Here is a 55931-nt window from a genome sequence, read left to right on the forward strand (position 1 = left end):
GATCGTTCCTACGTTTACGTGCGGTTTGTTCCTTGAAAACTTCTCCTTTGCCATAGTCTTTGTCTCCTATATGTTTTTAATTAAATCCAAAAGCTGGGAATGGGAATCGAACCCACGACCTTCTCCTTACCATGGAGATGCTCTACCAGCTGAGCTATCCCAGCAAAAATCCGTAAATACTTCCAGCGGGCGAAGGGAATCGAACCCTCGTCATCAGTTTGGAAAACTGAGGTTCTACCATTGAACTACGCCCGCAATGGTTATCCCTATTATATCAAATTAAAGCGCAAAAGACACTTGCCACTATTTACCTGGCATTAAAATGCAGGCGCGAGGGAGAATCGAACTCCCGAATAGCAGTTTTGCAGACTGCCGCCTTACCACTTGGCCATCGCGCCATGCATATTTGTCTTTTCTTCAATTATTATATTATAATTGCGCGCCATTGTAAACCGTTTTTATAACCAGCCCACTTTATATACGGTTAAAGAGGAGTATTCCCCGCCGGCTCTGAGCAGGGTTGAAGGGAAATCCTTATTGTTAGGGCTATCGGGGAAATGCTGTGTTTCCAGGCAGAAAGCCCCGTGCTCCTTATATATTACCCCTCCCTTGCCCTTATCCTTGCCGTTTAGAAAATTACAGCTGTAAAAATGCACAGAAGGCTGATTGGTATAAATCTCCAATCTAAGGCCGCTCTCCTCATTCTCCGCTACCGCACCCAAAAACAAATTCCGCCCCTTATATTCGTCGCAGACATAACTGTGGTCATAGCCGCCGCCGATATTAAGTTGCACGTTACCCGCTTTTATATCCGCGCCTATGCTCTTTAAGTTTCTGAAATCAAAAGGCGTTCCTTCCACTTTGTCCATACGGCCCGAAGGTATTAAATCCTCGTTTAAAGGCAGATAGTGCTCTGCGTTTATACACAATTTATGCCCCAATATATTTTTACAGTGGTCACCTAAATTAAAAAACGCGTGATTGGTTATGTTGACAATACTGTCTTTGGAGCATTGAGCGTGGACTTCAAACATCAAGGCATTGTCTTCGGTAAGAGTATAAGCGGCGCTTATCCTAAACTCGCCGGGATAGCCGTCCAAACCATCGGACAAAACGCATTCCAATGCTGCGAAATTTTCTTCCACCTCCGTAAATCTCCAGACTTGTTCGTTAAGCCCCTTAAATCCGCCGTGCAAATGGTTGGGCCCGTTATTCACGCTTAAACTATATTGTTTGCCGCCAATTTCAAACCTACCCCGCGCAATACGCCCGGCATAGCGCCCTATCACCGCGTTAAAATAACGTTCGTTTGAGTTTTTATAGTTTTCCAAACTGTCATGGCCTATTACTATATCGTAAAACTCGCCGGCTTTATTGGGAACTATAAAAGACACTATTCTCGCGCCGTAATTGCTTATCTGCACTTTTACGCCTTTTGTGTTCTTTAAAGTCGCCAACTTACATTCTGCGCCGTCAACGTATCCTTTAAAATCCTCTTCCTTTAAAAGTGGTGCCGTCATAAAGCCCTCCGCATATCGGCATTGTAGCATAAAACACAAGCACTTTGCGCTAAATAAGCTCATTTATTCGGGCCATATTCTCGCGTTTGCAAAAAACTTTTTTTGGGCCTTGACATTTCCTTTTTTGAGCGTATTATATCCTTACGGGCAGTGATAACAAGAGGGTTCTGAAGGAATGGAACCAGTTCTCACTCCTACTTAAGGAGACTGCCCGTTTTGAAAATTTACTGTTGTTTGACCGGGTGGTGTTTTTCGGCGGGGCGGTGTTATGAGTGTAGACGCTGCGATGACGTGAGGATGCCGGATGCGCACATAAAATCCCCTAAGCGGGTGTGCGCAGGAGACGGTCGGACAGTAGGGCCGGATGCCAAAGAAGGTGTGGTCCGTCGTTATGGGCGGCGAACGCGAAGGTGAAGGTGTCTGCGCCGAGGAGAAGGTATGGAGGATAGCTCCAGTTGTAAAAGCGGGCGTTAATCGTTTTAAAGGTAATGGATAATTACAAAGGTAACGGTTAGGGCCCGCTTTTTTTGCGTTCTTTTAACAAGCCTGGAGCCACGCTTTTACGCCAACACAATCACCCTAGGTAACAACAGCCCGATTTAAACTGGGCAAAGCTGCTTTCCTTCATAGAATTTTCTTAATTAAAAAGCCCCGCCGTAAAGCGGGGCTTTTTTGCCTCAAGTAAAACTTTACTGCGGCTAAGCTTCCTGTTCGTTTGTTTTCTGACGCAGGATTACCCTCTTTACCCAAGCGCCGAAATCATCAAACAAAGAATATGCCACCGGCGCCATAAGCAAAGTGATCAGCAAAGCCAAGGTCTGCCCGCCGATTATCACTATGGCCAAACTGCGCCTTAACCCCGAGCCCGCGCCCGTACCCAAAGCCGTAGGTATCATACCCGCGATAATCGTTACGGTCGTCATCAAAATAGGGCGCAGCCTTACTTTGTTGGCTTCCATTATGGCTTTATACTTATCGTAACCGGCATGACGCAGAGTATTGGTATAGTCTACCTGCAATATTGCGTTCTTGCTTACTATACCCATCAACATGAACATGCCCAATAAGCTGAAAATGTTCAGCGTTTCACCGGTGAAAGCCAAAGTCAGCAGCGCGAACGGTATCGTAAGCGGTATAGCCGTAAGCACTACAAACGGGTGGACATAACTTTCAAACTGCGCGGCCAATATCATATAGATGAACAAGATCGCCAAGGCAAATGCCATAATAAAGCTCGATAACATCTTGCCCATCTCGCTTGACTGCCCTTCCAAGCCCGAAGTATAGTTCGCCGGCGCATTCAATTCCTTGAAAGCGGCGTCTATTATGCTTATGGCCTTGTTCATATCCATATTGCCAGAAGTGTTGGCCTCAATCGTAATCTGTCTTTGCCTGTTCATACGGTTGATCTGCGAAGGGCCGAAACCCTGTTCTATCGTCGCCACGCTGTCAAGACGGACAAGGGCGTCCTGCCCGTTTCGCTTGGCCGGGATCATCATGGAAGAGATAACCTCTTTATTGTTCCTATAGTCCTCGTCGGCGCGAACCCTTATTTCATAAAGTTCGTTGCCTTCCTTGTATTTCGATATATCTTCTTCCCCGCCCACCAGCGTACGCAAAGTGGAGGCGATATCGCTTACCTTAACGCCTAAATCGTGCGCTTTGTCGCGATCAATGGAAACTCTGTATTCAGGCTTGGCAAAGTCAAAGTCCAAGTCCAAATCTATAATGCCGGGGGTATCCTTAACCTTATCATACACCGCATTGGCGTAAGACAAAAGTTCATTCATATCAGGGCCGGAAATTACATACTGTATCTTGGCCATTCCGCCGCCCGGAGAACCGCTGATTATGAAGGCTTGGCTCTTTACGTCGTCATATTTGGCAAGGATATTCCTGGTCGCGTCGATATACTCGAATATAGAGTAGCCTTTGCCTCTTTTCTTTAAGTCTTCAAGCTCCACTATAAAATAGCCTCTGTTGGTGGAAGAACCCGTGTTTACTATACTGTCGGCCGATACGCCTATACCCATAAACAGTTTGTCTATAAAGGGCATTTGCTTGAGCTCGCCTTCCACCTGCTTCATAAAGGCGTCCATCTGGGGATAACTCGTGCCGTCGGGCGCCTTAAGGTTTATCTGATATTGGCCCGAATCGTCTTCCGGCATAAAGTCCACGCCGACCATTCCGCCCGCCAAAATAAATATCGGCGATATCGCCAAAAATACCGATAATACCACCATCAGCAATTTGTGCCCCATGGCGAACTTAAGGCAGGCCATATAAACCTTGTTTATAGCATTGTTGACGCCGTCCACCATTTTGTCCGCGCGAGATTTTTTCCTTTCCGCCTTCAAGAATTTACTGCATAACATCGGCGTAAGCGTCAAAGCTATTATACCGCTTATCGTAATGGCGTAAGCTACCGTCAAACCGTAACTCCTTACAAAACGCCCCACTATACCCGTCATAAAAGCCAAAGGCACGAAGATTACCACCAGCGAAGCCGTCGTCGCTATTACCGCAAAGGATATTTCTTTTGCGCCGTCTACCGCCGCCTGCAGCGCGCTCTTGCCGTATTCCTGCATATGGCGGTGTATATTTTCAAGCATAATAATGGCGTCGTCTATAACTATACCCACCGCCACCGTAAGGCCCAGCAGCGTCATATTGTTTAGCGTAAAATCGCTCAAGTACATCAAAAAGAAAGTTCCGATAATTGACGTCGGTATGGCCATGGCCGATATTACCGTGGAGCGCAAATCTCCCATGAACATAAATACCACTATTGCGGCCAAAAACGCGCCTACCACCAAGTGTTCCATTACCGCGAAGAAAGATTCTTCTATATAGCTTGAAGTGTCAGAAATAGTATAAATCTCCACGCCTTTGGGCAACAGAGGCTTAATCCTTTCCAATCTTTCCTTTATAGCGCTTATTACCGCCAAAGTATTTGTGCCCGATTGCTTCTTAATGTTTAAAGAAACGCTCCTCTTGCCGTTAATATAGGTGGCGCTTCTTTCATATTCGCCAGAGTCCTCAACTCGGCCGATGTCGGATATTTTTATCGGCACGCCGTTTACCGTAGCTACGACTATATCGTCAAAACTATTTACGCTGTCGATACGCCCCAACACCCTTAAGTTAAAATCGTTCGCGACGTTTTCCACACGTCCGCCCGGTATCTCGATATTTTGCTCCACTATCGCCGATTTCACCGCGCCGACTGAAACGCCCAAAGACGCCAGTTTAAGCGGGTTGATTATTACGTGTATTTCGCGCTCGCGGCCGCCGACTATATCCACAGACCCTATGCCGCTTACGTTTTCGATATTTTCCTTAACCTGCTTTTTTGCAAGCTCGGTCAAGCTGATAATATCCATATCGCCCGTTACCACCACGTTCAATATGGCCGCGGCGCCTACGTCCAATTTGGATATTACCGGCGAATCAATGCCGTCTGGCAATTCCTTCTCTATCTTGTTTACGTTATCGCGTACTTCCTGCGCGGCGACGTCGGGGTCCTTTTCCAAATCGAACTTGATTATGATAAAAGAAGCCCCCTCCATCGTTTGGGAGGTTATTGTATCTATTCCCGATATTACGTTTACCGCCTCTTCCACCTCTTTGGTGATGGATGTTTCTATTTCCTCCGGGCTTGAACCCTGCAAAGTCGTCTGCACGGTAACGTAAGGGAAGTCCACGTCAGGATACATGTCCACACCCATGCGGCTGTATCCTATAAGACCAAGCACTATCAGCACCAAAGAGAACATCACCGTAGTTACCGGCCTTCTTATAAATAAGGCCGATATGCCGCCGCCGATATTGCTTTGGCCGCTTTGTTCTTCGCGTTTAATTGTTTCTTTATTTTCTTCCATAGTTATAAGCCTTATTTATTTTCAATCTTGATTTTGCTGCCGTCTTTAATTCCGAAAACGATTTTGATTACTTCCTCGCCTTCCTTAACGCCGGATACAATCTCGTAAGTGTCGGCCGATTTTAAACCCACTTTAACTTCCCGCTTGGATACCGTATCGCCGCCTTCGTTTACAACATAGACGTAATCGGCCGTGGTACCGTCGTCCAAAGTTTCGCTCTGTACGCTTGTAAGTTTAAGCGCGGGAACGTTATCCTTCTCCTCCAGTACCAACTTAACTTTAGCGAACATGCCAGATTTTAAAGAACCGTCGGCGTTATCCGCCCTAAGCTCCACCGTTACCACTCTGCTTTGCGAGTCTACCACCGGGCTTATTTTGTACACTTTCGCGGGGAATTGCCTATCTCCAAATGCTTCTACCGTAAACTCCGCGCTTTGCCCCAAATGTATTTTGCCGATATATCTTTCGGGTATATCCACCAAAACGCGAACTTCTTTCTGATTTACTACCAAGGCCACAGGTGTGGTTTTGGTTACGTTCGCGCCCGGATCCAAATACGTCTTGCCGATAACGCCGTTAATGGTGGAAGGCACCAAAACCGGTTCGTATACCGCGCCGACTTCGTCGCGTTCTATCAAAGCTAAGTTTTGGTTGCGTTTTACTTTGTCGCCCTCTTTCAATACGTTTTCCAGCAATTTACCGTCAACTCGCGGGAATATTACCGCCTCCTCCCACGCTTTGACGCTGCCGTTTAATAACAAATCGGATTTAACGTCCCTTAAACTTACCGTTTCCGTTTCTACGGTGAAGCGGTCCGTCTCCATCTGCTCCAAGGCGCTCTTCTCACCCTTGCCAGAGCAGGCGCCCAAAATTACAGCCGACAATATTATAGCCGTTATCTTTTTCATATTTTCGCTACCTCTTTACCTACTGCGTAATTCAAATTGGACAATGCCGTAAAGGCGTCGTGTACAGCCTGTACGTATTGCAATTCCGCATCATGCAAAAGCAGGGCGGAATCATCTAAATCCAAGCGGCTGGCAAGCCCGTTTCTGTACCTTATGTTCGTGCGTTCCAGATTTTTGCGGGCCTCCGCTATCGTGCCTTTTGTTGCCATTATTCTGTTTTTGGCTTCGTTTAAATTAAGCCAGCAGCGCTTGACTTCTATCCTGATATCGCGTTCGGTGTCGCGCGCCTGAAGGACAGCTTGGTCATAAGCCAGCTTGCGCTGTTTTACCAAAGAATCTACCCTAAAACCCTCAAACAGCGGTATGCTCACCCTTAAGCCGACATTGCTGCCCCAAGAGGAATTATCGCTTTCCACCGGTATCATTATATGATCTGAGGTGCCGCTGTAAGATACATTGGCAAATGCCGCTATTGAACCGTAATGATCCGCTTTGGCGATTTTAATGTTTTCATCTGCTATCTGCACATTTAAATCCGATATGACAAGCTCCGGGCGGTTTTCCTTCGCCATTTGATAAAGCTCTTCCAAAGAAGGTATTTCCACTTTCAAAATATCCTTAAGCTGCCAGGTAAGGGAAAGCGGATCCTGCGGATCTTTGTTAAGCACACGCCTTAAAGTAAGCAAGCCAAGCTCATAGCTGTTTTCCGCTTCTATTAAAGGAGGCTCACTGTTGGAGACTTTTACTTTTTGATTTAATACGTCCAAATCGCTGGCAAGGCCTTGCTTATATTTGGAAGTTATTTCCTTAAGATGGTCTTTGGCGATATTTAAATTCTCCCGCTGGACCTGTATCAACGCGTGCGAAAGGATTATTCCGAAGCATAAAGTCGTAACCAAATCCTTAATATTGTTGCGGGTTTCCTCAAGCTGCAAGTATCCACTTTGAGAGGCATACTGCGCCGCCTTTATCCCTGCCTTAACCGCGCCGCCTTTCCACAGCACCAAACTGCCTTCCACGCTCGCACTGGCGGCATTGTCAAGGCTCATCTTAAAAGAACCCATAGAGGTTATTATCTCCTGCGCCCTCAAAGCCCTGGTATAGCTGCCGCTTGCCGTTATCTGCGGATATACCGAAGACCAATACTGCCTTACCTGCTGGGCGTAAATCTCGGCGTTTTTGGCCGCTATTTGTATGGTGGAATTATCCTTCATCGCTATTTCCACAGCCTCTTCCATAGTTATGGCGCCTTCTTGATCGGTATCTTTAAGGGCGAACAAATCCACCCCGCCGCTCTGCTTCTTTACCCCGCTTGCCGCCGCGCTTAAAGGAAGCGGCGTAAGCATATTTGCCGCCATGCTCAGCATAAGAGCAAGGCTGATAGTTCTTTTCATTAAATTACTTCTCCTTATAATTGATAGCCGTAAGTACGGCCTTCGCCATATCTTTGGGATATGACGGCCAAAATTTAACTTCCCCGCCGTGGCTGTGCAATACCAGATGCGCTATATTGGCAAAAATCAAATGCATAGCCAAGTCTTTGCCTTCTTTGCCAAGACGTCCGGCTTTACACTCCTTTTCCAATATGTCCGATATTATCGCAAAGTTTGCTTTCCTCATGGAAACGAACCTCTTCTCCAGCTCCGGATTGGACAGTAAATAACTGCTTACATGCACCACAAACGATAAAACCTCTTTGCGTTTTATGTCTATAATGTATTTAGAAAATATAAAAGCCAATATTTCTTCCAACGAAGCGCCGCTGTCGGCAAAGCGCTTTAATTTCTCGTTGTTAAGAATGGAAGATTCCTCTATCAAACTGTAACAAAGGTCTTCCTTATCCTTAAAGTAATAGTAGAGAACCGGCTTCGTTACGCCGCAGGCATCGGCTATTTCCCGCATGGAAATATCCTTTAGCCCCTTCTCCGCCATAAGCAGAAAGGCCGCTTTTTTTATTTTCTCTTTCATATTTACTTCGTGCTTTTTATCTTTCATTTTTATTTACCTACCGGTAAGTATATTTTACAACAATACCGTTTTAGATGTCAAAAAAACCGGCATCATACGACGAAAAATTCCCGGACAGAAAAAATATCCCGCTTTTTTCAAAACGGGATATTTATATATTTTTGCCGCAAATTCTTTATTTAAGAATAAGCTCTATCTTCTTTAGCTGGTCTTTATTTACCTTCTTGTGCGGTGCGCATACCGAAGCATACATCGTTTCGCTGCAGACTCCGCATCTTTTAAGTTTAGCTATCGCGGGAACAGCCGATAAGATAAGCTTCTTGGCGGAAACTTCATTCGTTTTCATAGTTTCGTTTACTTTCGCGGCGGTAACTTCCTCGCCTTCTTTCCAAGCGTCAAAATCCGTCACCATCGCGCAAAACCCGTAAGGCAAGCCCGCCTCGCGCGCCAATTTGGCTTCGGGGCAGCTGGTCATGCCGATAAGCGACCAACCCATCTTCCTGTGGAACTCGCTTTCCGCCTTGGTGGAAAAGGCGGGGCCTTCCATACACACCAATACTCCGCCGCGGGCGGATTTTATCTTCAGCTCTTTGGCTTGTTTGTGCAGTTCGGCCTGGACGCACTCGCAAAAAGGCTTTGCAAAAGACACATGCCCCACTATCCCATTGCCGAAAAAGCTCTGCGCCCTGCCGACCGTTTTATCTACAATCTGATCCGGGAATACCAATGTTTTTGGCGGGAGATTTTCCTTCAAAGAGCCAACCGCGCTAAAGGATAAAATCACCTTCGCACCCAATTTCTTTAAAGCGTAAATATTGGCTTTGTACGGCACCTCCGACGGTAAATAGATATGTTTTCTGTTATGCCTTGCCAGAAATCCGACCTTAACTCCGCCGATTTCGCCCGTTATTATTTTATCGGAAGGATTGCCGAAGGGCGTCTTTACCGCCACTTCCTTTTTGTTCTTCATTTCCTCAAGATTATAAAGGCCGCTGCCGCCGATAATGGCTATATCTATCATAATACACCCCCGTAAAGCGGAAATTGTTTAAGAAATTTTTTAACTTCATTTGATATTTTAGCAAGCTCCGCCTCATTCTCGAAATTGTTTATGGCTCTGTCGATAAAATTGGCGACTTTAAGCATATCGCCCTCCTTCATTCCGCGAGTGGTTACCGCAGGGGTGCCAAGCCTGATGCCGCTGGTTATCATCGGTTTTTGCGGATCGTAAGGAATGGTGTTTTTATTGCAGGTAATGCCCGCTTTATCTAAAGCGGCCTCGGCCTGCTTGCCCGTTATGTTTTTACTTCTTAAATCAACGCTTAAAACATGGCAATCGGTACCGCCGGCAACTATGCGGTAGCCCAAAGTCTTCAAAGCTGCGCAAAGCGCCTGAGCGTTTAATTTTACCTGGTGCTGATATGCTTTAAATTCAGGCTTTAAAGCCTCCCCAAAGCATACTGCTTTGGCCGCTATAATATGCATTAAAGGCCCGCCTTGCGTGCCGGGGAAAACGGTGGAATTTACCTTCTTTAAATACTTTTCCTTACATAAAATCAGCCCGCCTCTGGGGCCCCTTAAAGTTTTATGGGTAGTGGTGGTTACCAAGTCGGCATAAGGTACGGGTGAAGGATATTCGCCCGCAGCAATAAGCCCGGCATAGTGGGCTACGTCGCAGACCAAAAACGCGCCGACACTGTCGGCTATTTCCCTAAGTTTCGCCCAATCAAAAATCCTTGAGTAATTGGAAGCGCCAGCCATTATCAGCTTGGGCCGCGCGGCCAAGACTGTTTTAGCAGCTTCGTCATAATCTATTTCTTCGGTGTCTTGGCGGACGTTCATCTCCACTATCTTAAAATACTTCCCGCTGAAATTTAAAGGGTGTCCGTGCGTCAAGTGTCCGCCGTGCGATAAATTCAACCCCAAAACGGTGTCGCCCGGCTCGATAAGCGAAAGATAGGCCGCGATATTGGCCTGCGTACCGCTGTGCGGCTGCACGTTGGCGCCTTCAGCTTTAAAAAGTTCTTTGGCTCTTTCTATGGCTAAAGTTTCTACTTTGTCGACAAACTCACATCCGCCGTAATATCTTTTGGAGGGATAACCTTCCGCATATTTGTTGGTGAGTATGGAGCCTTGCGCCTGCATCACGGCGGGCGAAGCGAAATTTTCCGACGCGATCAGCTCTATCCTGTTTTGCTGCCGGTCTAATTCCTCCATAATGGCGTTATAGACGGCGGGGTCTTCTTTCTTAATGGCTTCGTACATAAAAACCTCCAAAAAATTACAAATTTTCCATTATTATTTAATATAATTATTATAAGAAATTATAGCATTAGGAGAGTGTAAAGAAAATGGAAAAAAAGACGCAAAAAAGTTTCCTAAACGAAACCATAAAACATATAGACATCAAAAAACACAATGTAGTAAAGTTAGTTGACGATATGGCCGATATGGCTTATACCTCCAGAGATTTAAACCGCGCAGCAAACATATACGACCAAATGCTTAAAGACAAAAATTGCTGTATCTTCGTCTGCATCGCGGGTTCCTTAATCTCCGCCGGCCTTAAGAAAATGATTGTAGATATGATTGACAACAATATGGTTGACGCCATTATTTCCAACGGCGCGAATATCGTAGATCAGGACTTTTTTGAAGCTTTGGGTTACAAACACTATAAAGGCGATCAGCACTATGCCGACGATAACCTCCTGCGCGAATTGCATATAGACAGAATTTACGACACCTACATCAATGAAGACGAACTCAAAGTCTGCGACGAAACGGTAAAAATCATCGCCGACAGCCTCGAACCTAGACCTTACTCCTCCAGAGAGTTCATTTACGAAATGGGCAAATGGCTGGATAAAAACAAAAAAGGCAAAGACAGCGTAATTTACCACGCTTACAAAAAAGGCGTACCTATATTCGTTCCCGCTTTCTCCGATTGCTCAGCCGGATTCGGCTTTGTAGCCCATCAGACGGAACATCCCGAAGCGCATGTTTCTTTGGACAGCGCAAAAGACTTCCTCGAGCTTACCAAAATCAAAATCAACTCCAAAGACAGCGGTCTTTTGATGTTCGCGGGCGGCGTACCCAAGAACTTTGTACAAGATACCGTAGTCGCCGCGGAAATACTCGGAGCCGATACGCCTATGCATAAATATGCCGTACAAATCACCGTCGCCGACGAAAGAGACGGCGCCTTATCCGGCTCCACCCTTAAGGAAGCATCCAGCTGGGGCAAAGTATCCACCTCTTTGGAGCAGATGGTATACAGCGAAGTTACCCTCGCCGCTCCGTTGATAGTCGGATACGGTTACCATAAGAAAAATTGGAAGAACAGAAAATCCAAAAATTATGCCAAATTCTTACAGGACGAAGACAAGAAAAACGCCGCACTCGCAAAGAAAAAATGTTGCTCCTGCAAGAAATAAAACTTGGAATATATGAAAAAGTTATTTCTGTGCTTAGTTTTGCTCACCTGCCCGATAGCTTTCAGCTTCGGGCAGTTGAGCGTTTCCGGCATTACCGGGAACAATAATTATTCCGCGTTAAGAGCGAGCTATAATCTGTCCCTGCCCTTAACGCCGATGTCCATTACGCCCAAATTCGCAATGTACGAGCAGGACGGAATGAGTACCATGTACCAATATGGTTTGGGAGCCAATATCGCCACGCCCTTTTACGACTTGCTGGAAGTCGGAGCCGAAGGCGGATACACCCCCAAAGCAAACGACTATTCCAATTATTTTTGGGACGTACACGCCGCGCTTAGCCTGCAAAACTTCCTATTTAAGTTTATTCCGCTTGAGGAAGTAAAAGCGGGTTTGGGATATAAGACCATATACCATTCCTTCTATTCGCCCGACACCGACGTTACCGAACAGGATATTTATATGTTCTTGTATCAGAAGACCGGCGGTTTTGACGCCTCGCTGACTTATACCAAGGCTTTGGATTTCTCCGGAGATAAAGTAGGCGTTCCGCTTTGGCTTGATATCCCCGGTTTTACCGCCGTATATGAAGGGTATTTGGACTATTCCTTGAGCTTAGACGCCGGCTATACCTATAAGTTTATCCGCCCCTACGCGGGATATACATTTATCAAAACGGACAATTATCCCTCCACCGATACGGCAAGGCTGGGTGTGATACTCAATGTATTTATGGTTGATGTGAACGCTTCAGTGGAATGGTTTAATTTTACTCAGAACACGGGCGACAGACAGACTTTCTTCTCCCTAACGGCAGGCGTTTCGATATTATGAGTATAGCAGAACAGAGCAAGACTTTATCCCTTATGATGCTCGCGCAGAGGATTATCCTCGCGCTGGCTTTCCTGTTTTTGGCCATAGGCGAAACTTTACACTTAAACGCCTTTGTGCAAAACGGTATAGATATAGGCTTGCCATTTTCCAGGATATTATGCACCGCCGCGGTAATAATAACTTTTATAGCGGCGCTGTTTATTATGCTTGGGCTTTTCTTTAGGACTTCAAGCGTCATAATGGCGGCAATCACTTTGTTTTCGGGCTTCTTCTTTTTCGCGGGAAGCTTCAACAAAGTAAATATAGTAGGCACGCTGTTTGCGCTCGCTTTGCTCTCTGGTTTTATAATAACCGGCGCCGGCAAATGGAGTTTGGATTCCTACCTCAAAAAGAAAAGGGAAAAGGAAAACAAAAGAATCTTATTCAGATAAAAAAGCCCCCGATTTGTTCGGGGGTTCTTTTCGTCCCTTTCATCTCCCGTTTTTATAGGCTATCATTAAGAAGGGGGCACTATGAAAAAAATAGTTTTAATCAGACACGGCCAAAGCCAATATAATCTTGAGAACCGTTTCACCGGGTGGTACGACTGTCCGCTTAGCGGACACGGCGTATCGGAAGCGAAAAAAGCCGCACGCCTTTTAAAAGAAAACGACTTTCTGTTTGACGAGGCTTATACCTCTTTGCTTAAAAGAGCCATAGATACGCTTAATATTATACTTTCCGAACTAAATCAAGAATGGATACCCGTAAACAAGACCTGGCGCCTGAACGAAAAACATTACGGCGTTTTGCAGGGCCTGAACAAAAAAGAAACGGCCGAAAAATACGGGGAAGAACAAGTACTATTGTGGCGGCGCGGCTTTGCTGTGCGCCCCGCTCCGCTTGACACAAACGACGAGCGCTCCCCCTTTAAAGACAGGCGCTACAAAAATGTCCCCAGCCAATATCTGCCTTTAACGGAATCTTTAAAAGACGCCATAGCGCGATGTCTGCCCTATTGGCAGGAGGAGATTTTTCCCTCTTTAAAAAGGAACCGCCAGATAATCGTAGCCGCGCACGGCAACAGTTTAAGGGGGATAGTCAAATATCTTAAAAACATCAGCGACAAAGACATCGCCTCTTTCAACTTGCCTACCGCCGTACCGTATGTATTTGAATTTGACGAAAACTTAAATTACGTGCGGGATTATTTCCTGGGCGACGAGCGGGAAATAAAAAAACTTATGCAACAAACGGCAAGCCAAGGCGGAAAGTAATTTATGGGTCTTTTTCCCACTAAGATCTAGGTCTTTCTACTCTTGTCTACTTTGAGATATTTATATATTCTATATTTATGAGGATAATCTCGCACTGTATACTTTGCCTTATTTTAATTTCAAGCGCGCTCTGCGCTTGGGCGGTTCCGCACGCTTTGGATGATTCTTACAGCGAACAAAAACTTTTCGCGATAGACGCTATCGCCGCAAAGCAGCCCCTCAAATATAAAATAGAAGATCCGGAAAATCCCGCAAACAATTACAATATACCCGGGGATTATCAAAAATGGTTTAACAATGTTATCAGCAGGCTCAATGATCAACACAGGGACGAATTGTCCGCAATAATGGATATTTTGCAATTTGGCGCAAGCGACGCAGCCTATAAGCTCGACACTCAAGATCCTCTTATTACCTTCCATTTTAGGAAAACTCGTAAAGAGATTTTCTCCAGCTGCGTACGCGGCGCTGCCGCATGCTTTAAATTCTATTTGGGCAAAATGCAGATTTACGCCTTAACGCCTAATGAAGAAACTTCTTATTATTCCGATTTAGTGCATGAAATCGGCCATTCACTTAGAATGGAAGATCTCTATGACGATCAATTGCTTTCAACCGCGGGCAAATACGGCTCCGGTGTAAAACCGTCAATAATGCTTCACGATCAGCGATTAACTTGCGATGACGCCGACGCAATCGTAAACTCCATATATTTGGCAAAGAAACTGGCAAATCCTGCTTTCCCGGATTTGCAATTTACCTCTTTTTGCAATCAGAACATAACCTATAAAAACGCCCGCCAGCAAAACAGAAAGCCCATGATTATAGACTATGAGGGAACAAGAACAATTTATACATACTGCAAAAACGGCGAAGTAAAAAGCATAAGGCAGATATATCCCGCCAATTACGATAAATTATTGCAAACCCTGCAAGCGCCATCAGCATGTTCAGGCGAGGATTTGCCGCAATACCCTTTGAAACCAAACGAAGCGGAATCTTATTATACCGCAGATCTAAAAACGGGCAAGATCCTTTCTTCCAAAACTGCACAATATTCCCGTGTACCTGACGGCAAGAATATTTATATCGCCATACCAGACAGCGGCGGATTGTATATTCAGGTAAAAACTAATGGGAGAGATATACCTGTTTCCCTGAAAATCAAAGACCAAAACGGCCGGTTGATTTATCTTTTTGCTTATTTAAAAGAAGGCTATAATTTAGTATACGACGCATACCTTTCCGGCGATATAATACCTTCTTCCGCGGCCACTCTGTTTATATACGACAGGGAAAATAAAAAAGATTATTATGTTTATAGGGATCCCCCATGGCCGGAAATACAATGTTCCGCAAGCGAATCAAAGTGCGCGGAGATGAGCAATCTCTTGGGAAAATACGCCTATACCTTGAAAGAAGATGGCCTTAAATATCCGGTTTTTGGAGGGTTCTCCAACGGCTCTCCGGAAAAGAATATTGCGGACGCCTCTTCTTGGGAAAATTTCTTGTTAGGCAATTATCCGCCTATAACCTTGACGCTGGATAAAGTAAAACTGGATTTGAAATTGGAAACTCTTCCCCAGAAGAAAATACCTCTCCCTCTTTAAACAAGCCCCCTTACAGGGGGCTTTTGACGTATCATAAAAGATTTTCTTAATTTCCAAAAATCGTTATCGTGTCCTCATGGCGGTATGCTTTCATATTGCCGGCAAAATCATAGCCTTTAAAACGGAAACTTAAATTGCCGCTTTTGGCGGGAATATATTTTTCTCCGCTCTTAGCATAATACCAGGCCCTCTCCACTGATACTCCGCAATATTCTTCCCCAACAACAATCGGATAAACATCTGCATCGATTCTGGCTAAAATCTCGGCCGCGGCGGAGGGTATTTCGCCTTGCGGAAGATACAGCTTCTTTATTTTTATACCCTCGATATCCGTCAAAGCGTACAAGGCGCTTTTATATCTGCTTGAAATGAAAATACAATCTATTTCTTTAGACCCTGCGGAAAGTACGGCAGACTTAAGCGTTTTAGGGCTTACCCCCGCCCCCACTGCTATCACCTTCCCATTCTCTTTAACAAACAAAGAATAATTATACCGCCCCTTAAGAACGGAGTTTACACCGCCTTTCGTAAAGAACGCGTAGAGCAAAAACAGCATGCACAGCGCTCCGCATAAGGCCAAAAATCTCTTTTTATTTTTAAATAGCGGGAAGTTAAATGCGGCAAACAAAGCCGTATAATAGGCCAAGACATATCCCGTCTTCCACGATGACGCCGTTATGCCCGCCAAAGGAGTATTGGCGAAAGCCTCCACCAAAAAATTAAATATTGCCAATAATATCTTTAATAATAAAACTACCGTCTTAAATACAAAAGATATATGCCAAAACGATATAAACCACAAAAGGAAGGCTCCCCCCATAATCAATCCGCTTAAGGGAACCAAAAATATATTGGACAAAACAGCGGCGAAAGATATTTTATGGAAGCAGTTTGTAAAAATCGGCACCAGCGCAAGCTGCGCGCTTAAAGATATAAAGAACAGTTCCGCCGCCCATGCGGCAGTCTTTGGCAAGCTCGCCGTAAAGTTAAAATTGCATACGAAATAAATAATCGCCAAAGTAGCCAAGAACGACATTTGAAACCCTACGTCAAAAATACTCTGCGGATTAAAAATCAAAATCAGAAAAGCCGCTATTATAAAACCTTGCAGTACGCCGCTCTTTCTGCCCAAAAGCAAGCCCGCCGTGGCGGCGAAAGTCATAATGTAAGCTCTTATCAAAGGGGCGTCCGCCCCCGCTATCAAAGTATAAAGCAACGCCGTAGTCAAAGCCGCGGCGGCCGGGGCAAACCTACCAGTAAGAAACAATGAACATAGAAAATATACCATCAGCGTAACGAACCCGACATTCCCGCCAGAGGCCACCAAAAGATGAATTGCGCCGCTGTCTTGAAACGCGGCGTAAAGCCCCTTATCCAGATCGCCCTTTTCGCCTATGGCGATACCGCTCAGTATGGCCGAGAGATTGGCGTCAAAATTCTCCGTAAAAACTTTAAGCATATCTGCGCGGACAGCGGATATAACACGCCAAAACAAAGATGCTCTTTGCACGTCTTTCACTTCCCGCACGTCTATTTGGCTGAATATATGGCGCCTGGCCAAATAATTTTTCCAATTAAAGGAACCGTAATTGTCTTCCGAACGCACTTCCCCCAAAACGCCGATAACGGTCAATATCTCGCCCTTGCTCATCTCCGGGCAGGTTTTGCAATAAACATAGGTGCGCCCTTTTGTTTCTTTCCCGTTTACGGAAAGTATCTTGGCGGTGAATACTTGTTTGTCTTTTCTGACAAAAGGATAAGAATCCGCTTTTATAACCATCTCTTGCGCACGCGGCGCGACAAGAAAAGAAGCGTCGCCCTTTTTCGCCGAAGGCACCGGCAAAAAGAGAAACAAAATAAGAGCGTAAATGGTTAGTATTAAGAAAAGCGGCCTTTTGTAGAAGTCCGAAGTCATCAGATTTTTGTTCGGCCCTTTAAGGAATGCGCCAAAGTAAGCTCGTCCATATAGTCAATATGCCCGCCCAGCGGCATTCCGTAGCCCAAACGGCTTATCTTGCCTACAAGGCCGCGTAAAATATCGGCAAGATACAGTGAGGTGCTTTCTCCTTCTGTATCGGGGTTGGTGGCGATAATCACTTCCCTTATTTCCTGTTCGGAATTTTCTATGCGGGAAACAAGCTCCTTAATCTTCAATTCTTCGGCGCCGCGGCCGTCTATTGCGGAAATTGAACCGTGCAGCACATGGTATACCCCGTTATAACTGCCCGTCTTTTCTATTGCCTCTATATCTTTGGGTTCTTCCACCACGCACAAAAGGCCAAAGTCCCTGCTGCTGTCGGAACATATTTCGCAGAGGCTGCCCTCGCTGTAAGAAAAACAAATCGGACAATAATGGACATTGGCCCGCATCTTTAAAAGCGCGTCGGTAAATTCCGCCACTTCGCTTTCCGGCGCCCTTAAAAAATGAAGCGCAAAACGCTCCGCTTGGCGCGGCCCGACGCCTTGCAGTCTTCTAAAGCATTTTATCAGTCTGTCCAAACTTTTCATTTTATCCGTTTATTATTTGTCCGTCAAAAATGTCCAAAATTTCGTTTACTTTCGGGCTGACGGCTTGCTCACTTAAAGCGGCGGGTTCTTGACGCCCGCCGTAATCGCCGTCTACAAAAGCTTCTTCCGAGCTGATTATATCCCCTCCGTCATCAGCCTTTGCGGCGGGTTTGGCTTCAACGGGTTTTACGGAAGGGATTTTCTTCTTTTCGGGCTCAGGGGCGGACTCCTTCAAAAAAGAGTAGTTTTTCTTGGCAGATACAGCTAGTCTAAATTTTATTTTTACGCCGCACACCCTTAAGGCCGATTCCTCCAAGTCGCCCATACGGCCCTGAACAATATCTTTTAAATAGGATTCTCTTTCTTTAAAGGTTAGTTCCCACTCGTCTTTTTTAGGGAAAGAAACCTGCGCCGCTTTCACCGCTTCGCAAATAAGCGGGTAGTTTTGCTCCAAATCATCTTTGAAAGCAGGCCAGACCTCCAAGGGGGAAGAGAAGTCCAAAGGATTTGCCTTGCTATTGTCTAAGTTTTTATCCTCTGCCTTCGCTTTCACTTCGTTCAAAGCATCATAACTATTGGCTTTCACCGGCGTGGAAATCGGCTTTCTTAGCACCTCGGCCGCTTTGGGCATGGCAGGAGCATCGGAGTTAAAAATTTCTTTTTTTATTTCGTCAAAACTTTTGGCTTTGTTTAAAGGTTCCGCATAAACCGGGGAAGATATATCATTTAGGCTTTTTTTTTCCGATTCGCCACCCGCGGCGCCTTGTTCCACAGCTTCCAAGCGGGCGATTAAGGAGTCTATATCTATGCTGTTTTGCATAACGGTAAACAAACCTACTTCCGCCGCCAAAGCGGGCGTATCCGAGAATTTTACCTCATCGGTCAATTTGGATATTTTGCGCGTCAAAGCAGCTATATGGGTGGGTGTAGTTTGTTTTAAAATTTCTTTTGCGCCGGGGTAAGGTTCTTTGCCGCTGTTAAGAGAAAGATAAAAAATCTCGCCAAACGCGTTTTTAACGTCCTTAAGCAAACTAAGAGAGTCAAACCCTTCCGTTCTCACTTTTTCAAATACGCCATGCAGGCGCGCTGCGTCTTTATTTATTATGGCTTCCACACAATCCTTAACCAGATCCTGAGGCAATATCCCCAGCATTTGCGACACTAATTCCTTATTTACTTTCCCGCCGGAAAAGGCTATCGCCCTATCAAAAATCGTTAAAGCGTCCCTTAAAGCGCCGCCCGCACTTTTGGCTATTATAGCAGCGGCTTCTTCGTCAAGTTCTATATTTTCAGCACCCGCCAAATCCATAAGATGGGAAGATATTTCCTCTTCCGTTATCGGTTTGAAGCGGAAAGTCTGACAGCGGGAAGAAATCGTCAAAGGCACTTTATGCAACTCGGTAGTAGCCAAAATGAAAACAACGTGCGCCGGCGGCTCCTCTATCGTCTTTAGCAAAGCATTAAAGGAAGAAGAAGAAAGCATATGGACTTCGTCCAGGATAAACACTTTGTATCTGTCTCGGCCCGCGGCTAAAGCTACGGTATCTATTATGGCTTCGCGTACTTTTTCCACTTGGGTATTGCTTGCCGCGTCAAGCTCTAGAACGTCCATATCGCTTGAAGAGGCTATCTCCAAACATTGCGGACATTTCCCGCACGGGCTTGCCGTCGGCTTATCATTGCCGGCGCCGGTACAGTTCAAAGCTTTAGCCAATATTCTGGCGGTAGTCGTCTTGCCGCAGCCGCGCGGCCCGTAAAAAAGATAGGCGTGCGCTATCCTGCCGGATTTTATAGCGTTTTTCAGTGTGGTCGATACGCTTTCCTGCCCGACGACCTCCTCAAAACTTTGGGGCCTGTATTTATTGGCTAGGCTTATATAGCCGCTCTGCCCTGAAGATAATGTTTCCTCTGTCATTGCCATACCATTATGATATTAAATTAAAATTACTTTTCAAACCGATTATGCACAAAAAAATATGCCGCAAAAGCGCATAATGCCTAAACGGCAAATATTTTAACTGTGCAGATATGTGGGATCTATCAAGCCGGGTATCAGCTGGGCGATACCCTGTATCACAAACTGCACCGCGATGGCGCAAAGTATCAAACCCATAGTTCTGGAAACTATCTGCATACCATTATTCTTAAGTATTCTAAACACCCAGCGCGACATATACAAAGCCAACCCTATTACAAAGCACGCCGCCGCTAAAGCGATTATCATTCCCACCACGGTAATAAAATTATGCGGTTTTTGAGCATACAATATAACCGTAGTAATAGCGCCGGGTCCGGCGAATATCGGCATCGCCAACGGGACTATCAAACTGCTAAGGCGTTCCGTAGCTTGTTTGAAAGAATTGGTAGTAGTAGCTTTTGTTTCCAACCCCTCATTGTCGAATTTGGACTTTCCGTGCAACATGCGGAAACCTATTGTCATAATAAGTATCCCCCCCGCTATTCTGAACGCGGGTATACTTATACCGAACAAGCTCAAAAACGGCTGCCCTATAAAAAAGAAAAATACGCAGATGATAAATATCGACAAAGTCAAAAGTTTGGCGATATTCTTCTGTACGTCCGTGGAATCTTGGTTTACGTGTTCAAGATATATCGGCACATTGCCGATGGGGTTCAATATGGCCAGCACAGCTATAAAGAAGTTTAATATTAAAGGAAAATCTATTGACATTTTTTTGCCTTTTATAATATGGGCAGTACAGGGTTCGAACCTGTGACCTTCCGCGTGTGAGGCGGACGCGCTACCACTGCGCCAACTGCCCTTACTTACTTTAAAAGCTGTAAGTTATTAAATATATTTTACCATAAATATAAAACCCTTTCCATATTCCGCTTTTTGCAAAAAGCCCCTTTTTCCCGCATATTATTATACGCTCGGCGCAGTACTTTTTTTATTTATATAATTATGTTATGGGTATATTCAAATTAAGTTCGCCATTCCGCCCTTCGGGCGACCAGCCTAAAGCCATAGAGCGGCTTGCCGATAATATAAAAAAGGGCGTATCCCGCCAGACTTTGCTCGGCGTTACCGGTTCCGGCAAAACTTTTACCATGGCAAACGTAATCGAGAAAATGGAAAGGCCGGTATTGATAATGTCGCCCAACAAAGTGCTGGCCGCGCAGCTTTACAGCGAATTTAAACAGTTTTTCCCGGAAAACGCCGTGGAATATTTTATTTCCTACTACGACTATTATCAGCCTGAGGCCTATATACCCCAAACCGATCTTTACATAGAAAAGGACGCCGCCATAAACGATCATATAGAAAAATTGCGACTTAAAGCGACGAATTCCCTCCTAAGCAGAAAAGACACTATCGTAGTAGCTTCGGTCTCTTCCATTTATAATATAGGCTCGCCGGAAAGTTTCCAAAAACTTAGGATACATCTTAAAATAGGCGGGACTCTTAGCAGAACCGATTTCACCAAGCATCTTATCAAGATACAATATGAACGCAACGAAACGGAATTTATACAGGGCAAATTCAGAATACGCGGCCCTTTTATAGACGTATTCCCGCCCTATTCGCAAAACGCTTTGCGGGTTAAGATAGAAGGCCCCATAATAAAATCCATACAGGAAATACACCCTATTACCGGCGATGCGGTAAACGAAATTGAGGAAGTTTGGCTTTCGCCCGCAAAGCAGTTCGTATCCGAAGACGAAAAAATGGAAGAAGCCCTTAATTCCATAAGATTGGAATGCGCCGAGCGCGTAAAATTTTTCGAGCACACAAACAAACTTGTGGAAGCTCAGCGCATAAAACAGCGCACCGCTTACGATTTAGAAATGCTGGCACAGACCGGCTTCTGCCCCGGCATAGAAAACTATTCCCGCCAGCTGGAGCTGCGCGCGCCCGGCAGCAGGCCGAACTGCCTGTTTGACTATTTCAAACGATATGACGATTTTATCGTATTTATAGACGAATCGCATGTGGCCGTCCCGCAAATCCGCGGCATGTACAACGGCGACAGAGCCAGGAAGCAAATGCTTATAGACTTCGGGTTCCGCCTGCCCAGCGCCTTGGATAACAGGCCGCTGCGCTTTGACGAATTTGAAAGCCTGCTGCCTTCCACCGTTTTCGTGTCCGCCACGCCCGGGCCCTATGAGTTAAGCATAAGCGGCAATAATATAGTGGAACAAATAATCCGCCCTACGGGGCTGGTGGATCCGCCCGTAAAACTTCTGCCCGCGGAAGGACAAATAAACGATTTGCTCTTGCGCATAGAAGACAAAACCCGAAAAAAGCAAAGAACGCTTGTTCTTGCGCTAACCAAAAAGACGGCGGAGGATCTTTCCGTTTTCCTTTTGGAAAAGGGAGTAAAGGCCCGATACTTGCACAGCGATATAGATTCCTTGGAAAGAATAGAAATCCTTAAAGATTTTTCGCGCGGAGTTTTTGACGTATTGGTCGGTATAAACCTCTTAAGGGAAGGCATCGACATTCCGCAAGTGGGTTTGGTGGCAATACTTGAAGCGGATAATGAAGGTTTTTTAAGGAATCAAACGACTTTAATACAAATCGCTGGGCGCGCGGCCAGGAACGTGGAAGGGGAAGTCTTGCTATACGCGCAGAGAAAAACGCCCTCCATCAAATACGCCATCGACGAAATGGACAGAAGGCGCGCCTTGCAGCAGGCTTACAACAAAGAGCATAATATCCAGCCTAAAACTATACAGAAGGCGGAAGTGGAACTTAAGGAATTTGAACAGGAAAGCCAATCCAGCGCCTTATCTATGATACACACTTTAAGCGAAGTCGCGCCACAGGCAAAAAATCTGCCCGCTCTTATAAAAGAAACCGAACGGCAAATGCGCGATGCCGCCGACAATTTGAACTTCGAACTGGCCGCGCAGCTGCGCGACAGGCTGTTCGAACTTAAAGACATGGCGGTAAAAACTCCAAAAAAACCCGCCAAAAAAAGGTAAAATTTATATATGGATTTTAAATTTACCGTAAACAGAACAATACAGCTTGAAGAAACTTCTTCCACCCAAGACGTGGCAAAAGAGCTTGCGCCTCTCTGCAAAGAGGACGGCATTTTAATAATCACAAAAAAGCAAACCGCGGGACGCGGCCGCTTTGAAAGAGTTTGGGAGTCTAAAGAAGGCGGCTTGTATTTCAGCCTTATACTGCGCCCCAACGCCAAAACCATGCCGCTTGATCTGCTAAGCATAAAAGCCGGCCGGGCCGTAGCCCAAACGCTTAAAGACCTTTACAATATCAAAAGCAAAATAAAACTGCCCAACGACGTTTTGGCTTTCGACGGGAAGGAATACAAAAAAATATCCGGCATTTTGATAGAAACTTCCGCCCAGGCCGACGGCGGCCTTGATTGGATAGCACTGGGAATAGGCATCGACACAAACAATACCCCGTCAAAAAAACTTAATGCCGCAAGCGTAAAACAACTGACGAAAAAGCAGGCGGACAATCAAGAACTGCTGCAAAAATTTCTGCAGAATTTCGCCAAAGAATACGTCAGCTGGAATATCGCTTAATTTCCCACACTATAATTTAAACGATACGGCAAACAAAAAGCCGCCCCTAAGGCGGCTTTTTATCGTTTAATTAATAAGAGATTAAGCGTCGCCCATAATGCGTTTCACTTTCTCCACGAGAACGCTGGTCCTGAAAGGTTTAAGGCAGAAGTCTTTTACCTGCGGATTGCCTGTAAACATCTTCTCCGATTCTTCCAACGCGGAAACGATCATTATGGAAGCACCCTGTAAATCTTCGTCTTTTGACATCGCCGAAGCTATCGCCTTACCGTCATAGCCGGGCAACATTACATCCAGCAAGACCAAATGCGGCCTTACCTTCCTTATTAAATCAAGGGCGTTGCGACCATTGTCGCAGAGATAAACCTCATACCCGCTGCGGCTTAATATCATATTTAACAATTCAAGGATATCTCTTTCATCTTCGATAATAACTATTCTCTTCTTTAACTGTGTCATATTTCCCCCATGTTGTTAAATTTATATAATTATTAAATCAATTATACTTTTTTTGGAATAAATTTTATGGATAAAACCAATTTCCAAGCGACAACCTGGCAAACGCTGATTAAATTTGAGAAGCAAAACGCTTTCTTTAAACCGAAAATCGGCGTATTGGTAGGGCTTTCGGGCGGGGCGGACTCCGTAGCTTTGGCACATTTCGTCAAACAGCTAGGCTTAAAAAAGCAGTTCCCCGTATATGCCTGCCACGTTCACCACGGCCTTAGAGAAGCGGCCGACAAAGACGCCGCTTTCGCCAAAGAGCTGGCTAAAAAATTAAATATCCCTTTCATTCTAAAAAAAGTAAACGTTAAGGCTTTGGCGAAAAAAGAAAACTTGAGCGTGGAACACGCCGCCAGGAAAGCCCGCTACGAGGCTCTTGTTCAGGCGGCTCAAAAATGCGGCTGCAAGCAAATCGCTCTCGCGCATCATCTTGACGACAATGCCGAAACCTTCCTCCTAAACGTCCTACGCGGGACAAAAGCCAAAGGCCTGCTGGGTATTCCCATAAGAAGGCCGCTAGGCAAGCTGGAAATAGTAAGGCCTTTTTTATGCATTACCCGCGAGGAAGTAAACTCTTACATAAAAGAGCATAAACTTTCTTTTATTAACGATGAAACCAACTCCGACCAGGCTTATACCCGCAACTGGGTGCGCGGCACGCTGCTGCCCCTGTTGGAACAGAAACAGCCCCAAATCCGCAAACACATTAACGATATTTCGCAAGATTTATATAAGTATATAAGCCCTAAAACAGCAGATAAATAATCAGCGCTAAAGCCGCGCCGCCGGCCATAAACATACTTAATACCGCAGGCGCCAGCGAAAGCACAAGCGTAAAAAATGTCCTTACCTTGGAAAGGCCGTAAGCCTTGTTCATCATATACAAGATAAAACAAAGCTGTAAAACCGCCACTATCACTACAACAAAGCCTTTAAGAGCGGCCAAGGCCGGCAAAGCCGCCTGCACTAAAGCGAAGCTGACCAAAAGCGTCAAAGAAAACTGCGAAAGCCCGATAAGCGTAAACAAACCCGCCGCACTGCCTTTGCCCGTAGAAAGCTCTAACAGCAAATGCGCGCTTGAAGCTACAAAAAAACCTATACATATATCGGCAAGCAATACCCCGAAAAACGCAAATGTAAAACCGAAATTGCTCATCCCGCCCGCACCTAAAGCCAGCATTATCATTATGCTTAAAGAGCCAGTAACATACCCCAAAAACGCCATAAACAGCGAGCGCGTTTTTATTATATCGTCAACGGCCTTTGAAGGCTCCGTAACAAAATCGTAAACCGTATTGATAAAATTCATAAAACCGCCTTAATACGTCCACAGATACGAAACTTTCGGCGTAGTAAAATCCTCTATCTTGGAAGAAAGACCCAATTTGTTTTCCATAGACGCGCCGCTCATATAAATCAAATCCATAAAGTTATTTGGACGTACGGACAATAATTTAATGTCTTTTATTCCCGTAAGCTCGGACAATATATCCTGAGCCGTTTCTTCCCCGCCCAAAGCGTCTATCATGCCGATCTCCTTGGCGCGAGCGCCGGTAAACACCCGTCCGTCGGCGTATATCGGCAGCATTTGCTCCTCCACGTTCGGGCGGCCTTGGCGAACCGCTTGATAAAACTGCTGGTAGGTTTCATTTATCATTTCCTGCAAGAGGGCAGCCTCCTCTTCCGTCATCGGGCGGTAGGCCGAACCTATATCCTTATGCTTGCCCGATTTGACGGGCGTAACTTTTATGCCCAATTTATCGAATAAACCCTCTATATTGTTGGCCTGCATAATTACGCCGATGGAACCCGTCATCGTACCGGGCTGGGCGACTATTTTGTCCGCCGCCATCGCCACGTAGAAGCCGCCGCTTGCCGCGACGTCCCTAAACAAAGCGACTACGGGTTTATTCTTGGACTTAAAAAATAAAATCGAATTGTAAATATCCTGCACCGCGGCCACCGTTCCGCCGGGCGAATTTATATCCAGCAAGAGCGCTTTTACTTCCTTTTTATCGGCAAGCTCCCTTATCCTCCTGGATATGGCCGAAGCGCTGTTTTGTTTGGAGAAAAATCCATTGTCGCCGCCTTCTTGTATAATACCCCTTATTTTTACTACCGCGGCGCCTTCTTCCGCAGAGAGTTTTTTAAACAAAGATTCCCCTTTGCCTGCAGCCGCCGCGCCTTCCTCTTTGCCGGAATCGGCCAAACGCACCGTTTTTCCCGGCGTAAGCGCCAAGTACAAGCCACTGATCATAGATAAAGTAAAAACCGCGGTCAAAACGGTCAGCCAAATCTTTATGGCGCGGCCTTCTTTTTTAGTTTTCGTTTCTTTAGGCTGTTCTTCCGCCAGCAAGGCCTGAATTGGATTTTCTTTATTTTCTTCCATCAAAAATACTCCCGATTAAAGGTTAATTGAAATTGAATTGTCGTTAACTTTAATTATATCAATAAAATGATACAATTTACTTAAGCAAAAGGGAGGGCTTATGTTTGAGGGAATTTATACGGCGCTGATAACGCCTTTTAAAAATTCGAAAATAGATTTTGACGCCCTTGGCGCAATAATAGAACGCCAAATCAAAGGCAGGGTAAAAGGCTTCGTGCTTTTGGGCACTACGGCGGAAACGCCCGCCTTGTCCTTTGAAGAAAAGAAACAGATTTTGGATTTCGCCTGTCCAATAATCGCGGGCCGCGCCAAAGTTATAATAGGTGCGGGTTCCAACAATACGCAGACAACGTTAAAGAACGTCGAACTCGCCTCCGCTTACAATCCCGACGCGCTTTTAATCGTAACGCCTTATTACAATAAGCCCAACTTAAGCGGAATGATAAAGCATTTTTCCTTGGCGGCCCAAGCGGGCAAGCCGATAGTTTTATACCATATACCCGGCAGAACGGGGCAGAAATTAAGCCAAGATTTCTTGGGAACCCTGCTTGAGGCCGTACCGCAGATAAAGGCTATAAAAGAATCTGACTACGACATAACGCATATCGTAAAAACGGCGGTATCCTTTGCCGCAAAGCGGATAGAATACATCTGCGGCAACGACGACCTTTGGCCCGTATTCTTGGGCCTGGGCGCACGCAGTTTGATAACGGCGGCGGGCAACTCGATGGCGCCTGCCATGGTCAAGATTTACGATCTGTTCGAACAAGGCAAAACCAAGGAGGCTATGGAGATTTTCAGGGTGGCGTGGCCGATAATAAGCGGCAGTTTCCTCGAGGTTAACCCCACCTGTTCCAAGTATCTGCTTTCCAAACTGGGGCTTTGCTCGCAAGAGGTGCGCCTGCCTTTGGGGGACCTCTCTCCAAAAACGAAAGACGCGCTGGATTTAATGTTCGAAAATTATCCTAAGGAATTTTTTATATGAAAAAGATTTCCATATTGAAGTTCGGCGGGAATACTCTGGCCAATAAAGAAAAAATACTTCTTGCCGTCAATTTGATAAAGCAAAGAGTGGAACAAGGTATTCTGCCTGTGGTGGTAGCTTCCGCCAACGGCAATATGACCGATATTTTGCTGGATAATGCCTATTCCTTAAGCAAGAACCCCAACAAGCGCGAACTTGATATGCTGATAACCACGGGCGAAAGGATAAGCGTGGCATTATTATCGATAGCTTTAAACGACATAAATCTGCCGGCGGTGTCTTTGACGGGCTCGCAAATAGGGCTTACTACTACGCCAGAACACGCGGGTGCGGACATCAAATGCATAACCAGCGACCGCCTGCAAAAGGAGCTCGACAAAGGCCATATCCCGATAATAGCGGGGTTTCAGGGCATAGGCGAGAATAAGGAAATCACCACTCTTAAAAGGGGCGGCAGCGACGTCTCGGCGGTATTTATAGCCAGCCAGCTCGGCGCGGACCATGTCGAGATGATAAAAGACGTAGACGGCGTATATACCAAAGACCCAAACAAAAACAAAGACGCCGAAAAGCTTAACCTTATGGATTTTGACGTTATGTACAAACTTGCTCTTGAAGGTGCCAATGTTCTGCACCCGGACGCCATCAAACTGGCAAAAGAAAAGAACGTGGAAATCAGGATAATATACTATAAAACGGGAGAAGTGGGGACGATTATAAGATGAAAACCATAGCTGTTTTGGGAGCGGCCGGGAAAGTCGGCCAACTGATGCTCAAAGAGCTTGCGCGCATGGACGCGAAAGCGGAAATACAAGCTTACGGCAGGGAGGAAAAACCCTCGCACTGCGATATCGCCATTCTGTGTACAGACGATCCGGTAAGCGAAGTCTTGGCCAAAGAACTCAAAGATAAGGCAGGGTTTATAATAGATATGTCGGCCAAATTCAGGAATGATCCTTCAGTGCCGCTTGTCATACCGGAAATCAACGCCGACACCATCACCAAAGACACCCGCCTGATAGCCAGCCCCAACTGCACGACTACGGGCCTTGTGATGGCTTTAAACCCTTTAAAAAAGAAATACACCCTAAAGGAAGTTTTCTTCTGTTCCTATCAGGCGATAAGCGGCGGCGGCAAAAAGCTAATAGAGGATTTTAATACCGAAGGTTCTTTATATCAGGCCAACTGCGTGCCTTTAATAGGGTCTATTCAGCCTAGCGGTTTTACTTCCGAGGAGCTTAAAGGCATAAACGAGACGCGCAAAATACTGCGCCTGCCCGATATAAAAGTGCGCCCGCACACCGTGCGTGTGCCGGTTATGGTCAGCCACAGTCTGGGCGTTACGCTTAGGGCCGAGGAAGATTTTGATATGGGTGGCATACAGGATTTGTTTGCCTCGCAAAGCGGAGTAATATGCGACGGCAAAATATACACCCCCAAAGAAGTCGCCGGCAAAGACGAAGTATTCATAAGCAGAATAAGACGCGACTATGAGGACAAAAATATTCTGCATTTCTGGATAACCTTTGATAATCTTCTCAAAGGCGCCGCACTCAACGGCAGACAGATAGCGCAGTATCTGCTGGAGAATTTTTAAATGACGGATATAATCATCAACGGCGCGCAAGGCAAAATGGGCCTCCTAATAAAACAAATTATCGAGGAACAATACCAAGATAAAGCCCGCATAGTACAGCTTAGGGATAAAGATACCGCACAGCCCGCGCCAAAAGCGGACGTGATTATCGATTTTTCTCTGCCTTCGGGCGCTTTGGCTGCTTATCAGACGGCGAAAGAGATAAAGGCCGCTCTTCTCTGCGGTACCACTAATTTGGATGAAGCTTTTCTTTCCAACCTTAAAGAGGAGAAAGAAATCCCCGTATTTTACAGCGCCAATGTAAGCATAGGCGTATTTTTGTTCGGCAAGCTGCTGCAAGAGGCGTGCTCTCTCTTTAAAGACTACGAACCTAAAATGCACGAAGCTCACCACGCTCAAAAAAAAGACGCGCCCAGCGGCACCGCAAAAGCTTTGGCCAAGCTGATAAACTTCCCGCAGGAGGAAATTACCTTTGAGCGTATAGGGACAGTTCCCGGTACGCATATATTGGATTTACACTCGCATAACGGCGACGAAACTATAACCATAACCCACAAAGCCCTGGACAGGCGGCTGTTCGCCGCGTCCGCCGTAAAAATAGCTTTATGGCTGGCGGGCAAAAAGCCGGGCTTTTACGATATGAAAGATTTTACGGAGAACTTATTATGAAAATTCATTTTGTAGGAATAGGCGGAATCGGAATGAGCGCCCTGGCACAGTTGCATGCTATGGCGGGCGACGAAGTTACCGGCTCCGACAGGTTAATCAACAAAGGCTTTACCGACTTGCCCGTTTGGAAAGAACTTAAAAAACTGGGCGTTAAATTATATCCTCAAGACGGCAGCGGCATAGACGAAAACACCAATGCCGTCATCTTGACTTCCGCCATAGAGCCCGACAATATAGAAATACAGGCGGCAAAAAAATATTCCATACCGATATTGCACCGCTCCGACCTTTTGGCCAAACACGTAAAAGAATCCTATACGATAGCCATTTCGGGCACCAGCGGCAAAAGCACCACCACCGCCATGCTGTTTGAAATTTTAAGAAAAGCGGGCAAAGAACCCTCTTTAATCACGGGCGGCGTTTTGCTCTCTTTGCAGGCGGAAGGATATTTTGGCAATGTCTATAAAGGCAAAAGCGACATTTTGGTTATAGAGGCAGACGAGTCCGACGGCACTTTGGTAAACTACCACCCCAAAATAGGCGTAATGTTGAACTTGGCCAAAGACCATAAAGAACTTAATATTCTTAAAGGATACTTCCAAAAATTCAGCATAAACTGCGGACAATTTATAATCAACGCCGAAGAAGACAATTTAAAGGAAATCGGCGGCAAATGTAAAACTTTTGGCCTTAAAACGGGCGACTTGACCGCCGACGATTTACGCCTTGACGGGTTCGGCTCCGATTTTACCGTACGCGGCCAAAAATTCCGCATCAATCTGCCCGGCGAGCATTACGTAAAAGACGCGCTGGGAGCCATATCGGCTGCTTTGGAAATGGGCATGTCTTTGCAGGAATGCTCCAAAGCCTTGGAAGAATTTAAGGGCGTTTACAGACGCTTTAACACCATAGGCAAGATAAACGGGATAGAAGTAATCGACGACTTCGCCCACAACCCTCACAAATTGGCCGCCACTTTAAAAGCGGCACATTTACGAGGCAAAAGGGTATTGGCGTTTTTCCAGCCGCACGCTTTTACTTCCGTACAGCTGCTGCTTAAAGAGTTTATAGAAGAATTTACCAGACAGATAAAAAAGGAGGATACTCTCTGGCTAAGCGAAATATATTACGCCGGCGGCACCATCCCCGAACATATATCCAGCAAATTGATATACGAAGGCTTAAAGCATAACGGCGTGCCGGTAAAATTCCTCCCCTGCAGGAACGAAACCGCAGCCGACATAGCCGCAAGCGCGAAACCTGGCGACGTCGTATTGGTAATGGGCGCCAGGGATCCGACATTGACGGACTTCGCCAAACAAATATTTAAGGCGATAGAGGAGAAAGACTACTCCAAAAAGCCGTGCCGACAATGCCTGATGAACGTAGGCAAAAAGTTTTAACGAAAGCCGGCTTTTAAAAAGCCGGTTTTTTGAGTGTGACATTTTATTTCGCCGAGCGTAGTATTAACGAAGGCGGTTAGGTTATTATGGATTTTGACGCTGTTTACAAAGAAATGTTCAAACCCGTTTACGCTTATGTATTGTTGCGCACGCAAGACGAGAATCTGGCGCAAGATTTGGCGTCAAAAACCTGGCAGAAAGTATTTGACAAACAAAACTCTTACGACCCGCGCAAAGGCAATTTTCGTCAATGGCTTTTTACGATAGCCAGAAACGAGGTAAACAGCTATTTCCGCCTATATTACGTCAGGAAGGTTCTTTCGATTTCCGCTTTTGAAGAGGATTTTAAAAACTCGGAAGACAATCCGGAAACGGCGGCGGAACAAAAAGATTTGGAAGAAAAACTGAAGCTGGCGATGGGAAAACTGAAAAGCAATTACCGCGATATTTTGGCTTTAAAGTTCTATTCCGGAATGTCAAACGAAGAAATCGCCCAAATGCTTAATATCAGCGCAAGCAATGTAGGCACCATAATTAACAGAGCGGTAAACAAATTAAGGATTTTATTGGAGGCGGAACATGTCGCCTGAAGAAAAAATAGAACAGTTATATAAAAATGCGGATTTCGATAAAAAAGGCTTTGCCCAAAATAAGGTTTACGCAAAGATCCATAAACGCAAAAGCGGGGCCCGCGCCTTATGGCTTATGGCCGGTGCAGCCGCCATTTTTGCCGCGCTTGTGTTCTGGCCCAGAACGGCTGCTATCCAAAAGGGCAAAGCTCAACTCCCAGTCTATCAAGACACTGAAGTAACCCAAGAAGAGTGCATTGACCTTTCCACCAGATATTGGTTTGAACAGGCGGCCGAGCAAGGCAAACTGATAATGGCAAAATGCCCCAAAGAAGTATTGAACGAATATAACAACAATTTAATTTACAGTTTAAACCAAAAGTTGGAGCAATCCAATCAAAAACTGACTCGGGCGGAAAAGAAAAAGCTTGACGACTGCGGAGAAAAATTTAAAATGAACGTACATCCCATAATGTCTTACGATGTGCGCTGTTAGGAGAAAAATAATGTTAAAAAAAATCTTATTGCTTACGATATTCGCTTTAAGCGCTTTAAATTTTTCGGCTTTTGCCGAACAAACCAAAACGCTTGAAGCTGCATTGTTTACCGCGCCTTGGTGCGGGCACTGCCAAAGACTTAAAAAAGAGTATCTAAACGAGTTTAAGGAACAATACAAAGATACGGTAAAACTCGTGGAATATGATATAAGCCAAGCGGGCGTAAACATAATCTTTAATGATACCATTACGGAATACGGAATTGACGTCAATTCCGCAGGCGTACCTTGTTTAGTCGTGGGAAAAAGCGTTTTAATGGGATATCCCTCCGACATTAAAACAGGCGTCGACGCCGCCATAAAAAAAGCGCTCGCAAACAATGAGAGGACTTACTTTGGCACAAAAGCATATATAGAACAATGCAAGAATGAAGATCTTAACAACCAAACTCAAAGCGAGTCTTCTTGCGAGAATGACGATATCGCGCCAAGCGTAAGCAAAGAAGATACTTTAAATATGTTTGAACAAATCACCTTCTGGGCCATAATAGCGGCGGGTTTGATAGACGGCGTTAACCCCTGCGCTTTTGCGGTAATAGTATTTTTCGTTTCCTTTCTGGCGGTATACAAATACGAAAGGAAAGAAGTCATTTTAGTAGGCTCGGCCTATTGTTTGGCGGTATTCCTGGCTTATATAGCCATAGGATTGGGTTTATTCAACTTCCTTTATGCGATGAGTTCCTTTTATTACGTAATGATGATTTTTAAATGGCTGACAATAGCGCTGTGCGCACTGTTTTTACTGCTCAGTTTGTATGACTTTATAATCTATCAAAAAACGAAAGACCACAATAAAATATTACTCCAGCTGCCAAAGAGTTATAAAGAGTATATCCATAAGGTTATGAGGTTCTTTTTAAGGGATAAACAGAAAAGCACGCTAAGGCTGGTATTGGCGGCCTTGGCCGTAGGCTTTGTGGTATCATTGGTGGAAGCCGTATGTACAGGGCAAGTATATTTGCCGACAATAGCCTTAATCCTTAAAGAAGCGGACGCCCATTTTATCAGAGCTATGCTCTATCTCATAATATACAATCTGATGTTCATCGTACCGCTGATAGTGATTTTGGCTTTAAGCGTAATGGGCTATGAATCCAAAGGGTTTAATGATTTCCTAAAGAAGCACCTGGGCCTTACCAAGCTGGCTTTATGTTTACTGTTCTTGGGCCTGTTGATACTGCTTATAACAAATATGTAGCATTATTTCTGCTGATTATCCCCCGACGTAAGTCGGGGGTTTTTGTTTTGGCAAATAAGAAATCGTTTAAGTTTTAAATGTTTTCCAAATCCTTTTCGCTCATATCATCCCTAATGCCGAAGCGAGTCAGAGAAAAGTCGTATTTTATCGGATCTTCGGGGCAAAGCTTCGCGAAGGAAGCGGAAATTTCCAAAGCTGTTTTCATATCCGCCTGATTGCGCTTTGTAAGCCCCAGCATTTTCCCTACCCTGTGCATATGCACATCCAGCGGTACGATAAGAGCGGATGCAGGTATTTCGCGCCAGCAGCCCGGGTCAACTTCGTCTTTGCGTACGCACCAGCGCAAACACAAATTAAGTCTTTTTAAAGCGCTGTTCTTTGCGGGGTTGGGGATAAGAGTATCCATTTTGCCGCAGCTTCTTAACTTCGCGGCAAAGGCGCGCTCCGCAAACAAAAAATCGCCCTTCTCCTTATAGAAAGAAAGGAACATCTTTTCCAAACTGCCGTACGCCTTAAGCGCCGCCCTAACAGCCAAAAGCAGGTTTATAAGTTCTTCTTCAGTGGTAAAGCGGTATTTGAAACCTTTAAACAGTTTTTGCAAATCACCACGCGAAGTTTTTAAAATAAAATCTTTGGGCGAAGGCCCCAAAATTGATAAAATCTTATCAACGGTTTTTATTATCTGCTTTACATTGCCGTAAGCGAAACTGGCGGCAATTAAAGCGACTATTTCCTTATCCGCGTCGGATTTGTAATTATGAACAAACTGCAGCGGATCGGGCGATATGAGTTCAAATTTATTATATTTATGATATATATTATCCAAACACTCGCGCGTTATCATAAATAAATTCTAGCAATTTGTTACTATATAGATATATGACTCTTGAAGATTTGTTCGGGCAATACGACAAAAATTTGCCTAAAACCGAAGTGAAGGGGCTAAGCCAAAATTCCAAAGAAATAGGAAATGGCTGGGTATTCTTCGCGGTAAAAGGACATACGGTTGACGGGCACGAATATATCCCCTCCGCTTTGGCAAAGGGCGCCTGCGCAATAGTAACGCAGGAAGAATTGGAAGAAGTCTATCCCGTACCCGTAATTAAAGTAGAGAATATTGACCACGCCATGGCCGATGCCGCCTGTTCTTTTTACGGAAATCCTTCCCAAGATTTAAATATGATAGGCATTACGGGAACAAAGGGCAAAACGAGCATATCCTATTTGATAGAAAGCATACTCTTTGAGGCAAAGCGCAAGCCTGCGGTTATGGGTACCATCAATTACCGCGTCAACGGTCAAAAGATAAGCAAAGCCCCCAATACCACGCCCGCGCCTCTGCTTTTGCAAAATATACTTTATCAGGCCAAAGAATCGGGCTGCGGCGACGTCGTTATGGAAGTATCCTCCCACGCGCTGGAATATCAGCGGGTGCGCGGAATAGATTTTAATATAGCGATATTTACAAATTTACAAAGAGATCATTTGGATTTCCATTCCACCTTCGACAATTACTTCGCCGCCAAGCGTAAACTCTTTGAAAATCTTATCTCGCCCGCCAACACAAAACAAAAGAAAAGCGCCATAATCAATATAGATGATCCATATGGCGAAAAGCTGGCCGAAATGTTAAAAAACAAAGTCAAGCTGGTAACTTACAGTCTTACAAAACCGGCGGACTTCACGGCAAGCGACATAAAAACTTCTCTTGAAGGCGTAAGTTTTAAAATCAACGGCGAGCCCGCCAAAATAAATCTTTTGGGCGCACATAATGTTTACAATGCTTTGGCCGCGGTGGCCGCTGCAGCCAGAATGGGCATACACATAAAAACGGCCATAAAAGGCCTTAGCGCATTAAAAGGCGTGCCCGGCAGAATGGAACGCGTGGATTTGGGGCAGAATTTCTATCTGTTTGTGGATTTCGCCTACACCAACGAAGCCCTGTTAAGGGCCTACGACGCCGTCGCTCCGTTTAAAAAAGGGCGTATAATAACCGTTTTCGGCTGCGGCGGGCAGCGCGATACGACGAAGCGGCCTTTAATGGGCGAGAGCGCTTCAAAAAACAGCGATTTGGTGCTGATAACAAAAGATAATCCCCGCAAAGAAGACCCCAATACTATCTTCGCCGATATTTTAAGGGGTATGCCTTTTGCCGATAATTTCAACATAATACCGGACAGGCGCCAAGCCATCTTTGAGGCCGTAAAAACGGCAAAGAAGGACGATATCGTCATCATCGCGGGCAAAGGGCACGAGGACTATCAGATCCTGCCAAACGGCACTATACATTTTTCCGACAGGGAGGAAGCCGAAAAGGCTTTAAAAGAGTATGTTTTCGCCAAAGCGGTTTAAAGGTAAAAAGGCCTGCGTACTCGGAATGGGCAAAAGCGGGATAAGCTGCGCAAGACTGCTAAAAAGGCAGGGCTTTCAAGTTCTGATAAGCGACAGCAGGGTTATCCCGGTGCCCACCGGTCTTGAGGGTATAGAAACGGAAACGGGCGGCCATTCCGACGCCGTTTACAAATGTGATTTTATAATCAAAAGCCCCGGCATAATGCCAAATAATCCAGTATTAAAGAAATTAAAAAAATTAAAGAAACCGATTTTCAGCGAGCTTGAAACGGCCTGCGCCTTTATCCCAAAAAATTGCAAGATTTTCGCCATAACCGGCACAAACGGCAAAACGACCACTACCGTAATGCTAAGCGAAATTATGAAAGCCCATTGCCTTAACGAGAAGAAGAACCGCAAAGTTTATACCGTCGGCAATATCGGCAAGCCGTTTTCTTCCGTCGCGGATTCGATAGAGCCGGGCAGTATCATTGTTACGGAAGTATCCAGCTATCAACTTGAAGACAGCACCTGTTTTAAACCTTTCGTCAGCGCCTTACTCAATATCACACCGGACCACGAAGAACATCATGGCAGTCTTAAAAAATACATTGCGGCTAAGGGCAAAATTTTCGCTTATCAAAAAGCTAGCGGATCTTTCATTACCAACGGGGCGGACCCTGTCTGCGTAAAATTTATGAAAAGGGCAAAATGCAAAGTGTTCAGCTTTTCTTCCACCCCACATCACAGCGTAAGGGTGGACGCCTTTTTCGACGGTGACGAAATGATTTTTGCAAACGGCTGTCATATCAAGCCACCAAAACTTCTTCTTGGCATACATAATATAGAAAATGCCATGGCCGCCTCTTTAATGGCTTTTGCCGCAAAAGTAAAACAAAAGGACGTGCAGGACGGCTTTAATACTTTTAACTGTCTTGAGCACCGTATAGAGCTTTTCTGCGAATATAAAGGCATTAAATGCTATAACGATTCAAAAGCGACAAATATAGATTCAACCGTAACCGCGCTCAAAGCCCTACAAAGCGAAAATAAAATATGGATTATTTTGGGCGGCCGCGGAAAAGGCGCGCCCTATAAGCCGCTTATACCCTTCCTAAATAAATTCTGCAAACACGCCGTATTGATAGGCGAAGATTCCGCAAATATAAAGCAACAGCTCTCAGGGCGTTTCCCCGCGACGGAAAAGGGCGATTTAAAAAACGCTGTTGACTATATTTTCTCCAAAGCGCAGAAAGGCGATATTATGCTCCTTTCGCCGGCTTGCGCTTCTTTCGACCAATTTAAAGACTTTGAACACCGCGGGAAAGTTTTCAAGCAAATAGTAAAAGACTATATAAAAAAACACTAAAGCTGCAGCCTCTTAATAAGAACCAAATCATCTTAAACAATAATACGGCAATTCAATTTAAACTGCTTGCGGGAACCTTCTTCGCGCCGTTACACAAAAGCATAGTTCTTTCTCTTTTCCAAAAAACCTGCCAAAGATGCCTTTCCCGCCCGCAAATTTCCTAAGTATTCATTAAAATATAGCCATAAAAAAACGGCCTCTTAAAAGAGGCCGTCTAAATGGAGCGGGCGAAGAGAATCGAACTCTCGTCTCAACCTTGGCAAGGTCGCGTTCTACCATTGAACCACGCCCGCGTAAATCCGTATAAATATTATAGCATAAAGCAAATCCATTTTGCAAAATTTAATCAAATATTTGCGCGGCCGCGGCTTGCGTAGCCGGTATTTCGGAGAGGATTTGCTTTAAAGTTTGATTCTTTAAATACGGCGCCAGCGTCGTATTGGACGCCAAAAGCTGCTTTGTCCTAGCTGGATTGCCAAGATAATATTTACCGGCGGGGCTGTTGAATATATACGTCATCAACTTGCTTTTAAGAAGGCTTCTTAAAAGCATTTCATTTCTCAAAACACCTTGCACGGCAGGCCCGTTGACAAATTTATCTATATCAAAACTCTGCGAAGAAATAATATCGTACAACTTTAGATAATTGGAAGTCATTTCGTGCACATCCTTGCGGGAGGCAAAACCTCTAAGCACGTCTTCATTGTCGAAAACGACCTCTATAACCTGCGGAGTATTCAAATTCGTCATTACGGTATTGGACAGCGAAAAGGGCGTCGCGCCGACATTTTCCAAATCCTGCGGCGTCATCATTACAATATTGTTTATGTTTACCGACACTATCGCCGTACCTATATTGCTGAATTTACCGCGCATACCCTCGCCCGTTTGAGCGCCTTGCGCCAGCTCCTGATAGGAAATTTCGTCACGTTCCACAAATTCAAGATCGTCGGATTCAAAAGATTTCAGTTGCTCTTGCGTTATTGCGTCTTCCGGCGACTGCGCCTTCTTGGCGTACCACATTACCGGTACAAGCAACAAAAGGGCGAATACCGCCACCCCCGCTACTTGAAGAATATATGTCTGTTTTTCTTTATCCATAAGATTATTTTAACATAAAATGATATTATTTTTTAAACCCCCAAAAGGAGCAATAAGATGAAATCCCATACCGTATATATTACATTAAGAACGCCGGAAAGATATCAAATAGTAAACATAACCGATCAAGTGCAGGAAGCGCTGTCAGACAGCGGCATAAAAGAAGGTTTATGTCTGGTAAATTCAATGCATATCACTTCCAGCGTGTTCATAAACGATAATGAGCGCGGCCTTCATCAAGATTTTATAAAATGGGTTGAGAAGCTCGCCCCTTACGACCCCAACGGCTATCAGCATAATCTTACGGGCGAAGACAACGGCGACGCGCATTTAAAACGTACTATTATGGGGAGGGAAGTCGTCGTAGCGGTAACAAACGGCAGGCTTGACTTCGGCCCGTGGGAAGAAATCTTCTACGGCGAATTTGACGGGCAAAGAAACAAAAGAATCCTTATCAAAATCATAGGAGAATAAAGTGAAAAGAAAAGTATATTATCACGATACCGATTGCGGCGGAGTGGTCTATTACGCCAACTATTTAAAATTTTTTGAGGAAGGCCGCACCGACTTTATGGAACAAGCCGGCTTCAGCGTGCCCGACCTTGCCCAAAAGAACTGCCTTATGATGGTGCATCATCAGGAAGTATGGTATAAACATCCCGCCAAATACGGCGATATTTTGGACGTGGAAACTTACGCCGTTGAACTTTCCCCCGTAAGGATAGTGTTTGAATGTTTCGTAAAGAAAGCCGATGGCACCCTGCTGGTGCAAGGCGTAACGGACGTTGTCTGCGTAAATCAGGCGGGGCAGCTTTCCAACTGGCCACAGGAAGTTATGAACGCAATTTCCATTTCGCCCAGAAAAATAAAAGTAAGGAGGTTCTGATGAAATATTTTCTTTTAGTAGTTTTTACCGCTTTAACTTTAAGCGCCTGCTTTACACCTAACGGCAACAGGGTTTCTTTCAGCAGCTTAAATCCGCAGACGGATATTTCGCCGGCTAGGCCAGCAGCCTCTTATGAGATGTACTCCTGGTACAATGGGCAAGACTGGGCTTACGCCATATTTGAAAACGGAGTAAAAATATCTTCAACTTTCCAAGAAATAACACAGGATAACAACATCATAGTAGGATCGAGATACGCTCAGGAAAAGCTATTGGAAATGCCGCGCGGTACAAAAGTATATTGGAATTTAAAAAGAATTCAAGGCTTTCAAATGCCGGATCAAAACACCGTAGATGATATTGTCCGCTCAGCCAAGAAATCCGGCGTCACGGTAGAGGTTATTGCGTGGCCTAATTAAAATCTGTCCGCAAATATCCTCTCACAAAACGAGGGGTTATTAAAGCCTTGTTTAAAATTTACATTTCAAAAAACCCCCGCTTTTCAAGCGGGGGTTTTGGTTTTAAAACTTAGGCGCTTTCTTTTTAACTTTCAACATCAGCAAGGCTTTCTTTATTTCTATCTCCGCCAATTCCATATCTATATCGGCGTCGTGTTTAGTTAAAGAAGCCTTGGCCTGAGCCAATTTCTGCTTGGCTGCTTCCTCGTCGATTTCTTCTGCCAAGGCGGCGTCCTCGGCAAATACGCGGATATTATCGTGTTCGATTTCAGCCAAGCCGCCCATCACCGCGAAGGTTTCTTCCGTCTCTCCTTCCTTATAACGCAGTACTCCGTAGTTCAGCTTCGCGACGTATTGTATATGGCCGGGCAATACGCCCATTTCGCCGTTAAAGGCGGGCAGGGCGACAAAGTCCACTTCCTTATCCAATACCGGCCGCTGAGGCGTTACAATTTGCAGTCTTAGTTTCTTTCCCGCCATAATTAGTCCTGGCCTTTGGCTTTCATCTTCTCATAGTTGGCGAGCACGTCTTCTATACCGCCGCAGTTAAAAAACGCCTGCTCAGGGATATGATCGTATTCACCCGCTATTATTGCTTTAAAGCCTTTTATAGTGTCTTCCAGTTTGACGTATTTGCCGGGCATACCCGTAAATTTCTCCGCCACGAAGAACGGCTGCGAGAGGAATTTCTGTATGCGTCTTGCCCTGGCGACTACCGTCTTATCCTCGTCGCCCAGTTCGTCCATGCCGAGTATCGCGATAATATCCTGCAAGTCTTTATATTTTTGCAAGATTTTCCTTACGCCCTGCGCCACGTCGTAATGTTCCTGCCCGATTATGCGCGCGTCCAAAATCCTGGATGTGGAATCAAGCGGATCGACCGCAGGGTAAATACCCAAGCTGGCCAGCTGCCTTGAAAGAACGGTTGTCGCGTCCAAGTGCGTAAAGGTAGCGGCGACGCCGGGGTCAGTCAAGTCGTCTGCGGGAACGTATACGGCTTGTATTGAGGTAATGGATCCTTTTTTGGTGGAGGTAATCCTCTCCTGCAAAGCGCCGATTTCCGTATTCAAAGTAGGTTGATAGCCCACTGCCGAAGGCATACGCCCCAACAAGGCCGACACTTCCGAGTTGGCCAATACATATCTAAAAATATTATCTAAGAACAGCAAGACGTCCTGTCCTTTTTGGTCGCGGAAATATTCCGCTTCCGTCAAAGCGGTCAAAGCCACTTTCGCCCTGGCGCCGGGTGGTTCGTTCATCTGGCCGTAAACCAAAACTGTTTTATCAAGTACGGTAGAGCCGTCGGAAAGTTTGCTTTCCTGCATTTCCAGCCACAAATCGTTCCCTTCGCGAGAACGCTCGCCGACACCGCCGAATACCGAGCTGCCGTGATGCTGCCTGGCCACGTTATTGATAAGCTCCATAATTACTACCGTCTTGCCGACGCCCGCGCCGCCAAACAAACCCACCTTGCCGCCTTTCATATAAGGGGCTATAAGGTCCAGTACTTTTATGCCCGTTTCAAAAATCTTCGGGGTGGTCTGCTGTTCTTCCAGCGACGGAGGAGGGGTATGTATCGAGGCGTATTTGTCCGTATTGATAGGGCCTCTGTGGTCCTGAGGCTGGCCCAAAACATTTAAAAGCCTGCCCAAGCACGCTTCCCCTACCGGTACTTTAAGCGGAGCGCCCGTATCTTCCACTTCCGCGCCGCGCGCCAAGCCGTCGGTAGAGCTTAAAGCCACCGCACGGACGATATTATCGCCCATTTGCTGAGAAACTTCCGCCACTATCGTCACGTCCTTGCCCGCCTTTATGTTCAAAGCATTGTTTATCGACGGTAAAACGCCGCCGTCAAATCTGACGTCCACCGCCGGGCCTATTACTTGTACTACCGTGCCTTTATTCATATCCTTTCCTCTTAATTGTTCAAAGCATTGGCGCCGCTTACTATCTCGGTTATCTCATTGGTAATCGTCGCCTGTCTTACCTTATTTAACTTTACGCTTAAACTGTCGGCTATCTCGCCCGCGTTCTTGCTCGCCGCTTCCATCGCGTTCATGCGCGCGGCCAGTTCCGCCGCTTGAGATTCCAATAAATATCTGTATATACTCGCGCTTAAATAACGAGGGATAAGCGTCAAAAATATGTCTATCATTCCCGGTTCAAAGATAAAGTCCGACACATTCCCCTCCCCGGGTATCTCGTCAAAATCAAACGGCAGGAAGCGTTTGCTTATCAAAGTCTGCGAAGCCATCGACTTAAAATCGTTGTATATCAAATCTACCGTGCTGATATTATGATCGCGGAACAAATTGTAAAAAGCATCCTTTATCATCGCCGCATGCGCGTATGAAGCCCGAGGGAATATCCCTATAAGTTCACCCGCCAAGTGAAGGCGAGGGATTTTCAAACGCCTCATAAAGTCGCGCCCTTTCTTGCCTACCACAAAGACATACTTCTCTTTATCGGAATTTTCTCTAACCCACTTTAAAGCCGCCCTTAAAGCCACCGCGTTAAAAGCGCCGCATAAGCCCTTATCTGCCGTTATTAAAAGCAATGCCACGCTGTTCTTGTCCGATCGGCTGTTGTCAAAAAACCGATAGGCGGGGAGCTTGTGTATTTCGCTGGACGGATTTTGTATGTCCTTTCGCAAATTGTCTATCATTTCCGCCATCTTCTTGGCGAAAGGACGCCCATCCTCCATCTGCTGCTGCGCTTTCTTTATTCGGGCAGAGGAAATCATCTTCATCGTAAGCATCATCTGCTTGGTCGATTTGATGGCTTTTATTTCCTGCCTGATATCCCGAAGCGATTCCATATTGCCTTTTCCTTATTTCGCGTTTCTGGCTTCCAATACTTTTACGTAATCGGCTATGCCTTTCTCCAAGGTATAATCGGGAGTGTAGCCGATCTTCTCCGTAGTATAGCTGATGTCGGCCTGAGTCTTCATCTGATAGAAGCTGTACGGATTATCAATATAATCGGGCGCCAAGTTCAGCCTAAGCTCGTTGTTGAGGCATTTGACTATATCGTTAAAATTGCGCGGTATGCCCGTGCCTACATTTACTACGCAGGATTCTTTGGCATTGTTCAAAGCGCACATATTGGCTTTTATTACGTCTTTGATGTAAACGAAATCGCGCTCCTGTTCGCCCATCTTGAATATCTTCGGGCGGTAGCCCTGCTTCATCTGATTGTAAAGCTGATACATCATGCTCGCCGTCTTGCCTTTGTAATATTCGCCGGGCCCGTATACGTTAAAATACCTAAGCCCCACTATTACCATATCTCTGTTCTCGGCGGCAAATTCCCTCGCGACATTATCCATTATCGCCTTGGAAAAGCCGTAAATATTTTCCGGCTTTGGAGTCTGGCTTACTTTCATCGGGCATTCCCCGTTGCCGTATGTCGCCGCCGAAGAGGCATAGACAACCCTCTTAATATCGTTGGCGGCCGCATAGTAAAGGACATTCTTAAACGCTTCGACGTTCATCTCCATCATCAGCTTCTGATCATGAATATTGGTATCGGTTATCGCGGCTTCGTGGAAGATACCGTCAAAATACGCCTCGCCCGGCATTTCCTCAAATATATTCGCGGCGATTACGTCGCCTTTAAAACCCAATAAATTCTTAAAATGGCCCGACGAAAAATCATCAACAACCGTTACGCTATGCCCTTGGTTTTGCAACTCAAAAGCCAAATTGCTGCCGATAAAACCGGCCCCGCCCGTTATTAAATATTTCTTCTGCGTCATTTATTTGCTCTCCTTAAACAGAGGTTTAAATTCTTCCAGTACGGCTACCAATTTCTTTTCCAAATCCTCATTGATACCGATATTGCCGTTTTCGGAAATCTCTTTCAAAATTTCCGGGTGCGACGCTTTTACAAACGCCAAAAGTTCGTTTTGATAATCCAGAACTTTGTTTACCGCGATATTGTCTACATAGCCCCTGGTTCCCGCAAAAAGCGTAAGGACTTGCTCGGGCACCATCATCGGGCTGTACTGCGGCTGTTTTAAAAGTTCTTTCATTCTCTGCCCGCGGGCAAGCTGGAACTGCGATTCCTTATCCAATTCCGAGCCGAACTGCGCGAAGGATTCCAACTCCTGATACTGCGCCAAATCTATTCTCAAAGTACCAGATACTTTGCGCACTGTCTTCTTCTGCGCGCTGCCGCCCACACGCGAAACCGAAAACCCGACGTCTATCGCCGGCTTAACGCCGGAGCGGAACAAATTCGCGTCCAGATAAATCTGCCCGTCGGTAATGGATATTACGTTCGTGGGAATGTAAGCCGAAATATCGTTGGCTTGCGTTTCTATTATCGGCAAAGCGGTAAGAGAGCCGCCGCCGTTTTCGTCGTTAAGTTTACACGCCCTTTCCAAAAGTCTGGAATGCAAATAGAAAACGTCGCCCGGGTAAGCCTCTCTGCCTGGCGGCCTTCTTAACAGCAAAGACATTTCCCTGTAAGCCTGAGCGTGCTTTGAAAGATCGTCATATACTATAAGGACGTCTTTGCCCTTCCACATAAAATATTCGCCCATCGCGCAGCCCGCGTAAGGCGCGGCGTAGAGCAAAGAGGCCGGATCAGAGGCATTGGCAGCAACAACTATCGTATAAGGCATCGCGCCGAAATCCGTCAGGGTTTGCACCACCTGCGCTACCGTGCTTTGCTTCTGCCCGATAGCGACATATATACAGATTACACCTTCGTTTTGCTGTTTTTGGTTGATTATAGTATCTATCGCGATGGCAGTTTTGCCCGTCTGTCTGTCGCCGATGATAAGTTCCCTTTGGCCCTTTCCTATCGGCACCATTGAGTCAACCGCTTTTAAACCGGTCTGCAAAGGCTGTTTTACGGGCTGGCGTTCAACTACGCCCGGCGCCACTATTTCCATAGGGCGGGTTTCCGTCGTCTTTATCGGGCCCTTGCCGTCAAGCGGCTCGCCCAACGGGTTTACCACTCTGCCCAAAAGCGCTTCGCCCACGGGTATGCTGATTACCTTGCCCGTGCGCTTGACCTGTTCCCCTTCTTTTACGGCCGTATCCGAGCCCATAAGCACGCAGCCGATATTGTCGTACTCAAGGTTCATTACCATTCCTTTTACGCCGCTTTGGAAATCCAACAACTCGCCCGACACCGCTTTGTTTAAACCGTATATCCTCGCGATTCCGTCGCCCACGCTTATTACCGTGCCGACTTCGTCGGTCTGTGTTTGGGGTACAAAATTCTCTATTTTCTCTTTGATGATAGTCGTTATCTCATCAGGTCTTATACCCATATCTCTACCTTTCTGTTAAAATTTTTGCCATCTGTTTAAGCCGGCCCTGCGCGCTGCCGTCTATCAAGACGTCGCCGCAGCGTATCATTATTCCGCTTAAAAGATTGGCGTCCAATTTGTATTCCAGCGCCAAGGCGCTGTCGAAATATTCGCTAAGTGCAGCGCTAAGCCCGCTCTTTGCTTTTTCGTCAAGTTCGGCCGCGCTGATTACGCTTACTCTCTTTATGCCTAAGCGCGCATCAAGCAGAGCGGAAAGTTCTTTCTCTATCTCGCCCGCCAAATAATATCTGCCCGACGCTATCAATAATTTGACAAATGCACCCGCCACGTCCTGCTCCGGATAAGCCTTTGAAGCCACTTCCAGCTTGACGCGCGCGGGTATCGTCGGATTGTTTATGTAATATTCAACAGCCTTAAGCGCCGATAATGCTCCCTTAAAAAGCTCATAGTTGTGCTGCGCCGCCGCATTGTCCTTGGCTACGCCGTCATAAGCCTTGGCATATCTTTGCGCCAATACCGTCGTGTTCGCTTTCATTTGACTTTTATATCCTTAAGCAAATCCTCTATCAGCTTCTCGTTTACAGCCTTGCCGGCTTCTTTGCCGATTACTTTCTGCGCGGCAAGCATAGTGGTGTCCACCAGCTCTTTTCTAACCGCGGCTATCGCTTTCTGCGTTTCCGCTTCGATTTCCGTCTTGGCTTGGCTGATAAGATTCTGCGCTTCGTCTTTGGCTTGCGCTATTATCGTCTGGCGCTGCTGCTCGCCCGCTTCAGACGCCTCTTTTATCCGCTTTGAGCTCTCTTTGGCGGTATCCGCCAAGGTCTGCTCCAACTGTTTCTTGATGGTTTCAGCGTCTTCTTTGGCTTTGCGCGCGCCGGAAATATCTTCCGCTATTTGCTTCTCCCTATCGTCCAAAGCCTTCATCAGCGGCTTCCACGCGAATTTGGCCAGCAAAAAAGCAAGCAGAAGAAAATTCACTATCGTCCAAAACATTAACCCTATATCGGGTTTGATTAACGCGTCCATACTTCCCTTTTATTATAAGACCATCATCAAGCAGATTACCAACGCGAAAAACGTCGCGCCTTCCACCAAAGCCGCCGCGATAATCATCGTGATCCTGGCTACCGCCGCGATCTCGGGCTGCCTGCCGGAGGCTTCCAATGCCGCCGCACCTATCTTGCCGATACCAAAGCCTGCGCCTATTACCGCCAAGCCAGCGCCAAATCCTGCTCCGATGTATTTAAGTACTTCAAGTTCCATTTTTAACTCCTCCGTATTTCCTTAATGTGAATGCATTTGCAAGCCCGCAAATATAGCCGTAAGCAATGTAAATACATACGCCTGTATCGCCGCGACCAGCAATTCAAGTATACTTACAAAAAGCGTCATTCCCAATACGGGCCCGGCCGTGCCGTATCCCGCAGCTATACTCCTTTCGCCCATAATAAATATAAACGAAAACAAGCCTATCAATACTATATGGCCCGCCGTCATATTCGCAAAAAGACGGACGGCCAATACAAATACCTTTATTATTAAACTTAAAATCTCCAGCGGGAACAAAAGCGGCACCAGCCAACCCGGAACACCGCCCGGGATAAAAGTCTTAAGACAGCCTATCGGGCCGTTCTCCTTTATGCTCAAGCCCATTATCAGCACCAAACTCAACAGCGCCATTCCGCCCGTTACGGAAATGTTGGACGTTATCGTTCTGGAGCCCGGCAGCATTCCTATATAGTTCGCCGTCAAAAGAAAAATCAGCAGCGTGCAGAAAAACGGTGTCAGCTTGCGGCCTTCTTTCTCGCCAAGGTTAGGAATGGCTATTTCGTCGCGGACAAATGTGACGAACATCTCCAAAGCCGTTTTCACGCGGCCGCTCTGCTTCCTGACGAATACCGCCAAAAAAATCAACAAAAACACGCTGATAAAAAACATATATACGGAATGCTGAGTGATTGGTAATTGTATACCGAAAAGGCTTATGCCAAAACTGTGGTCTAATATATGATGTGCCAGAAGTTCTTCTATCATTTTTTCGTCCCTTTATATACGTACGCCTTCGCCGATCGTACCATTATATATATTGCCAAAGCGAAGGCCGCTACGCTGCCGCCCAATATGAATATGGGCATTGTGCCAAACTTCTTATCCAAATAATATCCGCCAAAAGCCCCTATACACATTATAACGGCGAATTGTATGCCCAAGCCGGCTATTAAAATATGGTCCTCTTTTTTTATCATACTATGCCCGGCTCGGCGAAACGGAGCCTTATTTCCATTATACTATCTTTTTAAAAACTTCGGCATGGTTTTTAAGTTCGCGCGTAATTATGAAATGTTCCTTCACATATTCATGCCCTGTAGCCGCCAACCTTAAAGACAAAGCCCTATCCGTCAACAGCCGTTTTATGTTTAGAACAAAACTTTCTTTGTCCCCGCAAAGCAAACCCGTTTTATTGTTTATTATTTGGTATCTTATACCCCCGACGTCGCTGGCCGCGACGGGCCTCCTCTTCCACAGCGCTTCCGTTATGGAAAGGCCGAAACTTTCGCTGAAACTCTTTTGCACTACGACGTCCGCCGCGCTTTGAAGCGCCGCTATTTCATAATCGTGCCTGTTTATCGAGAGCAGAATTATATCTTTGTGCCCGCCGGCATAATCCTTCAACTCCTGGTATAAAGCAGCGGCGTTTATATCGTCGGGCGCGAAACCGCCCGCATACACCAATGTCGAAGGGATTTCCTCAGACACTTCTTTGAAAACATCTATCAGCCCGAAGGGATCTTTTACCCTGTCAAAACGCGATACCTGTAAAATTATGGGTTTATCGCGGGGGATATTATAATTCTTCAAAACCGCTAGCTGCCCTTCCCTTTCAACAAAAGTGTTCTTTACCGAACAGGGGTCTATGGAAGGCAATATATAGTCGACTCCCCTATTTAAAGGACGATGGCTTTGCGACGAGGGAAAAATAACTTCATCGCAAGCCTCAATATACGGCCTTAAAAACTCCCAAACGTCTTTGTTCGCGCGCGAAATATCAAAATGACATCGATATATCTTTTTTATTCCCTTTATCTTAGACGCCGCTATTAAAGCGTGGAAATCGTGCAGATATAAAACGTCACAATCCAAAGGAAGGGCCAAACTAGAGGCCGCAGCGGCAAAACTATCCAGCTCCGCCCTGCTTACGCAGTTCATGCTAAGGGAAAGCGCGTCGGTAATCTTCTTGCTGAGAACAAAAAAATCTTTATCGGCCTCTATCGGGCGCCAGCAACAGTCCAGCCCCAACTCTCGGAAATAGCCCTCCAGCGTGCAAGCCAGCTCGCTTACCCCGCTGCCGTAAAGCGCAGGCGTAAGCATGGCAAAACGAAAATGCGGAAGTTTTTTGTACTGTTCCTTAAGATCCGCTACCGCTATGCCGTATTTGCTGTCCAGTATCGAAAGTTTGTCCATAAGACAATTGTAGAAATTTTTATCTTATTTTGCTTAATTTATGGACTTTTTTTTCATAAAGTGATATAACATAGATAACCGAGGTTTTTATGCGTACAAATCCCCATATTTTAGAAATTAACGCTCATAATTGGCTCAAACAGCTTAGAGAGAGCCTTGGGCGAGACAGCCTTACTCTGGCCGACGTGCCGGAGGAGGATCTTTTTGAAATAAAAGCCCACGGCTTCGACGCTGTTTGGCTTATGGGTGTTTGGCAGGAAAGCCCAGCCTCCCGCGCCATAGCAAGAGAGGATAAGGCCATTAACGAATATCTATCCCACGCTGTGCCGGGCTACGACAGGCAAGATATCGTCGGCTCGCAATACGCAATTTACGATTACAGCGTAAATAAAGACTTCGGCGGGAATGAGGCTTTATTAACCCTTAGAAAAAGATTAAACGATTTCGGCATAAAACTTATTTTGGATTTTGCGGGCAATCATTTGGCAAAGGACAATCCCCTTACTCTGACAGATAAGGAAATTTTTGTCCACTGCGACGAAGAACCCAAAGCAAAAGAATTATTTTTCCAAACGCCTAAAGGCTATTGGATCGCCCACGGCAAGGATCCGTATTTCCCTTCGTGGACAGATACCGCCCAAATAAATCAATTTAATCCGAAGGCCAGAGCATTTCTTAAAGAGACACTTCTAAAAATAGTACCACTCTGCGACGGCTTGCGCTGCGATATGGTAATGCTGATGATTAATAAAGTTTTCCGCGATACTTGGGGAAATTTCGTCAAAGAGAAAATGCCGTCGGAAGAGTTCTGGCCGCAGCTAATAAATGAAGTAAAGAACTTATATCCCTCTTTTACGTTCCTCGCGGAAGTATATTGGGGGCTGGAATGGGAAGTACAAGAGTTGGGATTCGATTACACCTATGACAAAATCCTCTATGACAGGCTCCGCCTTTCCACCGCACAGGATATTCAAGGACATCTAAACGCGGAACATTTGTATCAAAAGAGATCTTTACGCTTTATCGCTAATCATGACGAGGAAGCGCCTCTTACCGCTTTCGGGAGAGAAAAATCCAAAGCGGCGGCGGTAGCCGCATATACCTTAATCGGGGCAAGACTCTTTACCATATCGCAACTCTATGGAGAGGAAAAACGCCTCCCTATACAATACTCGCGCGGCTTGAGAACAAAAGACGAAGATATGCTGAGTTTTTATAAACAATTTCTGGAGATTATCAATAACCCCTGCTTCCACGGTGGGCAGTGGACGATAAAAAATCCTAAAGCCGCCGATGAGGAAGATGCCTCTTTCAAGAATATTCTCTGCTGGGCGTGGACGCAGCAAACGACTCAAAAGATTATCGTCATAAATTACAGCAAGGTACCCTCAAAATGCATTATGCCGCTGGACAAGGTTCCCTCTGACGCGAACCTGATCCTAAAAGAACATTTTAAAAGGAATGAAACTATTCTTCCAAGTGCACAGGCAAAAAAAGAAGGTTTGCTCTTAGAGTTGCAGCCTTTTGAAACAAAAATATTCTCCGTGGATTTTTAACCGATGCAAGACCAGCAGCAGAAAAAACCTTTCGCAATAGTAATGGCTACCGACGATAAAGCCGCTTTCGCGGCAGGCTGTGCATTGTTAAGCCTGAAAGAAAACTCCCCCCGCCTGTTTAAAAAAGCAGATATTATCATTTACTATCAAAATTTATCCCCACAAAACAGAAAAGCGCTTCGCTCTATCGGAAGAGTCTTTTTTAAAGATTATCGTCTGAATTTTTCAACCTCCGCAATACGCACCATACGCAGATACAGCCAGCTAACTTTGGCCAGATACGAATGTTTTTTCCTGCTTAAAGAGTACCGTCAAATCCTGTGGCTGGACAGCGATATCCTGGTAAAAAAAGAACTTATAAACATTCTTAAATTCAAGAAAGCCGGTTTCGCCATAGCCCACGACGATAATATCATCGCTTGCAACTTCGCTAAGCCCGTACGCGGCTTTGATATGTTAAGGCGCAATTTTAATGCCGGGGTGCTCCTTTTCAGCGAAAATATGGCAAACCCGATAAAAATAGGAGCCTGGTGCTACCAACAAACAAAAATGTTGGCGCCGATTCTCATCTGGGCAGACCAGGGAATTTTAAATTTGGCACTGCAAAAGTTTGCGATAAAGCCCGCCATACTGCCAAGAAAATTCAATTCCCACCCCGTGCTCTCCCCAATAAAAACGGGAAATACCCTTATACTGCATGCAATGGGCGATTATAAGTTTTGGGATAATTACCCCCTACCCGAATGGGATAAATTCTATAATCAGTGGCTGGGCTTGGGCGGGGCGGAAGTAACGATACAAAACTATAACAAAAAGTACCTTTTAATGTTCAAATTTAAGCTCTTTTTGGAAAAAGTGCCGTTTATATGGTGGTTTTTCCAAAAGGTGCTTAAGATTAAATTCGCCTTGTCAAACAAAAAAATCATAAAAAAACAAAGGCTAAGAAGGTAAGTATATGGAACTCACTCTACTGATAACAGGCATAATAGCCTTCATTTTTGCGAAAGTTTCAAAAGTTATGAAAAAGAAAAGTATTTGGAGCAACAAAATCTTTTTCGGAATTTGGAATGCGCTTTTTGCTTTAATAGGCGGAGGCCTAATCATATATATTTTCAATTTTATGGCAAAGAACGGGATACAAGGAGGGCTTTCCCCCAGAACTTTCGCCCTGATTACCACTATAACCCTAGCTTGCGCCGTATACAATTTTATCGCGGCGGGAAAAGCCGACAAAAAAAAGGAAGAGAAAATATTTTCCTTTAATATGGAATGGGCGGAAACGGTTTACTTCGCGGCATTCTTCGCTGCGGTGGTAATGTTCCTGTTCCTGCAAGCATTTAAAATACCGTCCGCATCAATGAGAAACACCTTGATGGAAGGCGATAATCTTTTCGTCAACAAAATAACTTACGGCGTAAGATTGCCTTTTATGAAAGACCGCCTTATAAAATTTAATGATATTAAAAGAGGCGATATTATCGTATTTCGCTTCCCGGCGGAAAGCAAAGAACAAATCAACTGCGGCGAATCCCAATACGGCAGAGATTTTGTCAAAAGAGTAATCGGTATGCCTGGCGATGTGGTAGAAATAAAAAATAAACAGGTTTTCATTAACGGGGAACTTATGCCGCAACAACCCTATGAAATTTATCAAGACATGGAAAGACTAGCTGAAGAGCAGCTCCCTTATTCCCCAGAAGAATACCAAAAGCTTTGGGAAGACCGCAAACTCGAAAAAGCCCTAGGCATATATCTTAGAGATTATTTCGGCCCCGTAACTGTCCCGGAAGGCACTTATTTGGGTATAGGCGATAATAGGGATTTTTCCTGCGATTCGCGTTTTTGGGGCCCCATTCCGGAAGAAAACATCAAAGGAAAAGCCTGGTTTATCCATTGGCCGCCAAGCAGAATAGGATTGGTTAAATAGCATTTAAAAACCCTCGTGAAAGCGAGGGTTTTTATTGACACAAAAAGCAAATGGTATACACTGGATATCTTATCTTATTACTTAACTCCACAAAGATTATCCCTTCTAAAACATAAAGTATAACTTTGGGCTAAAACTTCTTTGTGTATTATACTTCTATAATAGATAACAAAATTATTATTCTTTTATTAAGACAATAGTAAATAATTTTTTTGAAAGATATAGAGTTTAGTTCTATTTTAAAGAAGACGGAGTTTTCACATGAAAACCTTTAGATATTACCTATGGAGTATTTATTTATATACCAAGATATCGCTTTTTCTTCTATACTATTAATATAAGCCGCTTTCCCTATAGAGTAGCCTTCCAGATCAGTTGGAAAACGCTTTGCCAAAGAAATTTTTAAAGAAGCGTAAAAAGCAACATCTTCAGGATTGGCCCTTAAATAATCCTTAAAGGCCAAATGCCTTATTATATCCCTTTCACTAAAAACATCAAAAATATGGATATTAAAGGATAAATCCCCTTGCTTTCTAAAATAGCGGCGCCTTGTTATGCCAAACTCCCCCATACACTCATATCCAAAACTCTCAAAAGAATCTTCTATTTCATCAACCGCGGCAATATCCCGGACAACAGCCATCATATCAATAGCGGGCCTCGAACAGAGCCCTTCCACTGCTGTACTACCTATATGATATATATCTATTAAAAGTCCCTTTAATATATCTTTTATAGGCTTGGACTCTTCTTCAAAAGCTTTATGCCAGTAAGAATCATAAGGAATTAGTTTTACTTTCATTGCTATCTCCTTAAAATATTATATCACAAAAGAGAAGTTTTCATGTGAAAACACTTAGATCTTTCCACAAAAGAAGATAAAGAAGAGATGAAAACAAACGCCATATTGGCTAAGCAGTTTTCATGTGAAAACTGTTTAAATAAAAATCTTACTTCAAGCTATTTTATATAAGAAAATTTAAAAACGTTAACAGATGCCATAAAACCAACATAGCATAAATGTACCTTATCAGTTTATTATTTTTTCAAAAAAGCACTGTTTACAAAAGATGTTTTCATGTGAAAACTTTAAAAAAGATTGACTTAATTTTAAATTTTATATTAAATATTCTTAATAGGAGATTATAATGGGTGAAATAGTTTGTATTGCCAACCAAAAAGGCGGCGTGGGCAAAACCACCACCGCCGTAAACTTGTCTTATGCTCTTGCCTGTTTGGGGCAGGAAGTGCTCCTAGTGGATTTTGATCCTCAGGGAAATGCTACTTCCGGTTTGGGAATAGAAGTCAAAGACGACGATAAAACCGTTTACAACTTCTTGACCAAAACAGCCTCTTTTAAAGAAGTTGTGCGCCAAACGAGCAATGAAATGCTCGACATCCTCCCCTCCAATAAAGATTTGGCGGGTGCGGAAGTTGAGCTTGTAAATATAAACGGGCGCGAAAAATTCTTAAAAGAGCAGCTTTCCACTATAAAGAAGATGTATAACTTTATTATTATCGATTGCCCCCCTTCTTTAAGCCTGCTTACAATAAACGCTTTGGTAGCGGCGGATAATGTTCTTACGGCTATACAGTGCGAATATTACGCTATGGAAGGTTTGGCCCGTTTCATAAACACTACGACAAAGGTAAAACAATTTTTAAGCCCCCAGCTTAAAATAGACGGAGGCATACTGACTATGTATGACGGCCGTATGAATTTGGCTAACCAAGTAAAAGAAGAAGTTTCCAAATTCTATGGAGATAAAGTCTACAAAACCCCCATTCCCCGCAATATCAGGCTGGCGGAAGCCCCCGGTTTCGGACAGAGCATCTTTGAGTACGAGCCCTCTTGCAAAGGGACTAAAGCCTATATGGATTTGGCGATAGAGTTTCTAATAAGAAGAGGCGCAAAAGCGGAAGACTTTGAAAATATGCAATATTTAAGTTCTTCCAAAAATTCCGATTTTGATTTTGGAGGATAATTAACCGTATGAGAAAAGCTTTAGGCAAAGGATTGGACGCATTATTAAGCGGAGCCATCGACGACAACAATGAAACTTCTGGAATGGGGGGCGTTCAAAAAATACCGCTTGATAAAATTATCCCCAACAGATACCAGCCCCGCAAAACCTTCAATGCGGAATCTTTGCAAGGTCTTGCCGATTCCATTAAACAACACGGCCTCACCCAGCCTGTAGTCGTGGTATATGACGCCGGTATGGACAAATATGAGTTGGTAGTAGGGGAAAGACGTTTCCGCGCTTCTCAGCTTGCCGGCTTTACGGAGATAGATTGCATCGTACACGGCAAACTCGATGACAAGCAAATGTGCGCCCTCGCACTTATAGAAAATATCCAAAGGGAAGATCTAAACCCCATAGAAACCGCTTTAGGTTATAAGAGCCTTATGCAAAAGTTTATGATTTCCCAAACCGAATTGGGCGAATACTGCGGAAAATCAAAAGCTGCCGTATCCAATTCATTAAGGCTGCTCAATTTGGAGCCTGAAATCCAAGAAGCTATAAAAAGCGGCGAAATAAGCGAAGGGCATGGCAGAGCCTTGCTTATGGTTGCGGACAACAACAAGAGGGAAACCCTGTTTAAAAAAATACTCTCTTCTAAGATGTCCGTCCGCCAAGCGGAAGAGGCCGCCAAAAATGCTTCTTCAGAAACTGTTAAAACCAAGCCGCAAAAGACGCCCGACACCTTAGCTTTTGAAGCGTCTTTACAGGAAGCCCTGGGCACGAAAGTAGAACTTAAATACGGTTCAAAACCCAGCAAAGGCAAGTTGATATTGCATTACAATTCTTTAGAAGAATTGGAGCAAATATCACAAAGACTTAAAAATAAAATGTTATAAACGTAATACTCCTCCATAAACACGGCTTTTTTTAAAAGCCGTGTTTTTCATAGTCAATAAAACTCCCCCTATTTATGCAAAAGCATAAAAGATCCAAACTTCTAAATGACCCTTTGACAAGTAAAGAGGAGTTCTCTTTAATGACTTCTTAAATTCTATTTTTAAAAGCGGGGGAGATTTAAAAATTACTTTTTGAAAAACAAAAAAACTATCCTTTGTTTTCATGTGAAAACCTATTTATCCATAAAAAAGATCTTTGATACCGTTTTTAAGACAAATTCTCCGTCGGAGAATATCTAAAACCTTTAAATTCGTCTTTAATTTGGTTTTTGTGCGGAAAACGAGTCGCTAAGGCTTAACCATAAAAAAGACCTTCCTATGGCAATATCGCTCAAAATCGCCTTTTTTAAGACGTTTTACCTTATTTAAGTGAAAAATATCCGCCTTTTTTAATAAATATGTTAGGAACACTAACTTTTAAAAAAAGTAAACATCAATTAAATAATAAACAAAAATTTATCGCAAAGCGAAACCAGTCTTTTCATTAAAACAAAAAAGAGGATGCCTTTCGGCACCCTCTCTTAATTAAAAACATTAAGAAAACAATTTTCTTAATTTTTAAAACTATTTGTTTTTCTTGCTTACCGTCAAATAGCCCATAAGACGGTAAATCATTTTTGCTACATTAAACTCCGATATATGGCTGCCTTTCATCGGGGCCGTTTCCACTACGTCGATGGCGACTATTTTTTTGTTCATACATACCGCTTTGAACAAAGACATAGCCTCATACCACATAAAACCGCCCGGCTGCGGAGTGCCCGTACCCGGCACGACGGAAGGATCAAAACCGTCTACGTCTATCGTGATATAAACTAAATCGCTAAGGCTTTTTAAAACCTTCGGCGTCAGTTTTTTTATATCAAGATTTTCGTGCATAAAGTATGTCGTCACATTTCCGCTGTTGACGTTGTCCTTCTCCTCGCTGCCGACGGAGCGTATTCCCACCTGCACAACTTTGACATCCTTTGACGCAGGGTACAAAGCACAAGCGTGAGAGCGTTCATCGCCGAAGTAGGATTCCCTTAAATCGGCATGCGCGTCGAAGTGCAGAACCGAAAGCTTTTTGCCATATTTTCTTATATACGGCGCTATCAAAGCCTGGGAAATCGAATGTTCCCCGCCCAGATAAAACGGGAATGCTTTATGTTTGGAGATATAATTCTCCACATATTTTTCTATACGGTCAAATACCGCTTTCTCGCTTCCCTTACAATTTATCGGGGGCAAGGTATGAATACCTTGTTTGTAAGTTTCTATACCGAGTTCCTCGTCCCAAAATTCTATTTGGGGAGAAGCCTCAATAATAGCGGCGGGGC

Annotated in this window: 55 protein-coding genes and 5 tRNA genes (1 of these 60 running past the window's edge); 26 read left to right on the forward strand and 34 right to left on the reverse strand. The window is 44.9% G+C overall.

Annotation, left to right across the window (positions count from 1 at the left end):
* Positions 1–91 precede the first annotated feature (91 nt).
* The 10 genes from ACQY3M_RS02030 to glyA form a co-directional block, all read right to left on the reverse strand.
* A tRNA-Thr gene (locus ACQY3M_RS02030) sits at positions 92–164 on the reverse strand.
* 20 nt (positions 165–184) lie between these two features.
* Positions 185–255, reverse strand: a tRNA-Gly gene (locus tag ACQY3M_RS02035).
* A 71-nt stretch (positions 256–326) separates the two neighbouring features.
* Positions 327–398, reverse strand: a tRNA-Cys gene (locus ACQY3M_RS02040).
* Between the two features lie 60 nt (positions 399–458).
* On the reverse strand, positions 459–1520 hold the full coding sequence (locus tag ACQY3M_RS02045) for an aldose epimerase family protein (protein ID WP_428065767.1): 1062 nt from the start codon (positions 1518–1520) through the stop codon (positions 459–461).
* A 698-nt stretch (positions 1521–2218) separates the two neighbouring features.
* Entirely contained in the window at positions 2219–5401 is a 3183-nt protein-coding gene (locus tag ACQY3M_RS02050) for an efflux RND transporter permease subunit (protein ID WP_428065769.1), read from the reverse strand.
* Positions 5402–5412: 11 nt separating this feature from the next.
* On the reverse strand, positions 5413–6309 hold the full coding sequence (locus ACQY3M_RS02055; RefSeq protein WP_428065771.1) for an efflux RND transporter periplasmic adaptor subunit: 897 nt from the start codon (positions 6307–6309) through the stop codon (positions 5413–5415).
* On the reverse strand, positions 6306–7703 hold the full coding sequence (locus ACQY3M_RS02060; protein WP_428065773.1) for a TolC family protein: 1398 nt from the start codon (positions 7701–7703) through the stop codon (positions 6306–6308). Before ACQY3M_RS02060 ends, ACQY3M_RS02055 begins: the two co-directional genes overlap by 4 nt.
* Positions 7704–7707: 4 nt before the next feature.
* Positions 7708–8304, reverse strand: coding sequence for a TetR/AcrR family transcriptional regulator (locus tag ACQY3M_RS02065; protein WP_428065775.1), 597 nt, complete (start codon positions 8302–8304; stop codon positions 7708–7710).
* 148 nt (positions 8305–8452) lie between these two features.
* A complete protein-coding gene (gene mtnP / locus ACQY3M_RS02070; protein ID WP_428065777.1) occupies positions 8453–9298 on the reverse strand; it encodes an S-methyl-5'-thioadenosine phosphorylase in 846 nt (281 codons plus the stop codon).
* The gene (gene glyA, locus ACQY3M_RS02075) at positions 9295–10542 is read right to left on the reverse strand and encodes a serine hydroxymethyltransferase (protein WP_428065779.1); all 1248 of its coding nucleotides are present in this window, start codon (positions 10540–10542) and stop codon (positions 9295–9297) included. The genes mtnP and glyA overlap by 4 nt, the downstream gene beginning before the upstream one ends.
* A gap of 86 nt (positions 10543–10628) precedes the next feature.
* Between glyA and ACQY3M_RS02080 the strand changes: the two genes are divergently transcribed.
* From ACQY3M_RS02080 to ACQY3M_RS02100, 5 genes are all read left to right on the forward strand, one after another.
* Complete coding sequence (locus tag ACQY3M_RS02080; RefSeq protein WP_428065781.1) at positions 10629–11714, forward strand: 1,9-bis(guanidino)-5-aza-nonane synthase; 1086 nt, start codon at positions 10629–10631, stop codon at positions 11712–11714.
* A 12-nt stretch (positions 11715–11726) separates the two neighbouring features.
* A complete protein-coding gene (locus tag ACQY3M_RS02085; protein WP_428065784.1) occupies positions 11727–12548 on the forward strand; it encodes a hypothetical protein in 822 nt (273 codons plus the stop codon).
* Positions 12545–12979, forward strand: a complete 435-nt coding sequence (locus tag ACQY3M_RS02090) for a DoxX family protein (protein WP_428065786.1) — start codon at positions 12545–12547, stop codon at positions 12977–12979. The genes ACQY3M_RS02085 and ACQY3M_RS02090 overlap by 4 nt, the downstream gene beginning before the upstream one ends.
* A gap of 81 nt (positions 12980–13060) precedes the next feature.
* Positions 13061–13804, forward strand: coding sequence for a 2,3-diphosphoglycerate-dependent phosphoglycerate mutase (gene gpmA / locus ACQY3M_RS02095; protein WP_428065788.1), 744 nt, complete (start codon positions 13061–13063; stop codon positions 13802–13804).
* 77 nt (positions 13805–13881) lie between these two features.
* Positions 13882–15414 carry a hypothetical protein gene (locus ACQY3M_RS02100; protein WP_428065790.1) on the forward strand — a complete coding sequence of 511 codons (1533 nt, stop codon included), beginning with the start codon at positions 13882–13884 and terminating at the stop codon, positions 15412–15414.
* A gap of 46 nt (positions 15415–15460) precedes the next feature.
* Here the strand turns inward: ACQY3M_RS02100 and ACQY3M_RS02105 are convergent, their stop codons facing one another.
* The 5 genes from ACQY3M_RS02105 to ACQY3M_RS02125 all read right to left on the reverse strand — a co-directional run bounded on the left by ACQY3M_RS02105 (position 15461) and on the right by ACQY3M_RS02125 (position 20705).
* Positions 15461–17329 carry a ComEC/Rec2 family competence protein gene (locus ACQY3M_RS02105; protein WP_428065792.1) on the reverse strand — a complete coding sequence of 623 codons (1869 nt, stop codon included), beginning with the start codon at positions 17327–17329 and terminating at the stop codon, positions 15461–15463.
* Positions 17329–17922 carry a recombination mediator RecR gene (gene recR / locus ACQY3M_RS02110; RefSeq protein WP_428065794.1) on the reverse strand — a complete coding sequence of 198 codons (594 nt, stop codon included), beginning with the start codon at positions 17920–17922 and terminating at the stop codon, positions 17329–17331. The genes ACQY3M_RS02105 and recR overlap by 1 nt, the downstream gene beginning before the upstream one ends.
* Position 17923: 1 nt before the next feature.
* Positions 17924–19843 (reverse strand): DNA polymerase III subunit gamma/tau, encoded by a 1920-nt coding sequence (gene dnaX / locus ACQY3M_RS02115; RefSeq protein WP_428065796.1) that lies wholly within the window; start codon positions 19841–19843, stop codon positions 17924–17926.
* Between the two features lie 93 nt (positions 19844–19936).
* Positions 19937–20614: a MarC family protein gene (locus ACQY3M_RS02120; protein ID WP_428065798.1), complete on the reverse strand. Its 678-nt coding sequence runs from the start codon at positions 20612–20614 to the stop codon at positions 19937–19939.
* Positions 20615–20633: 19 nt separating this feature from the next.
* Positions 20634–20705, reverse strand: a tRNA-Val gene (locus tag ACQY3M_RS02125).
* 148 nt (positions 20706–20853) lie between these two features.
* Here ACQY3M_RS02125 and uvrB point away from each other — a divergent pair.
* Both uvrB and ACQY3M_RS02135 read left to right on the forward strand, forming a co-directional pair.
* Positions 20854–22872, forward strand: coding sequence for an excinuclease ABC subunit UvrB (uvrB, locus tag ACQY3M_RS02130; protein WP_428065800.1), 2019 nt, complete (start codon positions 20854–20856; stop codon positions 22870–22872).
* Between the two features lie 9 nt (positions 22873–22881).
* Positions 22882–23445, forward strand: a complete 564-nt coding sequence (locus ACQY3M_RS02135; protein ID WP_428065802.1) for a biotin--[acetyl-CoA-carboxylase] ligase — start codon at positions 22882–22884, stop codon at positions 23443–23445.
* Between the two features lie 81 nt (positions 23446–23526).
* Here ACQY3M_RS02135 and ACQY3M_RS02140 read toward each other — a convergent pair whose 3' ends face one another.
* A complete protein-coding gene (locus ACQY3M_RS02140) occupies positions 23527–23904 on the reverse strand; it encodes a response regulator (protein ID WP_428065804.1) in 378 nt (125 codons plus the stop codon).
* Between the two features lie 66 nt (positions 23905–23970).
* On the opposite strand from ACQY3M_RS02140, the gene tilS reads away from it, so the two are divergent.
* Positions 23971–24714, forward strand: coding sequence for a tRNA lysidine(34) synthetase TilS (gene tilS / locus ACQY3M_RS02145; protein WP_428065806.1), 744 nt, complete (start codon positions 23971–23973; stop codon positions 24712–24714).
* Here the strand turns inward: tilS and ACQY3M_RS02150 are convergent.
* Entirely contained in the window at positions 24695–25258 is a 564-nt protein-coding gene (locus ACQY3M_RS02150; protein ID WP_428065808.1) for a hypothetical protein, read from the reverse strand. The two genes, tilS and ACQY3M_RS02150, sit on opposite strands and share 20 nt — an antisense overlap.
* Before the next feature lie 9 nt (positions 25259–25267).
* Positions 25268–26338, reverse strand: a complete 1071-nt coding sequence (gene sppA, locus ACQY3M_RS02155; protein WP_428065810.1) for a signal peptide peptidase SppA — start codon at positions 26336–26338, stop codon at positions 25268–25270.
* Between the two features lie 100 nt (positions 26339–26438).
* Between sppA and dapA the strand changes: the two genes are divergently transcribed.
* The 8 genes from dapA (at position 26439) to ACQY3M_RS02195 (ending at position 33315) form a co-directional block, all read left to right on the forward strand.
* Complete coding sequence (dapA, locus tag ACQY3M_RS02160) at positions 26439–27323, forward strand: 4-hydroxy-tetrahydrodipicolinate synthase (protein WP_428065812.1); 885 nt, start codon at positions 26439–26441, stop codon at positions 27321–27323.
* On the forward strand, positions 27320–28048 hold the full coding sequence (locus ACQY3M_RS02165) for a hypothetical protein (RefSeq protein ID WP_428065814.1): 729 nt from the start codon (positions 27320–27322) through the stop codon (positions 28046–28048). Before dapA ends, ACQY3M_RS02165 begins: the two co-directional genes overlap by 4 nt.
* Positions 28045–28920 carry an aspartate-semialdehyde dehydrogenase gene (locus ACQY3M_RS02170; RefSeq protein ID WP_428065816.1) on the forward strand — a complete coding sequence of 292 codons (876 nt, stop codon included), beginning with the start codon at positions 28045–28047 and terminating at the stop codon, positions 28918–28920. The genes ACQY3M_RS02165 and ACQY3M_RS02170 overlap by 4 nt, the downstream gene beginning before the upstream one ends.
* The gene (locus ACQY3M_RS02175) at positions 28921–29589 is read left to right on the forward strand and encodes a 4-hydroxy-tetrahydrodipicolinate reductase (RefSeq protein ID WP_428065818.1); all 669 of its coding nucleotides are present in this window, start codon (positions 28921–28923) and stop codon (positions 29587–29589) included. It begins immediately after the preceding gene.
* Positions 29586–30992: a UDP-N-acetylmuramate--L-alanine ligase gene (locus tag ACQY3M_RS02180; protein WP_428065820.1), complete on the forward strand. Its 1407-nt coding sequence runs from the start codon at positions 29586–29588 to the stop codon at positions 30990–30992. Before ACQY3M_RS02175 ends, ACQY3M_RS02180 begins: the two co-directional genes overlap by 4 nt.
* Positions 30993–31078: 86 nt before the next feature.
* Positions 31079–31582 carry an RNA polymerase sigma factor gene (locus tag ACQY3M_RS02185; RefSeq protein WP_428065822.1) on the forward strand — a complete coding sequence of 168 codons (504 nt, stop codon included), beginning with the start codon at positions 31079–31081 and terminating at the stop codon, positions 31580–31582.
* Complete coding sequence (locus ACQY3M_RS02190) at positions 31572–32057, forward strand: hypothetical protein (protein WP_428065824.1); 486 nt, start codon at positions 31572–31574, stop codon at positions 32055–32057. The genes ACQY3M_RS02185 and ACQY3M_RS02190 overlap by 11 nt, the downstream gene beginning before the upstream one ends.
* Before the next feature lie 10 nt (positions 32058–32067).
* The gene (locus tag ACQY3M_RS02195) at positions 32068–33315 is read left to right on the forward strand and encodes a cytochrome c biogenesis protein (protein ID WP_428065826.1); all 1248 of its coding nucleotides are present in this window, start codon (positions 32068–32070) and stop codon (positions 33313–33315) included.
* Between the two features lie 73 nt (positions 33316–33388).
* Here ACQY3M_RS02195 and ACQY3M_RS02200 read toward each other — a convergent pair whose 3' ends face one another.
* On the reverse strand, positions 33389–34159 hold the full coding sequence (locus ACQY3M_RS02200; RefSeq protein WP_428065828.1) for a TIGR02757 family protein: 771 nt from the start codon (positions 34157–34159) through the stop codon (positions 33389–33391).
* Between the two features lie 35 nt (positions 34160–34194).
* On the opposite strand from ACQY3M_RS02200, the gene ACQY3M_RS02205 reads away from it, so the two are divergent.
* Entirely contained in the window at positions 34195–35667 is a 1473-nt protein-coding gene (locus tag ACQY3M_RS02205; protein ID WP_428065830.1) for a UDP-N-acetylmuramoyl-L-alanyl-D-glutamate--2,6-diaminopimelate ligase, read from the forward strand.
* Entirely contained in the window at positions 35645–37015 is a 1371-nt protein-coding gene (gene murD / locus ACQY3M_RS02210) for a UDP-N-acetylmuramoyl-L-alanine--D-glutamate ligase (RefSeq protein ID WP_428065832.1), read from the forward strand. The genes ACQY3M_RS02205 and murD overlap by 23 nt, the downstream gene beginning before the upstream one ends.
* 219 nt (positions 37016–37234) lie before the next feature.
* Here the strand turns inward: murD and ACQY3M_RS02215 are convergent.
* A tRNA-Gly gene (locus ACQY3M_RS02215) sits at positions 37235–37308 on the reverse strand.
* A gap of 49 nt (positions 37309–37357) precedes the next feature.
* Entirely contained in the window at positions 37358–38116 is a 759-nt protein-coding gene (locus ACQY3M_RS02220) for a hypothetical protein (RefSeq protein ID WP_428065833.1), read from the reverse strand.
* A gap of 57 nt (positions 38117–38173) precedes the next feature.
* Between ACQY3M_RS02220 and ACQY3M_RS02225 the strand changes: the two genes are divergently transcribed.
* From ACQY3M_RS02225 to ACQY3M_RS02235, 3 genes are read left to right on the forward strand one after another with little or no spacing between them, the layout of a single operon-like run.
* Positions 38174–38590, forward strand: coding sequence for a secondary thiamine-phosphate synthase enzyme YjbQ (locus ACQY3M_RS02225; RefSeq protein ID WP_428065834.1), 417 nt, complete (start codon positions 38174–38176; stop codon positions 38588–38590).
* A 1-nt stretch (position 38591) separates the two neighbouring features.
* Positions 38592–39002 (forward strand): acyl-CoA thioesterase, encoded by a 411-nt coding sequence (locus tag ACQY3M_RS02230; protein WP_428065835.1) that lies wholly within the window; start codon positions 38592–38594, stop codon positions 39000–39002.
* Complete coding sequence (locus tag ACQY3M_RS02235; protein WP_428065836.1) at positions 39002–39421, forward strand: hypothetical protein; 420 nt, start codon at positions 39002–39004, stop codon at positions 39419–39421. The genes ACQY3M_RS02230 and ACQY3M_RS02235 overlap by 1 nt, the downstream gene beginning before the upstream one ends.
* Positions 39422–39523: 102 nt before the next feature.
* Here ACQY3M_RS02235 and atpC read toward each other — a convergent pair whose 3' ends face one another.
* The 11 genes from atpC to ACQY3M_RS02290 are packed head-to-tail and all read right to left on the reverse strand — an operon-like array spanning position 39524 to position 48206.
* A complete protein-coding gene (gene atpC, locus ACQY3M_RS02240; RefSeq protein ID WP_428065837.1) occupies positions 39524–39940 on the reverse strand; it encodes an ATP synthase F1 subunit epsilon in 417 nt (138 codons plus the stop codon).
* Between the two features lie 2 nt (positions 39941–39942).
* Positions 39943–41367 (reverse strand): F0F1 ATP synthase subunit beta, encoded by a 1425-nt coding sequence (gene atpD / locus ACQY3M_RS02245; RefSeq protein WP_428065838.1) that lies wholly within the window; start codon positions 41365–41367, stop codon positions 39943–39945.
* A gap of 11 nt (positions 41368–41378) precedes the next feature.
* Entirely contained in the window at positions 41379–42278 is a 900-nt protein-coding gene (gene atpG / locus ACQY3M_RS02250) for an ATP synthase F1 subunit gamma (RefSeq protein WP_428065839.1), read from the reverse strand.
* 12 nt (positions 42279–42290) lie between these two features.
* Complete coding sequence (gene rfaD, locus ACQY3M_RS02255; RefSeq protein ID WP_428065840.1) at positions 42291–43217, reverse strand: ADP-glyceromanno-heptose 6-epimerase; 927 nt, start codon at positions 43215–43217, stop codon at positions 42291–42293.
* Positions 43218–44744, reverse strand: a complete 1527-nt coding sequence (atpA, locus tag ACQY3M_RS02260) for a F0F1 ATP synthase subunit alpha (RefSeq protein ID WP_428065841.1) — start codon at positions 44742–44744, stop codon at positions 43218–43220.
* A gap of 4 nt (positions 44745–44748) precedes the next feature.
* Positions 44749–45279 (reverse strand): ATP synthase F1 subunit delta, encoded by a 531-nt coding sequence (gene atpH / locus ACQY3M_RS02265; RefSeq protein ID WP_428065842.1) that lies wholly within the window; start codon positions 45277–45279, stop codon positions 44749–44751.
* Positions 45276–45770 carry a F0F1 ATP synthase subunit B gene (atpF, locus tag ACQY3M_RS02270; protein ID WP_428065843.1) on the reverse strand — a complete coding sequence of 165 codons (495 nt, stop codon included), beginning with the start codon at positions 45768–45770 and terminating at the stop codon, positions 45276–45278. The genes atpH and atpF overlap by 4 nt, the downstream gene beginning before the upstream one ends.
* 12 nt (positions 45771–45782) lie before the next feature.
* Positions 45783–46007: an ATP synthase F0 subunit C gene (gene atpE / locus ACQY3M_RS02275; RefSeq protein WP_428065844.1), complete on the reverse strand. Its 225-nt coding sequence runs from the start codon at positions 46005–46007 to the stop codon at positions 45783–45785.
* Positions 46008–46028: 21 nt separating this feature from the next.
* On the reverse strand, positions 46029–46778 hold the full coding sequence (gene atpB / locus ACQY3M_RS02280; protein WP_428065845.1) for a F0F1 ATP synthase subunit A: 750 nt from the start codon (positions 46776–46778) through the stop codon (positions 46029–46031).
* On the reverse strand, positions 46775–46990 hold the full coding sequence (locus tag ACQY3M_RS02285; protein ID WP_428065846.1) for an AtpZ/AtpI family protein: 216 nt from the start codon (positions 46988–46990) through the stop codon (positions 46775–46777). Before ACQY3M_RS02285 ends, atpB begins: the two co-directional genes overlap by 4 nt.
* 37 nt (positions 46991–47027) lie before the next feature.
* Positions 47028–48206: a glycosyltransferase gene (locus ACQY3M_RS02290; RefSeq protein ID WP_428065847.1), complete on the reverse strand. Its 1179-nt coding sequence runs from the start codon at positions 48204–48206 to the stop codon at positions 47028–47030.
* 89 nt (positions 48207–48295) lie between these two features.
* Between ACQY3M_RS02290 and ACQY3M_RS02295 the strand changes: the two genes are divergently transcribed.
* The 3 genes from ACQY3M_RS02295 to lepB are packed head-to-tail and all read left to right on the forward strand — an operon-like array spanning position 48296 to position 51689.
* Positions 48296–49762, forward strand: a complete 1467-nt coding sequence (locus tag ACQY3M_RS02295) for an alpha-amylase family glycosyl hydrolase (RefSeq protein WP_428065848.1) — start codon at positions 48296–48298, stop codon at positions 49760–49762.
* Positions 49763–49765: 3 nt separating this feature from the next.
* Complete coding sequence (locus ACQY3M_RS02300; RefSeq protein ID WP_428065849.1) at positions 49766–50713, forward strand: glycosyltransferase; 948 nt, start codon at positions 49766–49768, stop codon at positions 50711–50713.
* Between the two features lie 4 nt (positions 50714–50717).
* Complete coding sequence (lepB, locus tag ACQY3M_RS02305) at positions 50718–51689, forward strand: signal peptidase I (RefSeq protein WP_428065850.1); 972 nt, start codon at positions 50718–50720, stop codon at positions 51687–51689.
* A gap of 271 nt (positions 51690–51960) precedes the next feature.
* Here lepB and ACQY3M_RS02310 read toward each other — a convergent pair whose 3' ends face one another.
* Positions 51961–52491, reverse strand: a complete 531-nt coding sequence (locus ACQY3M_RS02310) for a GrpB family protein (protein WP_428065851.1) — start codon at positions 52489–52491, stop codon at positions 51961–51963.
* 346 nt (positions 52492–52837) lie between these two features.
* On the opposite strand from ACQY3M_RS02310, the gene ACQY3M_RS02315 reads away from it, so the two are divergent.
* Both ACQY3M_RS02315 and ACQY3M_RS02320 read left to right on the forward strand, forming a co-directional pair.
* A complete protein-coding gene (locus ACQY3M_RS02315) occupies positions 52838–53674 on the forward strand; it encodes a ParA family protein (RefSeq protein WP_428065852.1) in 837 nt (278 codons plus the stop codon).
* An 8-nt stretch (positions 53675–53682) separates the two neighbouring features.
* On the forward strand, positions 53683–54552 hold the full coding sequence (locus tag ACQY3M_RS02320; RefSeq protein ID WP_428065853.1) for a ParB/RepB/Spo0J family partition protein: 870 nt from the start codon (positions 53683–53685) through the stop codon (positions 54550–54552).
* Between the two features lie 624 nt (positions 54553–55176).
* On the opposite strand, the gene speB is transcribed toward ACQY3M_RS02320, so the two are convergent.
* Positions 55177–55931, reverse strand: partial view of an agmatinase gene (speB, locus tag ACQY3M_RS02325; RefSeq protein WP_428065854.1) — the 3' portion only. The gene runs 172 nt beyond the window's last position; 755 of the gene's 927 nt are visible here — the last part of the coding sequence; its start codon lies off the right edge, out of view — the gene reads right to left on this strand; its stop codon occupies positions 55177–55179.

It is taken from the genome of Candidatus Proelusimicrobium volucris, from assembly GCF_959605025.1.
Classification (GTDB): Bacteria; Elusimicrobiota; Elusimicrobia; order Elusimicrobiales; family Elusimicrobiaceae; genus Proelusimicrobium; species Proelusimicrobium volucris.

What these genes read in the sequence shown, in the direction of transcription:
- ACQY3M_RS02045 (WP_428065767.1), bottom strand. Translation starts at nt 1,520, where the DNA reads ATGACGGCACCACTTTTAAAGGAAGAGGATTTTAAAGGATACGTTGAC.
- ACQY3M_RS02050 (WP_428065769.1), bottom strand. Translation starts at nt 5,401, where the DNA reads ATGGAAGAAAATAAAGAAACAATTAAACGCGAAGAACAAAGCGGCCAA.
- ACQY3M_RS02055 (WP_428065771.1), bottom strand. Translation starts at nt 6,309, where the DNA reads ATGAAAAAGATAACGGCTATAATATTGTCGGCTGTAATTTTGGGCGCC.
- ACQY3M_RS02060 (WP_428065773.1), bottom strand. Translation starts at nt 7,703, where the DNA reads ATGAAAAGAACTATCAGCCTTGCTCTTATGCTGAGCATGGCGGCAAAT.
- ACQY3M_RS02065 (WP_428065775.1), bottom strand. Translation starts at nt 8,304, where the DNA reads ATGAAAGATAAAAAGCACGAAGTAAATATGAAAGAGAAAATAAAAAAA.
- mtnP (WP_428065777.1), bottom strand. Translation starts at nt 9,298, where the DNA reads ATGATAGATATAGCCATTATCGGCGGCAGCGGCCTTTATAATCTTGAG.
- glyA (WP_428065779.1), bottom strand. Translation starts at nt 10,542, where the DNA reads ATGTACGAAGCCATTAAGAAAGAAGACCCCGCCGTCTATAACGCCATT.
- ACQY3M_RS02080 (WP_428065781.1), top strand. Translation starts at nt 10,629, where the DNA reads ATGGAAAAAAAGACGCAAAAAAGTTTCCTAAACGAAACCATAAAACAT.
- ACQY3M_RS02085 (WP_428065784.1), top strand. Translation starts at nt 11,727, where the DNA reads ATGAAAAAGTTATTTCTGTGCTTAGTTTTGCTCACCTGCCCGATAGCT.
- ACQY3M_RS02090 (WP_428065786.1), top strand. Translation starts at nt 12,545, where the DNA reads ATGAGTATAGCAGAACAGAGCAAGACTTTATCCCTTATGATGCTCGCG.
- gpmA (WP_428065788.1), top strand. Translation starts at nt 13,061, where the DNA reads ATGAAAAAAATAGTTTTAATCAGACACGGCCAAAGCCAATATAATCTT.
- ACQY3M_RS02100 (WP_428065790.1), top strand. Translation starts at nt 13,882, where the DNA reads ATGAGGATAATCTCGCACTGTATACTTTGCCTTATTTTAATTTCAAGC.
- ACQY3M_RS02105 (WP_428065792.1), bottom strand. Translation starts at nt 17,329, where the DNA reads ATGACTTCGGACTTCTACAAAAGGCCGCTTTTCTTAATACTAACCATT.
- recR (WP_428065794.1), bottom strand. Translation starts at nt 17,922, where the DNA reads ATGAAAAGTTTGGACAGACTGATAAAATGCTTTAGAAGACTGCAAGGC.
- dnaX (WP_428065796.1), bottom strand. Translation starts at nt 19,843, where the DNA reads ATGGCAATGACAGAGGAAACATTATCTTCAGGGCAGAGCGGCTATATA.
- ACQY3M_RS02120 (WP_428065798.1), bottom strand. Translation starts at nt 20,614, where the DNA reads ATGTCAATAGATTTTCCTTTAATATTAAACTTCTTTATAGCTGTGCTG.
- uvrB (WP_428065800.1), top strand. Translation starts at nt 20,854, where the DNA reads ATGGGTATATTCAAATTAAGTTCGCCATTCCGCCCTTCGGGCGACCAG.
- ACQY3M_RS02135 (WP_428065802.1), top strand. Translation starts at nt 22,882, where the DNA reads ATGGATTTTAAATTTACCGTAAACAGAACAATACAGCTTGAAGAAACT.
- ACQY3M_RS02140 (WP_428065804.1), bottom strand. Translation starts at nt 23,904, where the DNA reads ATGACACAGTTAAAGAAGAGAATAGTTATTATCGAAGATGAAAGAGAT.
- tilS (WP_428065806.1), top strand. Translation starts at nt 23,971, where the DNA reads ATGGATAAAACCAATTTCCAAGCGACAACCTGGCAAACGCTGATTAAA.
- ACQY3M_RS02150 (WP_428065808.1), bottom strand. Translation starts at nt 25,258, where the DNA reads ATGAATTTTATCAATACGGTTTACGATTTTGTTACGGAGCCTTCAAAG.
- sppA (WP_428065810.1), bottom strand. Translation starts at nt 26,338, where the DNA reads ATGGAAGAAAATAAAGAAAATCCAATTCAGGCCTTGCTGGCGGAAGAA.
- dapA (WP_428065812.1), top strand. Translation starts at nt 26,439, where the DNA reads ATGTTTGAGGGAATTTATACGGCGCTGATAACGCCTTTTAAAAATTCG.
- ACQY3M_RS02165 (WP_428065814.1), top strand. Translation starts at nt 27,320, where the DNA reads ATGAAAAAGATTTCCATATTGAAGTTCGGCGGGAATACTCTGGCCAAT.
- ACQY3M_RS02170 (WP_428065816.1), top strand. Translation starts at nt 28,045, where the DNA reads ATGAAAACCATAGCTGTTTTGGGAGCGGCCGGGAAAGTCGGCCAACTG.
- ACQY3M_RS02175 (WP_428065818.1), top strand. Translation starts at nt 28,921, where the DNA reads ATGACGGATATAATCATCAACGGCGCGCAAGGCAAAATGGGCCTCCTA.
- ACQY3M_RS02180 (WP_428065820.1), top strand. Translation starts at nt 29,586, where the DNA reads ATGAAAATTCATTTTGTAGGAATAGGCGGAATCGGAATGAGCGCCCTG.
- ACQY3M_RS02185 (WP_428065822.1), top strand. Translation starts at nt 31,079, where the DNA reads ATGGATTTTGACGCTGTTTACAAAGAAATGTTCAAACCCGTTTACGCT.
- ACQY3M_RS02190 (WP_428065824.1), top strand. Translation starts at nt 31,572, where the DNA reads ATGTCGCCTGAAGAAAAAATAGAACAGTTATATAAAAATGCGGATTTC.
- ACQY3M_RS02195 (WP_428065826.1), top strand. Translation starts at nt 32,068, where the DNA reads ATGTTAAAAAAAATCTTATTGCTTACGATATTCGCTTTAAGCGCTTTA.
- ACQY3M_RS02200 (WP_428065828.1), bottom strand. Translation starts at nt 34,159, where the DNA reads ATGATAACGCGCGAGTGTTTGGATAATATATATCATAAATATAATAAA.
- ACQY3M_RS02205 (WP_428065830.1), top strand. Translation starts at nt 34,195, where the DNA reads ATGACTCTTGAAGATTTGTTCGGGCAATACGACAAAAATTTGCCTAAA.
- murD (WP_428065832.1), top strand. Translation starts at nt 35,645, where the DNA reads ATGTTTTCGCCAAAGCGGTTTAAAGGTAAAAAGGCCTGCGTACTCGGA.
- ACQY3M_RS02220 (WP_428065833.1), bottom strand. Translation starts at nt 38,116, where the DNA reads ATGGATAAAGAAAAACAGACATATATTCTTCAAGTAGCGGGGGTGGCG.
- ACQY3M_RS02225 (WP_428065834.1), top strand. Translation starts at nt 38,174, where the DNA reads ATGAAATCCCATACCGTATATATTACATTAAGAACGCCGGAAAGATAT.
- ACQY3M_RS02235 (WP_428065836.1), top strand. Translation starts at nt 39,002, where the DNA reads ATGAAATATTTTCTTTTAGTAGTTTTTACCGCTTTAACTTTAAGCGCC.
- atpC (WP_428065837.1), bottom strand. Translation starts at nt 39,940, where the DNA reads ATGGCGGGAAAGAAACTAAGACTGCAAATTGTAACGCCTCAGCGGCCG.
- atpD (WP_428065838.1), bottom strand. Translation starts at nt 41,367, where the DNA reads ATGAATAAAGGCACGGTAGTACAAGTAATAGGCCCGGCGGTGGACGTC.
- atpG (WP_428065839.1), bottom strand. Translation starts at nt 42,278, where the DNA reads ATGGAATCGCTTCGGGATATCAGGCAGGAAATAAAAGCCATCAAATCG.
- rfaD (WP_428065840.1), bottom strand. Translation starts at nt 43,217, where the DNA reads ATGACGCAGAAGAAATATTTAATAACGGGCGGGGCCGGTTTTATCGGC.
- atpA (WP_428065841.1), bottom strand. Translation starts at nt 44,744, where the DNA reads ATGGGTATAAGACCTGATGAGATAACGACTATCATCAAAGAGAAAATA.
- atpH (WP_428065842.1), bottom strand. Translation starts at nt 45,279, where the DNA reads ATGAAAGCGAACACGACGGTATTGGCGCAAAGATATGCCAAGGCTTAT.
- atpF (WP_428065843.1), bottom strand. Translation starts at nt 45,770, where the DNA reads ATGGACGCGTTAATCAAACCCGATATAGGGTTAATGTTTTGGACGATA.
- atpE (WP_428065844.1), bottom strand. Translation starts at nt 46,007, where the DNA reads ATGGAACTTGAAGTACTTAAATACATCGGAGCAGGATTTGGCGCTGGC.
- atpB (WP_428065845.1), bottom strand. Translation starts at nt 46,778, where the DNA reads ATGATAGAAGAACTTCTGGCACATCATATATTAGACCACAGTTTTGGC.
- ACQY3M_RS02285 (WP_428065846.1), bottom strand. Translation starts at nt 46,990, where the DNA reads ATGATAAAAAAAGAGGACCATATTTTAATAGCCGGCTTGGGCATACAA.
- ACQY3M_RS02290 (WP_428065847.1), bottom strand. Translation starts at nt 48,206, where the DNA reads ATGGACAAACTTTCGATACTGGACAGCAAATACGGCATAGCGGTAGCG.
- ACQY3M_RS02295 (WP_428065848.1), top strand. Translation starts at nt 48,296, where the DNA reads ATGCGTACAAATCCCCATATTTTAGAAATTAACGCTCATAATTGGCTC.
- ACQY3M_RS02300 (WP_428065849.1), top strand. Translation starts at nt 49,766, where the DNA reads ATGCAAGACCAGCAGCAGAAAAAACCTTTCGCAATAGTAATGGCTACC.
- lepB (WP_428065850.1), top strand. Translation starts at nt 50,718, where the DNA reads ATGGAACTCACTCTACTGATAACAGGCATAATAGCCTTCATTTTTGCG.
- ACQY3M_RS02310 (WP_428065851.1), bottom strand. Translation starts at nt 52,491, where the DNA reads ATGAAAGTAAAACTAATTCCTTATGATTCTTACTGGCATAAAGCTTTT.
- ACQY3M_RS02315 (WP_428065852.1), top strand. Translation starts at nt 52,838, where the DNA reads ATGGGTGAAATAGTTTGTATTGCCAACCAAAAAGGCGGCGTGGGCAAA.
- ACQY3M_RS02320 (WP_428065853.1), top strand. Translation starts at nt 53,683, where the DNA reads ATGAGAAAAGCTTTAGGCAAAGGATTGGACGCATTATTAAGCGGAGCC.